Below are 57,296 nucleotides of genomic sequence, written 5' to 3' on the forward strand. Positions count from 1 at the left end.
ATTTCCTGATAGAATTCTTTGTCATGATTTTTGCTTGTGGCTTCTCCGCCTTTTTCGCCGATTTCCTGATAGAATTCTTTGTCATGATTTTTGCTTGTGGCTTCTCCGCCTTTTTGACCAATTTCCTGATAGAATTCTTTATCATGGTTGTTGCTTGTCGCTTGTCCGCCTTTTTTACCTGCTTCTTCTCTGCTCATTTTGTTTTCTTGTGCCATTTTTGAATTCCTCCTTTAATTGGTGTTGGTTGTTGATTTCCCGAATTCAGATCTCCTAAACAAAGAAAACACATTGAATGTGTTTTCGGTTGTTTTATGATTCAGCGGCCTCCATGCGCGCCAGGATACGGCGCTTTTTATAAAGCATGATGCCTGTTTCCGTAATGCTCTCTAAAGCTGAGCGGTTGGCGGATGCGCCAAAGATAATGCCCGCAACCGGAACCATTTGAAGCAGTTTCTTGGTTGCAAAGGTATCACGGTAGCTGTATACGACTTCGCGCCAGCCTAGAATTTGTGAGGCAACGCGCTGATATGCATGTTCGTTTTGATCATAATGTTTCAAGTCTTGTAAAATCGCCTTTTTTCCGATGACGTCACTTGATGCGAGCTGGAGCAATTTGACGATAAACACACGTTCTTTTTTATCTTTCGGGTCGAATCCATAGGCGATGGCGATGTCTTGCAGCGTCTTTAAGGACAAACCGAGCATAGCCGGAATATCTGCCGCAAGCGTAAACACGCCGCCTACCCCCGTCGCGGCGCCCTGCACGGTTGCAGTATTGATTCTTGCACGCCCCATGGCAGCGGCGATGTCATCCATGACAGCAAGCGGGGCTTCTTGTATGTCATGCAGCGTGTCAAAGGACTGCTGCGGGAGCCTCTTCTTAAACTTTTTCATGATTTGCTTCTCTGAGGTTAAATACCGGCCGCCTGTTTGAATAAAGCTTCCCGTTTCATCCAAAATGACGCCGATTTTCTTCTGAATGAATTGCGGCGTGAGCTTGTCCAAAAGCTGAAATGGCAGGCGGCTGAGTTTTTGCCAGAACCAGACCTTCTGCTGCTCCTTTTCCCATTTCCGGATTTCTTTTAATTGTGTTTGCAGGTCTTCCTGTTGTTCTGTCACCCGTCCTGCACATCCCTTCTGATTTCTTTCTTCATAGTATACCTTTATAGCGTTTTCTTTTTACACCTGAACGGATTTTTTATCCAGAAAACATACCATTGTTTAATTTTCTTTAAATTCTATATATTGTATAATTCTGAATATCACGATTGAAGGAGAATCTTGAATGCAATGGATTTATTTGAGTTTAGCGATCATTTTTGAAGTATTGGGTACGACCAGTATGAAATTATCAAATGGATTTACAAAACTTGTCCCAAGTATTTTATTATTATTGTTTTATATCGGCAGCCTTTGCTTTCTTACTTTGACTTTGAAATATATAAGTGTCTCCATCGCTTATGCGGTCTGGTCGGGAATGGGGATCGTGCTGATTTCCGTGATCGGAATTTTTTTCTTCCATGAACAGTTTTCTGTCATTAAAGCTGTCTCTGTTCTTCTGATCATCATCGGTGTCGTTTCCTTAAACTTTATTTCTGAAAGTGAAATGTCATCAAACGGCATCAGCGTACATACGGACAGAAACAAATGATGAAAGGGTTAAAGGTTCTCTTCCTCATTACGGATATTGGATTTATCGTTTATTGGATTGTTACTTTTTTTGAGTGGATTCCAAAAAACATGGCGTTTAAAGATTATGATAACGCCATGATGATGGCCTGGAACTGGTCCTTCTTTCCCTTAGATATTTTCATTTCGATAACGGGGCTGTACAGCTTGTTTCTTTATAAACGAAAACATGCGTTGTGGCGCCCTTTCGCATTAATATCACTTGTGCTGACCTTTTGTTCAGGCCTGCAAGCGATCGCCTTTTGGGCATTTATCGGTGATTTTGATCTCATGTGGTGGGCATTCAATCTGTATTTGCTTCTTTATCCTTTATATTTTATCCGAAAATTGCTGGTCTCTAAAAATAGCTGTCATTCTTTTTGGTGAGGCGGTTTTCTTTTTCTTCAGGCGGGAAACACTTTTCATAAAGGAGTGATAGACATGCCTTGGTCTATGAAGGATTATCCTCAATCATTTAAAAATCTCGAAGAGCCTGTGAAGAAGAAAGCGATCGAAATCGCCAATGCGATGACGGACGAAGGTTATGAGGAAGGACGGGCTATCCCTATTGCGACAAGCCAGGCGAAGAAGTGGAAAGAAAACGCTTCTAAAGAAGAAATTGAACAGATGATGAAACATGACGATGAAACGAAGCGCGGCAACTGATCCGAAACACGGGCTGAGCGGAGCATTATTCGGGTTAGCATATACGTTTTCTTGTGTGCATAAATGGGGTCATGTACGAATCGCTGATGAAAAAGCAAAGAAAAAACCTCGCTCCGGCAGAGCGAGGTTTTTCTATTATAAACCATAATAATAAGATAGAGTTGTGACAGAAACGTAGCCTGTCGCTCCTGCATAAGTGACTTTCAGCCATTTATTAGAATTGGTGTAGTGGCCTTGGACGTATTCTCCTGTTACCCATGTACCTGTAATTGTTTTACCGCTTGAGAATGTTGTAATAGTGGAACAGCTAACCTTAGAGCATGAGCGCATATTAGCACCGTAAATACCTACTGTGCCCCCGCTGCCAGCTAAAATTGAAACGTCCGGTTCAGCTTTAGAAGGTTTAATAGCCGCTGCTGATGCAGAGCCGCCAAAAGCGAATAAAGAAACAGCAAAAATCATGGCTAAAGAAAAGATCGACAAACGACGCATCAAGAAAATTCCCCCTTTTTTATAATAGAACTGGAAAGCTTTCCTAAGGTTATTATACTTTTTTGTTCAGCAGACTAACATCAGCCTAATGTTCCAACTTAATGTTTGACGTAAACTTTGAAAGCCTTTCCTTTTTTAAAATAAATGATATAAAAATGAATAAAGCAGGTTCGTTTTTTGAACTAGAATCACTGGTACTCCACTGATTCTAGATTTTATTTTAAAAAACAGCGGGGGTTTCAGCAGAGGTCATTTGAATGGTACCAGAGGGTTTTATCTTCCAATGGAAAGATTCATTATTGTTCTATTTACCGGGTAAAATAAAGAGATGAGCTGTGTTTTTTTCAAATCAGTCCGGGCGGCCGGAAGGTTCTGGAGATTTATAGGCAAGTGTACTCTTTTAACCTTTGACTTTTTCTGAAGGGACGCTCGCTGTATCCATCCAGTGTGCAATCCTTAGTTTCAACCCCAGTGAAAACGGTAAAAGATAACTAAATAAACAAAAGGAGAGGTGGATATTATGCTCAGCTTTTTAGTTTCATTAGTAGTTGCCATTGTAATCGGATTAATCGGAAGCGCGATTGTAGGAAACCGAATGCCGGGCGGTATGATCGGTTCTATGATTGCCGGACTGATCGGAGCTTGGATCGGTCACGGGCTGTTCGGGACTTGGGGGCCGAGCCTTGCGGGATTTGCGATCATTCCGGCGATTATCGGGGCAGCCATCTTTGTTCTGATCCTCAGTCTTATTTTCCGCGGGATGCACAAGGAAGCCTAAAAGAAATTCGTCAAGAAGGCATCGTTTCTTTCCTGAAACGGTGTCTTTTTTATTTTTGGACCTTTCTCACGGGGGGATACATATCATAGATAAACCAGGGCATAAATGTACTGTTTTATTGAACATTAAAGACTTGACATCTTATAATAGCGGATTTATGATGTAGATAAAATAATTTGCACTTGGGAAACTTTTTATTATTAAGCTAAAAATCTATCAGAATTTAGGTGAGACATTATGAGCAAAGACATCTCAGCACAATCACTGCAATCCAAAGCCGTGCAAGATGCACTTGACGGTAAGAGCAAGGGGTTCAAGAGGCTTCTGCCTTTTTTAGGCCCCGCGTTTATCGCAGCCATTGCCTATATTGATCCCGGAAACTTCGCTACGAATATCTCAGCTGGTTCAAAATATGGTTATATGCTGCTGTGGGTGATCCTTTTCTCAAACTTGATGGCTTTTTTAATTCAAGTCCTTTCAGCGAAGCTTGGCATCGCTACAGGGAAAAACCTGCCTGAAATCGCAAGAGACCGATATCCGAAATGGGTGTCAGTGGGTTTGTGGATACAAGGTGAATTGGTGATTATGGCGACTGACCTCGCTGAATTTATCGGTGCGGCTCTCGGCCTTAATTTGTTATTCGGTATGCCGATGGTTGAAGCAGCGGTGATTGCAGCGATCGGATCATTTGCTATATTAGAGCTGCAGCGGCGGGGCTATCGTGCGCTGGAAGCAGGCATTGCCGGTTTGCTGTTTGTCGTTGTCATCGCGTTTGCCCTGCAAACCTTCTTCGCAAAGCCTGATGCCGTATCGGTCATTGAGGGGCTTTTTATTCCGAGGATTGACGGAATGGACAGCGTGCTTCTGGCAACGGGTATTCTCGGTGCGACCGTTATGCCGCACGCCATTTACTTACACTCTGCGCTTACACAGCACCGTGTCGTCGGAAAAACAGATATTGAACGGAAAAAGATTTTCAAATTCGAGACAGTTGATATTCTCATCGCGATGGTCATCGCCGGTGCGATTAACGCAAGCATGCTGATTGTCGCGGCTGCGCTTTTCTTCAAAAAAGGGCTGTTTGTAGAAGATTTAGATGTGGCGTATCATCAATTCGGCCATTTCATCGGGCCTGCTTCGGCTGTTCTTTTCGGGATCGGGCTTTTGGCCGCCGGGCTTTCCAGTTCTTCGGTCGGCACGATGTCAGGCGATATCATTATGCAAGGATTTATCCGTTATCGCATCCCGCTTTACTTACGGCGCTTCATTACAATTATACCTCCGATGGTTATCATCATCTCAGGCGTAAACGCCACAGCGGCGCTTGTATGGAGCCAGGTCGTCCTTTCATTCGGGATCGCTTTTGCATTAGTTCCGCTTATTATGTTCACAAGCAACAAGCATCTTATGGGCGTCCTGACGAACCGGAAATGGGTCACGTCTCTCGCCTGGGTCATTGCTGTATTGGTTATTGCTCTTAATCTATTTGTGATTTACGACTCATTCCGTTAGAAAAAACCCGGCCGCTTAGAGCCGGGTTTTCTTTTGGCGCCCTGCTTTAGTTCGTATCTTTTTTTCGTTGTTTTTGGTATGATAGAAGAAAAATCGGAGTTTTGCATATGTCAGTATTTATCCTTTTTTATCTGTGGATTGTGCCGATTGTCATTGGCATTTTCTGTTCTCTTATTGCTTATCGGACAACAGGAAAGAAACGGCTGATCCCCGGTTTTGTGATGATCGCTTTGAGTATCGTTTCCTTGATAACGGGGCTCACACTCGGCGGCGTGAACTATCACATTTTCATCGGCGGCATGTTTTTATTCGGTACGTTATTGGTTGGCTCTGCTTTCCCGTTCTTCTTTGGTTCTTCCCGAAAACAAAAATAAACAGGCTTTTACGCCTGTTTATTTTTTATTTATACCATTGGAAAAATCTTTCTTTCTAAAACAGCCGTTTCAAGCTTTTCTTGAGTGACGGCATTTCGAGTTTTTGGTTTTCGAAGAAATTTTTCAGCATGTATTTGCTGAATCCTTTCGCCTGGCCGTAAGTGATTTTTCCCGGAAGCGGCGGCTCATCGCCGATGATGGCGTCGATGACGACCGGCTCGTTTGAGTTGAGCGCTTCATGGAAGGCGGGTGCAAGCTCTTCATGTTTTGTCACTTTGATGCCTTTCGCCCCGCAGCTTTCCGCAAATGCTGCGTAGTCCACGTTTTGCAGTTTTGTGACGTAGTCGATGTTGCCTTTGACCTGCTGTTCATATTCAATCATGCCTAAATTTTCATTGTTTAAGATAACGACTGTGATCGGCAGTTTATATTTAACGGCCGTCGGGAGGTCCTGCATGACCATGGAAAATCCGCCGTCTCCGCAGATGGCGATGGACTGCCGGTTCGGCTCGGCAAGGCTTGCAGCAATGGCTCCCGGAAGACCGCAGCCCATCGTAGCCAGCCAGCTTGATACAATAAAGTCCTGCTTGGCCATTTTGAAATGGCGCGCCATCCATACAGTTACTGTGCCGACATCCACGGAAAGAACGGCATCTTCTGCGGCGGCATCATTGAGACGGGCAATGACCTGCTGCGGCTTTAGCGGATGAGTCGCTTCCGTTTCATCCTTTTCAATTTCCTTCCACCAATGCTGCATGTGCTCTGTGCAGGCATTCAAAAATCTTCTGTCTTCTTTATATTCAATATACTCCGTCAGCTCTTTCAGCCCGAGAGCCGCATCGCTGACAATCCCCGCGTTGACAGGATAGCGTTTGCCGATTTTCGCCGGATCTGAATCAAGCTGAATCGCCGGCGTATCTTCAGGCAGATAATCCCGGTACGGGAACGATGTCCCGAGCATGATTAGCAGATCGCATTCCTCCATGGCCTCATAGGCGGGTTTTGTGCCGATTTGACCGAGATTCCCAAGAAAGTGCGGATGGCTGTCAGGCACGACGCCTTTTGCCGGAAGGGTAATGACGATCGGGGCCGCCGCTTTGTCGGCGAACGCGAGCAGCTCCTCTTTTGCTGATTTTAACCCTTGGCCTGCGAGAATGACCGGTTTTTTTGCGTTGTTAATATATTGCGCACAGGTAACGAGATGTTCTTTTTTAGGCTCGATGTCTGCTTTGAGATAAAGAGGTGATGTGTAAGCCGGCTCCCGTTTGATTTTTTCCGCAAATAAATCATCGGATACAGTTAAGACGGCAACGCCTTTTTTGCTGTATGCCGTACGAATCGCCTGATTCAGAAGATCGGGCAGCGCTTCTGCCGTATGTACCTGCTGATTAAATACCGCCACGTCCTCAAACATTTGCTCTAATTTGATTTCTTGAAAGCTGTCACGGCCGATTTCATTAGAAGCGACCTGTCCCGCAATCGCCAGGACCGGGACACCGTCCGCTTTGGCGTCATACAATCCGTTCAGCAAATGAACGGCACCAGGCCCTGCGATAGAAAGGCAGACACCGATATTTCCCGTCAGCTTCGCCTCAGCCGCGGCTGCCAGGGCGGCAACTTCCTCATGGCGGGTTTGGATGAATGTCAGGTTGTTTCTTTCATGTCTCAGTTCTTCGATAAATTCATTAATGCTGTCTCCGGGAATGCCGTATATGTGACCGACTCCCCATTGTTCAAGCAGCTCTGTCATTACGTGTCCTGCTGTTTTACTTGGCATACTGCATCCTCCTTTTACCTGTTTCATACCACTTCTGAAACAGGTTGAAACACGGGGGCTATTTGCCTGACTTTCTCCTCAGCAGGTCAAGGATGGATAACAGATTTCGGTCTTTAAGCGTTACCTTGATATCCGCCGCTCCATTAAGCCCGTCTTTTACTTGCCGTTTTCTGTTCGGCACCATGAACAGCGGCAGGCGGTTTGGGCGAAACCAGCGTAAAGCGGCGGTTTCCGGCCCGTTCATCAGCGGGGTTCCCCCTGTCACGGCTCCGATGAACACGTGCTGTGTATCATGAAATGCCGGCCTTTCATACTCACCTGCTTTGCGCAGGATGGTAATGGTATATCCGGTTTCTTCACAGGCCTCTCTGATGGCTGCGGCTTCAGGTGTTTCGCCTTCTGCGATCCCTCCGCCGGGCAAATCCCCTAAGGGGATGTCGTTTCGTTTCACGAGCAATATGTCCCGCCCGTCATGTTGAATGATGACAAAAGCGCCTTGAGCCATGTCGTCCTCCTTTACAATAAAAGACCGCGGCACCCGGCCGGCGGTCTCTTTTTTTATTTCTTAAAATGATACGGTAAGGTGGCAACGATAATGTCCTTTTTCCAGAACAGCCGGACGCGGAGCAAAAAGGCTGATTGGTTATGAAGGATAGTCTGCCAGCGTTTTTTCGTAATGAATTGCGGAAACAGCACCATGACGGAAAACTGCTCCTTCCTCGCTTTTGCTTCCACCGTTTCCAAAAATTTATCAAACGGATGAACAAGGCTGCGGTATGAGGAATGAAGCGTCACGAGGCGGACGCCGTTATCAAGCTCCTCCCAGCGCTTTTCCACTTTCTTTTCATTTTCTTTGTCAAAGGACACATGAACGGCAATGACCTGATCTGACAATGATTTTGCGTATTGAATTGATTTCTGGACGACGGTGGTGACACCGGCAACAGGCACAATGACGACAGTTCCTTTAATATCTTCGGGCTGTGTATCGACGACCCGAAGCTGTTCGCCGACAGCGGTGTAATGGTTTTTTATCACAAAAAACAGCATGACGACAGCCGGCATAAATATAAGCACGGGCCAGACAAGATTAAATTTGGTTGCGAATAAAATGCACAGCACCATAAAGGAAATCGCAGCGCCGCATGAGTTAATCAACATTTTTCCGGCCCAGCCTTTTGGCTTTTGTTTGATCCATTTTATGCACATTCCCGTCTGTGACAGCGTAAACGGAATGAACACGCCGACGGCATAAAGCGGAATTAAATGCTCCGTCCGGCCGCCGAATAACAGAATGAGCAAAATGGAGGCGACACCGAGAAAGATAATACCGTTTGAAAAGCCTAAACGGTCGCCGCGCACCGTGAACATTCTCGGCATATATTGGTCTCTCGCTAAATTAAAAGCAAGCTGCGGAAAAGCGGAAAAACCCGTATTTGCCGCAAGCACGAGAATCAGGGACGTAGCGCCTTGAATGATGAAGTAAATCGTGTGACGGCCAAACGTTTCCGCAGCGATTTGGGAAATGACCGTTTCATTCGGCTTCGGTCCCGTGCCGTAGCCGAACGCCAGCACCGTAATCCCGGTAAATAAGACGGCCAAAAGGATGCCCATCATCGCTAACGTGCGGGCCGCGTTTTTCGCCGGAGGGTTTTTAAAAGCCGGAATTGCATTAGAAATGGCTTCAACCCCGGTAAGCGCCGAACAGCCTGATGAGAAGGCTTTGAGCAGTAAAAACAGCGTGATTCCCGCTACAGGTGTACCGATTGACGTATGATCTGCCGGATGAATCTGGCCCGTTGCCAGCTTAAACAGCCCGGCACCGATCAGCAGGATGAGCGCCGCCACAAATAAGTACACGGGATAAGCCAAAATGGACGCTGATTCTGACAGCCCTCTTAAGTTTAAAATCATGATCAGAACCACCAGGATGACAGCGATGAGCAGGTGGTACGGGTGCAATGCCGGAAACGCTGAAGTGATCGCGTCAGTTCCGGCGGAAATGCTCACCGCCACTGTTAAAATATAATCAACGAGTAATGAGCCGCCCGCAATCAGCCCCGGTTTTTCGCCAAGATTTTCTTTTGATACGATATATGCGCCTCCGCCTTGCGGATAAGCGTAAATGATTTGTCTGTATGACAGGATCAAAGCTAGCAGCAAAATGAGAACCCCTGCGGCAATCGGAATCGAATACCAAAACGCGGCCGCGCTTACCGTGGCCAGGATGATAAGAATCTGTTCTGTTCCGTATGCAACAGATGACAGCGCGTCTGATGAGAGCATCGCCAGTGCCTTCAGTTTGGTCAGTTTCTGCTCTCCCGCTGCCTGTGATTTTAATGGTTTCCCAATCAAAAATCTTTTGATTGAATGGTACATTTCTTGTCTTCCCCTTTTTTTCATTTTCCGTTTGATTTACAAATTCCTTACTGCTATCATGTCTCCTTATGCTGATTGCATGCTAAATTTCAGCACAGCAAAAAAACACAGAGGCAAACGGATGCCCCTGCGCCCTAAACGTGCACAGGTTTCATTCATCTCCTCTCATAAACGCTTACGAGGTTAGCTGACGGATTCGGGCTGATGAGAGTTGGCCCTACCTAAAAAGGATTCACCCCAAGCGGCTTAACGCGCCGCAAAAATTGGTTCCCCCGCTCTGATTTCAGATTAAGCGATATAGATTATAAAAGAGATCATACTCCCGTATCACCGGGTTGTAAAGAGGCTTTTATGCCGATTCGAAAATAAAAAAACTTCCGCCAAAAATGGAAATAAAAATACAAATAAAAGAGGCTGTCATCAGCCTCTTTTATAGCAGTCAATCTTCATTTTTTTCATTATCTGCTTTTCTCTTTTTCCTTCTTGACGTATACCAGATCAATCCGGCCGCAATGATGATAAGCGCGGCGAAAAGGACGATATACATGACGTTCACTTTTGAAGCCGGATTGCTGACATCAGCTGATTGGCTGCTGCTGTCAGACTTGATCTGCTGATGGTTCGAAAACAGCTGCTGGCTGTCCGTTTCATTAATAACCGTTGCGGCTTCGCTGCTGCTGTCCAAAAAGCTGATCAGTTCTTTTGTGACGGCCGTGCCGCTGCCTGATAGAGGAGCAAACACAGCGATGCTGTAATCTCCGTCCCACGGCGATTTTTGCGTGAATGCGATTTGTTTTGTCGTTTCGTTCAGCATCTGGAATTTTGATACATTGTACGTCCCGTTTCGATCTGACGGCACGATAAGCTCAGGTGCTTTTGCCTTCAGCAGCGGAAATTGCTGTAAGCCGCCGATAAACAGGACATTGTGCCCCTTGCCGTCCGCTTCCTTCATCTCTGATGCTGTTTTCACAGTAAACGGATGCTGGGCGCTGTTTCCGAATGAATCAGTCAATAGAGAAAGCCCTTCAAGCTTCCTCATGCTCACGCCGTCAGGGATGACGATGACTGTCTTTTCCTTCTGGTTACCCGCAAACGGGAGAGGCCAATGCTCAAAATCGGCTTTCTGCGCTGTATCGCTTAAAGAATAAGACAGCATGCTGCTTTTATCAATATAGACCCATTTATTTTCATCATGGTCAATACACGGATTATTGTCTTTTAACCCGGATGTGACAAATTGTAAATCAATATACCTGTTGCTTTGCAACAGCTTCGGATCTATCGGGAGTGAAACGTGATAAAAGCCGTCTTTATCCTTATTGCTGAGGCTATTAAGACGGACCGCATTCGGCTGCCCGTTGATCATGACATTAAGCTCGGCCTTTTCTGAGCCGGAATCATCCGCCTTCGTTTGAACGGCTTCTGACGTCTTCAGTTTGAGAGACAATTTTACCTGCCCGTCTTTATCAACAACCGCCAGTGCAGGGTAAAAGAAGTGCTCTGACGACGTTTTGTTTGAACCGACGGTCACATCGCCCGCCCCGAAGTCTTCTAATGTCAGTTTATTGCTTGTCTTCTCAGCAGCCGGCTGAAGCCGGTCAATCATCAATGTGGCTCCGCCCAGCTGGCCTGTATACGTTTTGTCTGTGATGACGCTGATTTTATTTGCCAGCGTTTCATCCGACTTTGCCGTGACAAACAAGACGGGCTGGCGCTTATCCTTAGCGGTCAGCACCCGTTCAGCGAGAAGGAGCTTGTTTTCTTCGGCTTTGATGTTTCCTTGTTTGAAAAGCGCTTTTATGTTGCCGTTCCAATGATTGCCGGTACCGATTACAATCGAAGGGGTATCGATCTTCGCAGCGTCGAATTCTTTGACATATGACACCTTCAGCTTGCTGTCGGCCGTTTTCAGAAAGCCTTCTGTTTTTACTGCGGCTTCAACCTCTGCTGAGCTCGGTTTGTCAGGAATAATAATATCGGTCTCTTCACCCGTATTGCCTGATTGAGCAAACGGATACGGAAAATGGCTGAGATCCGCCCCTTTTGACTTGCTGGTTTCAGAAAGCATAAGCCGGCTGTCCGGATAAATTTTAATCCAGTTTCCGGACGTATCCTGCCTCACGCAGACTCCTTCTTTTAACACGCCGTAGAAGTTCAATGAGACATTGTGATAGCCCTGAGCGGATTGGCTTTTGCTGAGATTGAGCTTCACTGACTTCCGCTTGGCGTCACCGTCAAGCTTTATGGATTTGGCAGGCTCATGATCTATAGCAATGGTTAAAGAAGATGGAGAAATTAATAAGTTCGACGCTTCATAATCAATCACCAGTGACTGATTGGCATCGGAAGCGCCTGCCGGAATTTGATAGGTCAGCTGCGAGCTGTCTTTAGCACCGTACAGCGTGATCAGATCATTCGTCAGCGCCTGCTGCTTATCATTGGCGCTGAGGCTTTTTCCGAGAATGGAACCGTCCGTTTTCAGCTCTTGAGCTGCGGCCGGTTCCCCGTTCAGCGCCAGCAGCAAAAGGCCTGTTATCAATATGATCGCTTTTTTCAAAAAGGTCACCCGCTTTTATTTTGATTGTATCGCTCCGTTTTGTACCACTTGACTTCCTGCTTGAATAATCGGTGCTTGATTTCTGTAAATAACGAATAGATCACAAGCACGATCCAAGCCTGAGAGTATGTAAAGTACATCAGAAACACGATAAAGAAGTTTTGTTTGTTCATTTCTGTTTTTTCGATGCTTAATGTGATCATGACCTCGGTCATAAACAGAAAAAAGGCCAGTATCCACAAAATCATGGCCAAAAATCCGACTGATAAATGCAGATCATAAAACAGATTGATGACAAAGATCGTGTTTGACATAATCACGCCGAAGAAAAACAGAAAGTACGTAAAAAAGAAATAAAATAAATCAAAGATAATCCGTTTGCGTTTCAGCTTGAAAAATTGGGATAAAAACTTGAGGACGACGTATTGGTTGCCGCGCGCCCACCTTGTCCGCTGCCGCCACCAGACCTTCCACGTCTCTGGCTCCTGCTCCCACGTCACCGCCGCCGGGAAAAAGCGGATATGATAGCCGAGATTATAGACGCGGATGGTCAGCTCGGTATCCTCTGCCAGCGCCTTCTCATCCCATCCTCCGAGCTGTTCAATAATGCTTCTGCGAATGGCGAAGTTTGTTCCCGGGATAGTAGCAATTTTGAACCACTTCCACCTGCCGCCCTGCGCCATCCATTGAAAACAGATCGTTTCAATGTTGATAAATTTCGTCAGCAGCGTTTTTGCCGCGTTAATGACACGGAATTTCCCGACAACAGCCCCCGCCTTCTGGTCATTCATCAGTCCGAGAACCAAGTAATAGACCGCCATTTTTTCAGGGGTGTTGTCCGCGTCATATACGCAGATGACCTCGCCGTTCGCTTCGGCAAAACCTGAATTCAGCGCCGACGATTTGCCTTTTCCGGCCTGCGGCGGCTTTGTGATGACCATTTTAATGAAGTCATATTGCCGGGAAAATTCGCTGACAATCTCCCCCGTCCGGTCGGATGAGTTATCATTGACGACGATAATCTCCAGCCGGTCTTTCGGATAATACAAATTCACCATCGCCTTCAGCGTCTGCCTGATGACGACCTCCTCATTATGCGCCGGAATAAGAACGCTGACCTTCGGAAGCTCTCCCATATTCCCGCGCCATTTCGGAATGTTCCGCTCGAAGGTCATATAATGCCTGAAACCGCCCTGCATCAGAAACATGTGATAGAGAAGCATCACCCATATTAAACTTAGTGAGATAAAAAACAGAATGTTACTCAAGGCTTCTTCTCTCCTTAAAGATTCGTTTTTTTAATGTGGCGCGTAAATACAGGGTATAGCCGGCAAACATAACGACGAACAAAAACACCACGCCGGAGAGAATCCACAGCGCTTTTTCCAGCGGCGTCTGCTGATGATGCCCGAAAAATGCCCATACAGGATGAATCTTGTTTTGCACGTGAATGGTTCCGTCCCCGTTCGTTTTGATCTCAACGCTGTCAGACGTTACCGTTTGCTTTGTTTTCTTCAAATCGAGCCATTCGCCATTAGGGATGCGATCCATTTGATCGATGAGCTGAGGCAAGTATTTCATGCCGAGATACGGGTGATAAAACCCTCCCGCAACTCCGCCTTCAAAGTCAATCATTTGAGAGATTTTATTTTCCATGTCTCCGAAGGGATTTTCTTTCGACGCGTTGACAAAGCCGATCGTTTCAGGATAAAGCGTCATCCCGTGCAGCATTTCGGGCTTTGAGACATATGGCGGCACGCCCGAGGTTTTCCATGTTGTGCCGCTGAGCTGCACTTGGCCGAATACGCTTGAGAAATAAGAAGACGCGATGCTGTAGCCTTCTTCGGACATTGTATAATGCGGGGCTTCGAATGATAGCGGATAAAGGCCCAGCTGTGTTAAATCGTCAATCGCCTGCTCAAGCTTCGTTCTCGTATAGATGTCTTCTTTTTTCCGGAAAGGCTGTACGTACGTTTGGTAAGCTTTTTCATCCGGAAAGTCCTGCTCCTTTTCGAGCTTCACGGGTGGATCATCCGTATTTTCCGAGGTGATCGGCTGATCCTCCTTGGCGTCCCAAAATTCAAAGCCTTCTCCCGTTTCACTGTAGCGGTATGCATGTGTATATCCGTGAATAATGATGCTGCCGCCCATTTTTTGCAGTTTCTTCAACACGTTCACCATTCTCGGCTTGTCAGACAGGTATACCTTTTCTCCGTTTTCCGGATTCAGATATACCGGAATAACGGCCATGATAAACGGGATGTTTCTTTTATGCAGATAGGCGCCCGCTTTGTAAAGCAATTTTTCATCTGACATCGGGCTGATGTCTTCAAGCCGCAAATAGAGGAGCGTACTCCCCGGCGATTCTCCAAACACTTTTCTCAGTTCTTTCGCCGTAAGGAGAGAATCGTTTAATAGATTCGTATAGCCGAAGTAATAGTTTGAGCTGTCCGTTTTCCACATAAAAGGGTATGTTTTGCCGTCACTGGATCGGTACGTATAGAGGGCTTTTCCCTTTATTCCCGATACGCCGGACACATCCGCGCCTTTTTCCAATGAGAGGTCTGTTTTTTCCTCATTACTGTAAATGCGATATACATTTTCTTTTTCTGTTAACGATAAACCCGAAAATTGGCGGAACTGCTCCGCATTGTAACCGATGCTGACGAGCTGCTGCGGCATCTTGCTGATGAGGGAAACAAACTGCCGGCTCAGCCTTTTTTTCGTTTCTCCGTAATAAATGATGCGGCTTTTTCCTTTGAGATCGGCGGCTGTGAGGTCGTGATCGCTTTTAACGGTGACAGAAGATGAGAAATGGCCGGCGAGCAAATCAAGCATTTTGCCATTAGCGGTTTCTTTGCCATCCAAGCTTGTATAGATGATGAGAATTCCGTCATCCCTGTTTTTTGCTTCCGCCGTGCGGGGAACATAATATGCCGCTGCGAACATAAGCAGCGCGGCCAAAAAGAGACGTATCCATTTATAGTTCATTCATCATCATCTCGTTTTCCAGTTCATTTAAAAATTGCTCCGCCGTTTTCAAATCCTTTCGGTACGGCAGATAGCATACGCGGAAGGTAATGGATACGTATTTTCCGTTTTGAAGCCGGTACGTATCTAATTCCTTTTTCAGCTTCGCCAGAACGGCCGGCATGTTTTCTTCCGATGTATGAGTCAGCACAATTCCGAACCGTTCGTCAGACGGCCGGAACTTTTTGTCGGTTTCCCGTACGCTTGATCTGATTTGGCGGCTGATAAACGCCAGCAGGCGGTCGGTTTCTTTTTCTCCGTAGAGAGATTTAAATTCTTTGAAATAATGCATGTGCAAAAGCAGAAAGACAAAAGAATTACCGTAGCGCTCCGCCCGCTTGATTTCTTCAGAAAGCTCCAGCTTCATTCGCTGCTGGTTGTCAAAACCCGTGACTCTGTCTACCGCTACAAAACTTGTAATCTCTTCCCCCAGCTGCTTCACTGAGCGCTGCAGGCCTTTCGCCAAGTCGTGAATTCTGCCTGACATATAGGAAAACAGTAAAAGCGCCGCACCCCAGATGACAAGCATTTGAAATCCTTCAGCCGGAGCAAACAGCACAATGCTGCCGGTTTGAAACCAAAGCAGCAGACTGCCGAGCACAAATAAAATGATCAAGGTGATGACGAGTGCATAGATCGTCCCGAACCATATTCCGGCTCCGATCACAAGCAATGTAATGCATGTGATAAGCAGCCCTTCCGATTGCTGCTGCGGCACATAATAAATAAAGAAAGCCAGTGCCGCTATCATTACAGCTGTATAACTGCATAATTTTTGTGATTCATTGAATGATATTTTCATTAAACAATTTCCTTTCAGCCAAAAGCGGCAGCAGGTTATCAAAAGAGTGGGTATCCCCGCCGCTCATATATCCTCCATAATCAGGTTTCAGCGGGTCCAGCGTTTCAAATGAAATCATTCTTTCATAAAACGATTTGATGACAGCCGGATCTCCTTTTTGCTCTAATAAGAAAAGAATCGCCAGGGCATAAACCGATGGTGATTCGTATTGAACCGACGGCTCTTTCGTGTCTGCACTGTACCGTCCGTACAGCTTTCCGTTTGACTTGAATTCCTGTGTAATCCATTTTGACAAAACGGCGGCCTTGTCATCCCCCTGTTTCAGATTCACGGCGGCGTACAGCTGGTCAATGACATTCACTTCGCTGTCGTATTTGTATTCCTTTGTTTCGGTATTGTACGATTTCGGCAGAAAACCATTTTCCAGAGGCGCAAGATAGAGAACGTTCAGGTTCTGCTCTTCCGTTTTTTCACCAATGATTCCCTTTTCCTTCAGAAACCTCAATGCCTCCGGATGTACATATGATAACGTAACGGTCTTTGAAGCCGATCCGGAAGCGGCATCATAATAGTCCGTAAAATACCCGCCGTTCGTATTGTATTTTTTCAGCATTGATCCGATTTGTTGGGCCGTTTGTCCGTATCCGCTGTTTCCCCATAGAGATGCGGCCTGGTTCAGACATACCATAATTCTGAAATCGTCGATTAAAGCATTCGTGCCGCTGGCTTTATTTTTCTCAATCTTCCACGTCACGAGCCCGTTTTTGGTTAGAAATGTATCGGTTAACAGCCGATATTGGGCTTGAAAATGCTCTTCATCCTTCCTGCCGAGCAAAAACTCCATCCATAATCCGAGTGATTCAGATAAATATAACGGGTCACCGGATACATTCGTCTTTATCATCCCCTCGCCGTTCATCAGCTTATGATAGATAAAGTACTCTGCCGGCTGAAGCGGCCCTGACGGTTCAAGAGCCATCTGTTTATATGTGCCGGACTCTGCACAGCCCGCCGTCACCCCAATGGAAATGAAAAGTAAAATGACACACAAACCGAATTGTTTCACAGCCGATCCCCCTGTTTCCGATCACCTTTTTATACCAAAATCTCATTTTTTCACAAAGTATTTCTACTATATAAGAAACGTTCCCGGATTACTAGCACTTTTTTCATATTGGTAAAAATGGGATGTGCTCTGAAAAATGAGAGGACTGACAGAGAAAAACACAACAAAAGGCAGCATTTATATAAATGCTGCCTTCCTCTTGATTTATTTATCAAGCCCCAGCTTTTTCAGCTGCTCTGCCAGTGCGTTGTTAATCGGTTCATCGTTGTTTTGTTTTTTCATATAAGATGAAACGTCTCGCTTCGAGGCGCGTCCGCCCTTATCTTTTGCCTTGCGTTTTTCAAAGACGGACAATTTTTCACGGTGGCCGCATAAACATGCGAAGGTTTGGCCTTCGCCCTGGCCGCGGAGCTCCATTTTTTTATGGCAGTTCGGGCAGCGGGCGTTTGTTTTTCTCGCCAGCGTTTTCCGGCTGCCGCATTCCCGGTCTTGGCACACGAGCATCGTGCCGCGTTTGCCGTTGACCTTCAGCATCATTTTGCCGCACTCAGGGCAGGCGGTTCCGGAAATGTTATCATGCCTGAAGGTTTGGCTGCTGTTTTTGATTTCTTTCACCGTTTGACCCGCGTATGATTTCATATCTTTAATAAAGACGGCGGATTTCAATTTGCCCGCTGCGATGGCGGAGAGCTTTTGCTCCCACTCGGCAGTCAAAGCCGGTGATTTTAAATCTTCTGGAACGAGCTGTAAGAGCTGCTTTCCTTTTGACGTGATGAAAATATCTTTTTCTTTTTTCTCAATTAAAAAGCTGTTGAACAGTTTTTCAATAATATCGGCGCGGGTGGCGACTGTACCGAGTCCTCCCGTTTCGCCCAGCGTTTTGACAAGGTTTTTCTCTTCTCCCTGCATAAAAGCGCTCGGGTTCTCCATCGCGGATAATAGCGTTCCTTCATTAAAACGCGCCGGCGGTTTCGTCTGTCCGCTTGTTTCTTTCAGCGAGGTGACAGAAAGGCGCTGTCCCTGCTGAAGAGACGGGAGCGTCTGATCCTTGTCGTCCTCATGGTCATCGTCTTCCTCATACATATCATAGACGGCTTTCCAGCCCGGAGACTGAACGGTTTTGCCTTTTGCGGTAAACGTTTCTCCGCCGATGTCAGCAATCACCTTTGTTTCTTCATATTCAAACGCCGGCATCAAGACGGCGAGAAAACGTTTGGCAATCAGATCGTAAAGCTTGCGTTCCTTATCGCTGAGACTTGAGAGAATAAGCGGTTCCTCTGTCGGAATGATGGCATGGTGATCCGATACCTTGGCATCATTGACATAACCTTTATGCGCTTTAACACCGCGTTTTAAAATCTGATTGACGTATTGGGCGTAAGGTTTGACCTCCATGCCGTTCAAACGGTCCTTTAATGTCGGCACGATGTCAGCGGAAAGAAATCTTGAATCCGTCCGCGGGTATGTGACAAGCTTATGCTGCTCATACAGCTTTTGGAGAACGGACAGCGTTTCTTTCGCGGAAAAACCGAAACGTTTGTGAGCGTCACGCTGTAATTCCGTTAAATCGTAAAGACCGGGAGCGAAGCTTTTTTTCGCTGTTTTCTTCAATTCTGAAATGACAGCCTGTTTTCCTTGAAGCTCTTTTGCCAAACGGCCTGTCACCGCTTGGTCGAACGTTCTTGTCTGCTTTGTTTTCTTATCCTGCCACGTCAGCGTCATATGATCGGCTGCCGCGCGAAGCCCGTAATAAGGAACGGGCGTAAACGCCTGAATATCCGCTTCCCGTTTCGCGATCATGGCCAGAGTCGGCGTCTGGACACGTCCGCATGACAGCTGCGCGTTAAATTTTGTTGTCAGCGCGCGGGTCGCATTGATTCCGACAATCCAATCCGCTTCTGCTCTGGCAACGGCGGAATGGTACAGGTTTTCGTACTCTTTGCCGCTGCGGAGCTTTTGAAACCCTTCTTTGATCGCTTTATCAGTCACCGAGGAAATCCACAGCCGTTTGATCGGTTTATGGACATGCGCCTTTTCGATAATCCAGCGGGCGACAAGCTCCCCTTCCCGTCCTGCATCTGTCGCGATGACGATCTGGCTTACGTCTTTTCGGGCAAGCTGGGCTTTGACCGCATTGAACTGCTTCCCTGTTTTTTTAATGACGACGAGCTTCAGAGGCTCCGGAATAATCGGCAGATCTTCAAGCCGCCATGATTGATATTCTTTGCCGTATCCTTCAGGGTCAGCAAGCGTCACCAAATGCCCGAGCGCCCATGTGACGATGTAGCGGTCGCCTTCAAGATATCCGTTTCCTTTTTTATGACACTTCAGAACGCGGGCCAAGTCCCGTCCGACTGAAGGTTTTTCAGCTAATACAACTGTTTTTGACATACTTTTCACTTCTCTTTCTTTCACAATCATCCTGCTATTATAACAGACTTCCTCATGCTCTCTCTAATCAAGGACGTTTTTCGTGTCAATTTCTGAGAAAATGACATGGGTGACGGTTTGGGCATACGGAGAGGTGCGGTTGATGAATTGTTCGATCGCTTCCAGACTGTCCGCATTGATTTTCAGCATATAACACGCCGCTCCGGCAACGCGGAAGCAAAATTCGATATTGGGAATGGATTGAATGTAGGTTTTAAACTGATCATATTTTCCGTTTTTCACTGTCGCTTCTACAATACAAGATACAGGAAGCCCGATTTTCTTTTGATCAATTTCCAATGTATAACGTTTAATGACGCCGAAAGATTCAAGCTGCCTGACCCGTTCGGTTACGGACGGCGCTGACAGCTTAATTTTTCTGCCGAGCTCTCTCATGGACAGACGACTGTCTCTTTGTAGCTCCTTAATAATGCTCAGATCAATATTATCCAGTTTCATGACCGTAATCCTTCCTTACCCTTTTGGCTTTATTATCAGGAGAAATAAGTAAAAAGACAAGAGCAGCTGCTTGAAATATGACGGTTTTTCGAAAATGATGGCAAAACCGTCATATTTGGACGGCCCATCGCTTATAGTATAGAGAAATAGATGTCCGTAAGGAGGTTGTTTTATGCTTCACACGCCAATCGGCAGGCTTCGCACGATGGGATTTATCGAAGGCATGTCGCTTTTAGTGCTTTTGTTTATTGCGATGCCGCTCAAATATTGGGCACATCATCCGCTCGCCGTCACCATTGCCGGCTCCATTCATGGCGGATTGTTTATTGTATATTTGTTTGTGCTGGCTTATGCGGCGTTTTCTGTCAAATGGCCGTTCAAATGGTCAGCCGCCGGGTTTATCGCGGCTTTCATTCCGTTCGGCAACTTTTTTTATGACCGCGGCCTGAGAAACTATAAATAAAAAAAGCTCCTCTTTTCAAAGAGGAGCTTTTTTGCGCCCGTTACATCCATTGTGTCACCCAGGCAATATAATAAGCGCCGGGAATGAAGACGAGCTGGGCAAGCAGCGTGCCCGCCACCCTTGATGTCACCATTGTCAAGGATGCCCACTTTAAATGGACATAGCTTCGTTTGCCCTTCGCCACATCATCGGCGAGGACGGATACTTTCGGATCAACAAACACGGCCAAAAGCATGGTCGCAATCCCGTTGACTAAGCCGGATGCCATGACGGCCGTCGTGCTGTGCTCCGGCGCCAGAAGGCCGGCATACAGTGCAGACAGAACCCCGATCGTGTAAATCGAGGTAATGACCATATTAATGACAAACAGGCGTTTCGGGATCATCCGGAATTGAAGGCCTTTTAAATAGGAAACTGACGGCATTCTGATATAGGATCGGGCATGCTTCAGCCCATTCAGCGATAAACCTTTTTTGAACACCTGCATCACGGACCCGCCGCCGTCCGCCAAATGAATAATCGCCCGTGAAAATAAGGCGACGAATGTCGGGAGCAGGCAGATGCCGAGCATCGTCCCGACGGTTGAGCCGAATATTAAAAACCGAAACTGCGCGCCTACGACAGACAGCGCATTTGTCCCTGCGGCATCAACTAAATGTCCGGTAAACGGCTGCTGCACCATGTTTGACATGCGTGATACGATGACCATGACATTAAATAAGGACAGAGCGGATGCAATAAATCCGACTCTTGCGCCTGAAAGCCTCGTGGCGTAGGCAAGCGTTTCAATAGAGTGAATTAACAGCAGAAAGCAAAAAATGAACAGTACTTGTGATGTGATAACGTGCAATTTCTTTTTCCTCCAGCTTCTTCATACTGATTAGACTCTCTAAAAGCGGTCGAGGTTTCGTGATAAATAAAAAAACCGCCCGGCTTGGCCGGTGCGGTTTGTCTTATTCTTTTCTAAGCAAATAAAGATTATATTTCCCGCCTTAGCCCGCGGGGCAGATTCATTATTGATTGTTCCGACAGAATCATCGTTCGAAAGTAAACACCATGGAATTTCTTGAACACAAGACAACGAAAGCCCTACCTCTCAATCGTCACTGCGGCTCCGAAGCCGCGCCGGTGTGAATTGTAAAACAAAAAGTCTTTTTTCCATCTCTTCGTTAGGGGCGAATGTTCAGAAGGAAAAGAATAAGCTCAGCTTTCTTTCAAGCTGTATATTGAAGCCTGAAGCTTCTTTATAAAACAGAAAAAAGAAGTTTACTTTCTTTTTTATTTGCATGTTTGGTACCTAGCGGTTAATTATAACAGACTGCCCCTGAATAATCAAATCTGTTAAAGCTTCAGCTCAGCCGGCGCTGTCTCACCAGCGTTCATCAGCTTGATCTGCTGCGGTTTAATTTCAAGAACAACCAAGTTCGGATCGTCTTTTCCGTCGAACCAGCGCTCCAATTTTGAACTCCAAAGCTTATCTTTCAGTTCCTCTGAATTGTTGAGCTTAGCTGTTCCGGCAACCTCCACATAAGCGTCACCGAAGCCTTCACAGTCATAGCCTAACAGGATATGGACATTCGGGTTGTTTTCAATTTCTTCCGCTTTATGTGTTTCCTTGCTTGTCGGCGTGTAAATCGTTAAGCCGTCATGGAAAAATGTCATATAGCGGGAATGCGGCTTACCTTGCTCTACGGTAGCAAGCGAACCGATTTTATGATGATCCAGCACTTCCAGCACTTTTTGTTTGATTTCATCCTGATTCATAAAGAATCACTCCTTTTTAACGTCTCCGCTTTTACTTTTCCACAACGGGAAGACAATTAAACCAAGAAGTGTGCTCTTCTTATTTATCAGGATTCCACTCCCGCTTCAGCATGCTGTAGTTGACTGAATCATGATATGTGCCTTGCACAAAAATGCCTTCTCTCGCCAAGCCCTCCTTCTGAAACCCGAGGCGTTCCGGAATGGCTCTGCTTTTCGCGTTTTTCTCGGCAGCACAGATCATGATGCGGTTCAGTCCGAGATCACAAAAAGCATAGGCAATGACAGCCCGGCAGCAGGCGGTAATAATGCCTTTTCCTTCATCATTTTGATCAAGCCAATAGCCGATTTCCGCTTTATGGTTGGCTGTATCCAAATTGTGCATACTGATCATGCCGCAAAAACGGCCTTTTAAAAAAATACCTGCATCAAATCCTTTTTGTTCTGCATATTTATAACGCCATTCCGGTATGAGTATATTGCGGTATGTGTCGATATCAGCCAGCTCTTCAGCCCAGCTTAGCCATTCGCTGAGATGTTTTTGGTTTCGCTTAATCACCGCGTATAATTCATTCGTATCTTCCTGTGTGAGCAGTCTGATGGTGAGATTCTCATCTATTTGATAAGAAAACATAGCCGCACCTTCTTTCCTTTATTAGCCATTATACTTCTTTTTTCATTTTTTTCCACATAAAAAAGATGGAGCTTATAAGCTCCATCCTTAAATACGCGGATCGGTAAATATATCATGGTCATCCGTGCTTGTCGAAGACATTTCAGTAACGACCGCTCCTTTTGTTCCCGCTTGGAACCAATGTTTCGTATTTGGCGGAATGGTGTATTGTCCGCCCGGCTCCAGCACAATCTCATGCCAGACGGTGTAATATTCCCGATCTTCTTCGGGCGGGAGAACTTTCGGATGTTCCGTTTCTTCGCCTTCCACATAAAGATACACCTTGCCCCACCGGCAGCGGAAGGTTTCTTGTTTCCCCTTTTCGCCGTTAACGGGCGGATGGCGGTGTTCCGGGCACGTCTGGCCCGGAAACAGCACCAATTCTTTAGAGCAGTACCGATCGGTGTTGGCGTAAATAAACAGCTGGAGCCCCGTTTCTTGAAGCTTGCCTAAGCCGTAATCCATTATCTGAATGTCCTCGATCTCATCATCAGTCAGAATGATTCCCGCTTTTTGAAAATATGCATTAACGTCACGTCTTGAGGTTCCCATGCTCTCGCCCCCTTATGTGGTCACAAAGCCGCCGCCGTTGACGTGCAGCGTTTGCCCTGTCATGTAGGAAGATTCATCAGAAGCAAGCAGCACATAGCAGCCGACATGTTCGACAGGCTGGCCGGCGCGCCCCATCGGCGTATCTTGGCCGAAGGAAGCGACTGATTCTCCTGAGAATGTGGACGGAATAAGAGGTGTCCAGATCGGCCCCGGCGCTACGGCGTTGACACGGATTCCGTCTTTGACAAGCGCTTGGGCCATTGATCTCGTAAACCCGTTAATTGCGCCTTTTGTTGCTGTATAGTCAATCAGCTGCGGGTTGCCTCTGTACGGATTAATTGATGTCGTATTGATAATGGAGCTGCCCGGCTTCATATAGTCAATTGCTTTTTTAGTCAAATAAAATTGCGAGTAAAAGTTTGTCTGAAAGGTTCTGTGAAGCTGCTCGCTTGTAATGTCCTTAATGCTTTCTTGCGGGTGCTGTTCTGCGGCATTATTCACGAGAATGTCGAGACGTCCGAATTCATTCACCGTTTTTTCAACCGCTTCATTGCAAAACTCCTCCTCGCCGACGTCGCCGGAGATCAGCAGACATTTCACGCCTTCTTGTTCAACACGTTTTTTTGTATCTTCCGCATCTCCGTGTTCATCAAAATAGACGATGGTGATATTTGCGCCTTCCTTAGCGTAAGCCACTGCCACGGCGCGGCCGATGCCGCTGTCTCCGCCGGTGACAAGGGCGGTTTTCCCTTTTAATTTATTTGCGCCTTTATATTCTTTGTCCTCATATACAGGTGCCGGATTCATTTCGCTCTCGATTCCGGGCTGGCGGTTCTGTGTTTCCGCAGGAAATTCTTTCGGATAGTTTCCCATGTCATGTTCCTCCTTTTTGTTCGCTGTCATATTTCTTGTCTACCTCTTGCATTTGCGGATTAAACATGAAAGAACAGTTCGAAAACGTTTTTGGAGAAAAATGTTTCACATGGAACGCATAAAAAAACGCATAAAAAAACCCGGCGGGATGCCGGGTTTTTCTTATGGACGCACCGCTTGTTTGCGCAATACGTCTTTTTTCACTTTGCCAAGGTTGTTTTTCGGAAGTTCGCTGACAAACTCGATTTCCGGAATTTTGAAGGCAGCAAGCCGTTCTTGACAGTAACGGGTAACCTCTTCTTCTGTAAGGTCTTCACTGCCGTTTGTCACGATGAATGCTTTCGGTTTTTCGCCGTAAAGCGGATCAGGGATACCGACTAAAGCCGTTTCAAGAATACCCGGAACTTGCTGGATAACCTCTTCAATCTGGTCAGGATAAATATTGTCTCCGCCGTAGATGATGACGTCCTTATAACGTCCGGTGATATAGATAAATCCATCCTCATCCACATAGCCGGAGTCTCCTGTGCGGAACCAGCCATCCTTTAGCACTTTCCGCGTCGCTTCTTCGTTGTCTTCATAGCCTTTGAATAAAAACGGGCTTGTAACGACAACTTCTCCGATTGAACCCTGAGGCAGCACTTCGCCTGTCTCCGGATCTTCAATCCGCACATCGACTTCCTCCATCGGTTTTCCTGCAGAGGCCGCTTTATCCATGCCCATTTGCGGATTCCATGAGCTGATGCCCCATGCTTCGGTGCTTCCGTAGGCGTGCATGAGCGGAATGCCGATATCGTCATACTGCTGGATGAGGCTGCTTGGCACTTTGGTGCCGCCTGTCAGCATATAAATAATTGAAGACAAATCAGTTTGGTGCTTTTCCCATGCTTTGAGCAGGTATGTGTAGTAGACAGGCAGCGCCATAACAGTTTGAATTTTTTCTTTTTCAATAAGCTTTAAGTTTTCAACAGGGTCCTGAGTGTCCGTCATGATAAACGTCGTCCCGGTCACCGTTCCGACCATCTGACAGATGATCGCGCTTGTATGGTAATTCGGATGACAAGCTAAGAAACGAACGTTCTGCATCCGTACGCTGCCCGCCAACGTGGACTTCACGTAGTTATAAATGCCGCCGTGGGTGACCATGCAGCGTTTCGGATTGCCTGTTGTGCCGGACGTAAACATCAGCAATGCCGTATCGTTTTCAGACACCATTTCAACATCAGGCGTTTCGCCGGAGCTGGTAAACAAAGCATCAAATTCAGGCGCTGTTTCCTCAGCGGTTCCCGTCACCACCGTCAGACGCAGCGATAATGTAAGCGCAGGAAGCACCTCTTTCATGATGTCTTCGAATTCTGTGCCGTAAAAAATGGCTTTCGGTTCACAGGCTGATAAGATGCCTTTCATTTCATAAGGTGTTAACTGCCAGCTGACCGGCACAACTGCCGCGCCGACTTCAAGCGCCGCAAACATGATGATAGATGATGCGCGGCCGTTTTTACAAAGCATTGCCACCCGGTCGCCTTTTTGTATGCCTTTATCTAGAAGCGCTTGTGCAAGCTGGTTGATTCGTTTGCGATATTCTGCGTAATTCAGGGTATGCGCACCGCTTTTTACAGCTTCTATCTCTTCGCTATTTGGAATGTCATGCAGAATCAGATGCTGCAATGTCTTCATATTTTCATCTCCCATAATGATAAATCCCATAAAACTCTGTCAGATTTTCTTCCTCACGCCACCCATTTTAAACCAAAAAAGATAACTTGTAAAACAATTTTGTTTTAGAACTATTCTATCTCGGAATGGTATAATAGTCCCGTGTTTTTAGTTTCTTCCCTGCACCTTACCCTCATACATGCCGAAAAAAACACACGCCTTTCCAGTGGCGTGCGCTTTCTGTTTACCGCTGCCATTTCTCCTGCATAAAGAGATAAAACAGCCTGTTTAACCGTTCATATAAATCCGCTTCACCCTCGGTCTGAAAGGCTTCCATGCTGTCTTTTGATTCAATGATGGCCGAGCTTACCGCGCTTAAAATTTCCGCTCCTTCAGCGGGCATATCAGCCGGCGCCATCATCACCAGCGCGCGTGTGACGGTAAGGGAGTTTCCGTCCATGCCTTTGACACTGTATGGAGCCGTCAAATCATAAATTTTGAAAAAAGGCGTGACAATTGCTTCATTTTTGAGATGATAAAGTGTCATCGCGGTGCCGGGGATGCCAAGGCCTCCCTGCCGCTCACGCTCAGCAAGCAGCAGCGCGGTTTTTTGCGCGTCACGGACATGGCCTTCTTCCTCCAGCATGTGAAACAGATTTCCCAAAAACAGATCGTATTCCATATTTGATTCGATGGGCCTGATTGAAAAATGCCGCAAAACGTCTTCGATGACCGCTGCATAATGCCTCATACGTCCGGCGGCCTCCAGCATATCCGGTGTGTCCGGTTTCTTTTCTTCTCTTGACTGCCTGCCTCGTTTTTTATCAAGAATCAGCGGGATCTTCCTTTTAATGTACTGCTTGACTTGATCAGCGTCTTCCTCGTCTAATAACGGGCTGACCATAATGTAATCAATATTTTCATACGGGATCGGGACAGTGGACACGATCATATCGTATGCGCCGATATCGCGGTCCTTCAGCTCAATGAGGGAAGACATGTCAAAGGAACGGATTTCAGGAAGCTCTTTTTTCAGCCTTGAGGCAAGCATTTTAGACGATCCGATGCCGCTTGAACACACGATCAGCGCCTTAATTTTCGCCTCTTCTCTTTTGATTTCCAGCGCTGAACCGAAATGAAGGACTATGAAAGCGATCTCATTATCGGAAAAAGCCAGTCCCGGAAAGTATTTTTCCATCCCTTCTTCTACCGCCATGTAGAGAAGAAAATAGTCGCGCTTAATTTGCTCCGTCATCGGGTTGTACATGTTGATATTTTCTTTCACACGGTTGATGGCCGGCTCCAGGTGGGCGATTAAACCGTCGTATAATGAACCGTTTTCCGTCAGGTCGATTTTGATTTTTTCAGAAATAAAGCAGATGAGCCGCTTTGTTTGCAAAGCGGTTTCGAATTCAATTTCCTGCGGTTTGAATTCAGTTTTGTATTTGCGGTTGGCGCTTCGCAAGTGAATCGTGATATAACCGATCTCAGCTTCCGGAATGAGAACGCCGAACGCTTTTTCAAGCTCTTTTGCCATTTCGAGCGCGGAGCCGTATTCTTTCGTCTGCTGAAGCGCCTCAAGTTCCGACGCCTCCATCGTGATCGTTTCGCCGAGTCTGATCCGATCCATTGCGAAGGTTAAATGAACCGCAAGTGCCATATAGGAGCTGTCAGATAAGGCGAATGCGATTTTTTCCTTCAGCTGAAATAAGAGCCGGTCCATTTTCAACAGTTCTCCTTTGTTCACGACGCCGAACATTTTCTCTGTTGAGCCGGGTGTTCTCTTAATATTCAATTCAACCGCTTCCAAAAAACTCTGAATATCAAGGCGGTTGACAATGAGATTGCCGACGATTTTCCGTTTTGCATTTTCAGGCCCTGTAAGCTGAATGCCGAAACCTCTTTTGCGGATAAGCGTCAGGCCGAACGGCGCAATCCACGCCTCCAGCTCATCCAGATCATAACTGACCGTCGCATTTGTGACTTGAAGTTCATTCGCAAGACTGTAGAGTTTGATCGGATCTTGAGACTCTAATAGCGAACAAAGAATCAAGAGCTTCCGTTCCTCGGCGCTGTATTCATTCTGTTCATAGGACAAATCAGCCAGCAGTCTTTGTTTATCTTCTGAACTCCCTACAGCCTTAAGGCCTTTTCCCGGCTGTTTATCAAGGGTCAGGCCGAATGATTCCATCAGCGGTTTGACCGTTTTCAATTCGCGGTGAATGGTACGTGTGCTGACTTGCAAAGCTTCTGCCAGTTCATGTACTGTCTCGTACCGATTTTGCAATAAAAGATGCTTCATTAATTTTTGTTCTCTCGCTGTCTTATACATGAAACGCGCCTCCAGATTTTCAAGTTGTGAGGGGCAGTGGATAGGGGTTGTGTTTGCTGGGGAAATTGATGTACCTTATAATATAAAACGCTTTCAGTTCATATTCAACCATTTATAAATGGTAATTTGGCATTGAGCAGTGCGACAGCATTGAAAAAAGAAAAATGTGTCAGATAACCTGTCGGGATGCTTGTTTCTCTATAAACGGCGGTCTATACTTCAAATTGACCTTATTGTTTTGACAATGCACACCACATGAACAAACGCCCGGAAGATGATCATCTTCCGGGCGTTTGTTTGTGTTATGGAATATCGTATCCTTGTACGCTTGTATAAATCCGAAACCACTGATCATGGCTGAGCTTGTATTCCGAAGCGCTGATCGCGGCGGAAATGCGGTTCTGTTTTCCGCTTCCCACGATCGGCATGATGTTTGCCGGGTGGGTGAACAGCCAGGCGTACATCACTTCATCAATGGATGCGGCTCCGATTTCCTCTTGGACGGACTCAAGCGCGGCACGGATTCGGGTGTCTTTGTCCGATGTTCCGGCAAATACGCTGCCGCCTGCAAGCGGTGACCATGCCATCGGTGCAATGCGTTTTTCCTGACAGAAGTCCAATGTGCCGTCATGGAGATTTTCCAGCTCATAGGCTGATATTTCAATTTGGTTGGTGACAAGCGGTTCATCCAAGTAGGATTCCAGCATTCTGTATTGATGCGCTTTAAAGTTTGACACGCCGAAATATCTGACCTTGCCTGAGCTTTTCAGCGCGTGAAATGCTTCGGCCACGGCTTCCGGGTCCATTAACGGGTCAGGCCTGTGAATGAGAAGCACATCCAGATAATCCGTGTTAAGGTTTAAAAGTGATTGCTCCGCAGACGCTAAAATATGAGCTTTCGCCGTATTATAATGATGCGACCTGTTTTCGGGCCGTTCCGGTGACTTGATGACAATCCCGCATTTCGTGACGATTTCTATTTGTTCCCTTACGGCAGGCGAAAGGGCAAGAGCTCCGCCGAACAGCTTCTCACACGTATAACCGCCGTATATGTCGGCGTGGTCGAAGGTGGTTATGCCTTGGGAAATACACCATTCAATGAGATTGAGCAGCTCCCCGTCCGAATAATTCCATTCATTCAAACGCCAAAGCCCGTGTATGACCCTTGAAAATTCCAGATCTTCTGCCAATTGAATACGCCGCATGTGAAATCCCCCTTTTTCTTTGTGTGTCCCCGCCTGTGATTGTGCTTTTTAGGAAATGCCCCATGCTCTTTGATTCGGCTTCAGCGGCCTATTATCCTTTCGTCCTGAAAAAATCGTCTTTTACTTGTCCTGAAATTGCTTTTTCGCTTTTTCCACGACATAGTGGCTTCCGCCGCGTTTTTTGACGTCTTGAATCATCATTGCGATCAGCAGGTCTTTCTTTTTGTAATCGTAGCCGACGAACCAGCCGTTTTCTTTGCCGTTTTTATCTTCTTTGGACGTCTTCAGTTCGGCTGTTCCCGTTTTTCCGGCTACGGTAATGCCGCTTACGACCGGCTGGTATGCTGAGCCGCGCGGATCTTCAACGACGCCTCTCAGGCCTTTTGTGATTTCTTCGGCATTTGCTTTGGATACCACTTGCTTGTGCCAGATCTCCGGTGTTTTCACGCCGTCTTTGACTAATGTCGGTTTGACGAGATTTCCGTCGGTTACAAATGCGGTATAGTCTGCTGCCAAGTGCAGCGGAGACATTTGCATCTGTCCCTGACCGTAACCGGTATCGCCGAGCAGGATATCGGAATCGAGCTTGCCGTTAGCGATTGATGACTTTTCTATCGGAAATTGATACGGAATATCTTCATCAAAGCCAAATGATTTTAATCCTTTTGTAAATGCATCTGCACCCGCGTCAATGGCATTTTGCGCAAAGTAGATATTGTCGGACGTAATCAAGGCGTTTTCGAGATCGACTTCACTCAGGCGCTCTGACACCCGCGTGACATGATAGCCTCCCCAGCTTGAGTCTTTTTGCCACTCTTTGCCGGTGATTTTTTTCTTTTCAGAAGCCTTTAACGTTCCGTTCGTCAGGCCGACCGCCGCGGCAATCGGTTTAATGGTTGAGCCCGGTGCATAGGTTTTGTTGAATTTTGCTGTAAACGGATTGTTTTTATCTTCGTTCAGCTTTTTCCATTCTTTATCGTTCCAGCCGAAAATAAAGCCGTTCGGGTCGTAAGACGGCGCGCTGACAAGCGCCAGGGTTTCTCCCGTTTTCGGTTCGAGGGCAACCGCCGCTCCGCTGTCATCCTTCATGGAGTCGTACAGCTTTGTTTGGGTTTTCATATCGATTGTTAAATGAATATCCTGGCCGTTTTCGGCTTTCTTTTCAGCAATGACGTCCCCTGTTTGCGGAACGTAAATTTTCCATCCCGTTTTGCCGCGCAGCTTGTCTTCATATACAAATTCAAGACCGGCGATGCCGATTTTGGATGTGTCGCTGTATTGGCCTTCTTTTGTTTCTTTCAATTTTTCCGCAGTGATGGTCTTAATATATCCGGTCAGGTGGGCCGCTTTTTCGCCGTACGGGTAGTAGCGGGAGCTGACTTTCGTTTTCGTGACGCCGTCTAATGAGAGCAGGCTGCTGACCATGCTTTCATCGTCAGGTCTGACCTTCTGAATCGGCACATAGGAGTCGTCTTTTACCCAGCTCTGATTCAGTTTGTTTTTAATATCGTCTTCAGAAAGGTCTAGTTTTTCAGACAGTTTTTTGATCACTTTTTCTTTGTCCTTGCCGAGTTTGCCAGGGATAATGCCGATTTCCGGCACCTCTGTATTAACGGCAAGTCCTTTTCCTTCTTTGTCGTAAATTTGGCCGCGCTTGGGTTCTTCATTTGCAATTTGCACGGTTTTGTCGTCAGCAAGCTGTTTGAAGATAAAGGAAGGATTCCAGTCGATGTTCCATGATTCTCCATCATCAGTTTTTTCTTTTTTCAGGACGGCCGTGTTTTCAAAGGCGACCTTTCCTGCTTTTGTATCCATACTGACTTTATAACCGATGTGCTGGAGGTCGTCTTTTTTCTTATCGTCTTCGTCCTGTTTTTCAGCAGTGACTTTCAGATTTTTGACGCCTGCCTGTTCATAAATGGTTTCATACCGTTTCACAAAATCCTTCTTGGATATTTTTTTCTTTTCATCCTGAGTAAGGCTTTGGTACATTTTATCGTAATGACCGCCGTTCCAATCTTTGACGAAATCTTTCATTCTGTCTTCGGCTGATTCTGTTTTTGAACAGCCGATCAATCCTATGATTCCTGCAAGTAAAAATAATACGTATATACCTTTTTTCACTATCTATTCCCCTGCCTTCCAAATGTTATTTTCTCCTAAACCAAATCAGGCATGCAAGGATTTTTTTCATACAGAGTGTAAAATTTTTTTATTTTTCTAGCAATCTTTGCCCATATTCCTATACAATTTATCTATTAAAAAAAGGGGGAGTTTTGAATGATCAGAGAAGCAGCCATGCTGCATGTAAAAGAAGGTCTTGAAGGGGAATTCGAAGAGGCGTTTCGCAGGGCGGAGCCGATTATAGCGGGCATGAAAGGTTATCTGTCCCATTCCTTGTCCAAATGTATGGAGGAGACGCATAAATATTTGCTGCTTGTAGAATGGGAGACATTGGAGGATCATACAAAAGGCTTTCGCGGATCGCCGGAGTATCAGGAATGGAAAGCCTTGCTGCACCGTTTTTATTCACCATTTCCCGTTGTGGAGCATTTTCAGGATATATCATGATCAGATAGCGTAAAGCGTAAAACCGATTAAGGAGATCGACCATACAAAAACGGCAGTGTACATATTAAATTTTCCCGAGCTGTCGTTTTCTTTTCTTTTTTCTTCCAGTCCTTGAATAAACATGACCGCACCGAGAAACACAAGCATAATCGGCTGGATGACTGAGGTATGCTCTGCATACGTAAATGCGGCAGCCGCAAGTATGATAATCAGCATAGCGAGTGATAGCTTTAAGGCGCGCAGCAAAAAAATCCACCCTTTCTTTTCTTCGTTTTTTGAACACAATTCTATTTCTGTCTTTATCCCCCATTATTCTAGCGTACTTTTTTTGCATATAGAACAAGAGACGGGCAATTTTAAGTTTGTTTTAAGGAGCGCAACAAAACGCGCCCCCAAAAAATGGAGCGCGTTTTGTTAAGAAGCGGCAAGGCTTCCGTATCCGAGCCCCCGCAGGACACGGGCCATGACTTCGTAGCCCCTGCCGTTAGGGTGAACGCGGTCAATGGAGAGATAGCCGTTCAGCTTTCCTTTGAAGGCGCTGTGAACATCGGCGATTTTCACGTGCGGCTCTGATGCGAGCGTGCTGAGGTGAGCATTATAAGAGGAAATCCATTTTTCAGCAATAGGGATGCTGGGAAACGGATTGTATAAATTGAAGACACGGATTTCATAAGGAGCCGGATGCTTTCCTTTTATGTCGGCAATTTTGGCAATCATCTTTTCAAAATTTTCATGGCAATGCGCAGACACGCGGGTAAAGATAGAGGCATCCGATGTTTGCTGATACGTTTGAACAGAATCGATTAAATCATTGCCGCAGCCTGTGATCGTAATCATATCTGCTGCTTGAATCCGCCTTTGAATATACGGACAAGACATAAGTCCCAGGATTTCTCCCGTCTCAAGGCCGGATTTCGCAAAAACAGAAATGTCGATCTTTGTCTGTAAATCTTCTTCCATCATACACCCGAAACGCTGAACAAAGCCGGCTGAAAACGGACAGGCTCCCCTTCCGGTGGTCAAAGAATCGCCGAGCGCCGTATAAACAAGTGCCATTTTCTTTCCTCCACTCGTTACTGTCGATATTGTAATGTACGCGAGTGAAGATAAATTGGCTCCGTCAATACCCCAATTTCTCAGAAATATGCTGCGCGGCGCTTTTGACCTTATCCGTTAAATACGGCAGGCGGTCCTCTGAAAATCTGGCTTCAAAGCCGGCAATGCTGATCCCCGCCGCCACCTTGCCTTCATGGTTGAAAATCGGCGCTCCGATCGCTGCGGTATAGTTCTCCAATTCTGAGTAGCTGAGCGTATACCCCGTTTTTAATGACGTTTCAATCGATTGTAGCAATGCAGCCGGATCTGTGATCGTGCCTGAGCCGATCGCCTTAAGCTCTGTCTGCTGAAGATAAGCTTCAATCTCAGCTCTTGGCAGAAACGACAAAATGCTTCTGGCGCACGCTCCCGCGTACAAGGGGGATCTCCGGCCGATTGCCGTATAGAGACGAACGGTTTGTGTGCCTTCTATTTTTTCGACATAAATGGCTTCATCACCGTCCCTCATAATAAGCTGAACTGCCTCATCCACTTCGACGCACAGCTCTTCCATGATAGGTTTTGCAATTTTTCTGATGTCAAGGCGTTCGGAGACGAGCTGCCCGAACTGTAAAAAAATCAGCCCCAATTGATAACGGCCATCGGCCCCGCGGGTGAGAAATCCCATTTCCTCCAATGAACAGGCCATCCGGTGAACGGAGGTTTTCGGCATCCCTGACTGTGATACCATTTCATTTAAGGTCAGACTCGGCTCTGTCAAAAACAAATGAAGCAATTCCATTGATTTGACTACGGTTTTGTTTTTGTTCTCCACGTTCTCAGCCCCTTTGTTATAGCCATTCCATTTTAAGCCTTACTTGCAGCTCGTTCACCTGCTCTTCTCTTTGCAGAATCAGCATTTCTGCTTCCTCTCTTGAAACAGGCTTGAAGGTGATATGCTCACCGGGCATCATTTGCGAGACGAGAGGAAGATCGGCAGAGATAATATGCGCAATTCTCGGATAGCCTCCCGTCGTTTGTCTGTCCGCCAGCAAAATGATCGGATTTCCGTCCGGCGGCACCTGCACCGTCCCGAATGTCACGGCCTCTGACACCATTTCCAGCGGCTCCTCTAATTCAAGCTGTTCGCCCTTCAGCCGATAGCCCATCCGGTCGGATTGCGGTGTGACTTTAAACGGATCATGATAAAAACGCGTTTTCGCCTCCTCGGTAAAGGCGTTAAATTGGGTGCCTTCCAGAACGCGAATAGCCGGATTTTTTTTCAGCGGTAAAAATCCCCGGCGGCTGACGGCCCAATCAGGTGCTGAATAACCGCGCTGTCCGGCAAAGCTGCTCAGACGGGCTGCTATGGTTTTCGATAGCTGTGTCATTCTGCCGAGCGGCAACTCGTCATCTTTTTGCAGCGCTCTGCCGTGAAAACCGCCAATCCCCGCTCTGACATAGGTGCTTTTGCTTCCCATGACGGCGGGCACGTCAAACCCTCCCGCAACAGCGAGATAAGCGCGGCTTCCCAGCTTGCACGGCCCAAATGAGAGAGTGCTGTTTTCCTTAATGAAAATCGGCTTCCACAGAGGGGCCGGCTCTCCGTTAATGTGTAAGGCAAATTCAGCGCCCGTTACGGCGATGACCGCGGGTTCTGTCATTTCAAACGAAGGCCCCGGCCCCATGAGCGTGATTTCAAGCCCCGCTTCTGTTTCTTCGTTTCCGGCGAGCATGTTGGCGATGCGCAGGGAAATGGTATCCATGGCGCCGCTTCCTAATACGCCGTATTTCTGATAACCGGTTCTGCCGGTATCCTGGATCGTTGTCAGCAGGCCAGGTTTCAACACTTTCATACTCAATTGGCTTCCTCCTTCCGGCGGCTGTATTCTTCCGCTGTGATTCGGACGAATTTCACCGTGTCACCGGCTCTTAACAGGCTCGGCGGATTTTTTTCAGGCTGAAACAGGCTAAGCGGCGTACTGCCGATCAGCTGCCAGCCGCCTGGGGTGGAAATCGGATACACACCTGTCTGAAGCCCGGCGATGCCGACTGAACCGGCCGGAATTGAAGGTCTCGGCGACGATTTTCTCGGGGCGGCGATCCGCTCAGACATTCCTCCTAAAAACGGAAATCCCGGTGCAAACCCAAGCATATAAACAAGATATTCGCCTTCGGTATGAATGCGGATGACATCTTCAGGCGTCAGATCGTTAAGCTTGGCGACCTCTTCTAAATCAGGACCGAATTCCCCGCCGTAACAAACAGGGATCTCGATGATCCGGCGGCCGTCTTTTTGCTCCGCCGTAAGATCGCTCAGGCGTTCCGCCACTTCTTTTTTCACCAGCTCAAACGGTGAGACACCCTTCTGAATGTCGGAGACGGCGTATACATCATAAAAGATGGTTAAGCTTGTAAAGGCCGGGATGCATTCAATGAATCCCGGAAACGGCCGTTCTTCCATACAAGCGGCTGCCGCATGAACGCGGCCGTTGACCTGCTCGCTGATTTGTTCGCCAAAACGGATGATAACGGCGGAATCACCGAGCGGCTGTATATCAAGTGCGGCATTGCCGCTATACTGCATCATTGTCATCACCTCGTTGTAAAATATCTTTTTCTCTATTACAGAACGGCCAGCGACTCATTCTCTATATCGGTGATCAGCATGTGCCCCGGCGAATGTGTAATCACGATGTCAGGTTTGGCCTCCATCACCACGGCCTGCGGTGTGACGCCGCAGGCCCAAAACACGGGAACCTCCCCTTCACGCACAGTGACAGCATCTCCGAAATCCGGCTTGTCCAGATCGCTGATACCGATGCCTTTCGGATTTCCGATATGGACGGGCCCGCCATGCACGGCGGGAAAACGGGACGTGACCTGCGCTGCACGGACGGCCTGCCTTTCCGGCACCGGTCTCATACTCACCACCATTTTTCCTGAAAAAGGACCTGCCGGGACACAGTCGATATCGGTTTTATACATCGGAACATTTGAACCTTCCTCGATATGCCTGACCGGAATTTGATGATTGATAAGCGCTTGTTCAAATGAAAAGCTGCAGCCGATCAAAAAGCCGACAAAATCATCCTTCCAATACGGCGTAATATCTGTCACCTCTTCGGCGAGCACACCGCGTTCATATATTCTGTACTTCGGAAAATCCGTCCTGATGTCGGCACCGGGCGCGGCGATTGCCGGAACGGGCGAACCTGCTTCCGTCACGTCAAGCACCGGGCAGGGCTTTTGATTGCGCTGGCAGAATAAGAGAAAATCAAAAGCTGACTCTTTTTTTAAAATGACGAGATTGGCTTGCGCATAAGAAGCGGCCATTCCCGCGGTCGGACCGGTGATCTGCCCCTTGCGAATCAGCTGCCTGACTTCATGCGGACTCATATCACTCATAAGCGGTTTCATCTCATCAGCTCCATAACTGCGGCAATTGTGTAAATAATGTATAAACCCCCATAACGGCCATTACCGCAACAACGATGGCGCCGCTAACAGTCAGCCAGATCGGATGCCTGTAGTCGCCGACGATTTTTTTCTTATGTGCGGCAAATAAAATCGTGCCTAATGCAATCGGCAAAATGAATCCGTTCAGAGATCCGACAAATACAAGAATTTTCGCGGGCTGTCCGACGGTGATAAAAACGAGTGTTGAAACGATGATAAAGCCGATAATAATACCTCTTGAATGCTTCTCGATTTTCGGAGAAAACGTTTTAAAAAAGGAAACAGACGTATAAGCAGCTCCGATAACCGATGTAATGGCTGCGGACCACATAATTAATCCGAATATTTTATAACCGACATTTCCTGCCGCAAGCTGGAACACTGAAGCAGCGGGGTTATTTTTGTCAATATTCAGTCCTTTTGAAACGACGCCGAGCACGGCAAGAAAAAGAGCGATCCTCATAATAGAAGTGATTAGAATTCCCGCTACAGAACTTTTTGTGACCTCGGGAATCGCATCCTTCCCTTTAATCCCGGCATCAAGCAGACGGTGGCCTCCGGCAAACGTGATATAGCCGCCGACTGTTCCGCCGACAAGCGTGACGATGGCAAGCACGCTGATATGATCGGGCACAAAGGTTTTGGCAATGGCATGGCCGACCGGCGGCGCCGTTGTGACAGCCACATATACAGTTAATAAAATCATGACAAACCCCGCGATTTGCGTAAAACGATCCATCGCTTTTCCGGCTTCTTTAATCATAAAAATGAGGACGGCAATAACCGCACTGATAACGGCGCCCGTTTCGGGAGAAATGCCGAACAGCACCTGAAGACCGAGTCCCGCCCCGCCGATATTTCCGATATTAAAAGCAAGGCCTCCAAGAACGATTATCGTGGCGATGATATACCCTAACCCCGGGAGCACCATATTGGCGATTTCCTGCCCTCTTTTTCCGGAAACGGCAATAATCCGCCATACATTGGTTTGGGCAAATATATCTAAAATAATAGAGATTAAAATGACGAATCCGAAACTGGCCGCCAATGTATTTGTAAAAGTAGCCGTCTGTGTCAGAAAACCCGGCCCGATCGCTGAAGTTGCCATTAAGAAAGCAGCTCCCATCAGCAATGACCAAGTTCCGGCTTTTTTCACTGCCGGCTGTTTTTTTTGCTCCATGCTGTCTTCCTCCCTCTGTGGTCAGTTCTGTGCCAGTGCACTGATATGAATGCCGGCGGCTTGTAATTCTTTTCTGATCGTTTTTGCGAATGTGAGTGCGTGGGCGCCGTCTCCGTGAATGCATACAGTGTCGGCCTGCAGGCGCACAGCTTGTCCCTGCTGGGAAGTTACGGTTCCGTCTTTGACCATTTGAATGACTTGCTTCACGGCTTTTGAATCATCCTGAATTAACGCGTCCGGCTGTGAGCGCGGCGTCAGTGTGCCATCCGCTTGATAGGTGCGGTCCGCAAATACTTCACTTGCCGTCTGAAGCCCGATCTGTTCTCCGGCTTTAATCAATTCGCTCCCGGCAAGCCCAAAAAGAATGAGCTCCTGATCAAAGCGGTATACGGCTTTGGCGATTGCTTCTGAAAGCTTTTGATCGACCGCCGCCATATTGTATAAGGCTCCGTGCGGCTTTACATGCTGCATGCTGAGTCCTTCGGCTTTTAAAAATCCTGACAGCGCGCCGATCTGATACATTGTCATATCGTACGCTTCGTCCGGAGAAATTGCGATCGGCCTCCGTCCGAACCCTTGAAGATCAGGAAGCCCGGGATGAGCGCCGATTTTCACGCCCTTGCCGGCTGCAAGCGCCACCGTTTTGCGCATGACGCCGGGGTCTCCCGCATGAAACCCGCAGGCGATGTTCGCAGATGTGACAAATTCCAGAATATCTTCATCGAGTCCGATCCGGTAAGCGCCGAAGCTTTCTCCTAAATCACAATTGACGTCAATCTGAAACATAAAATCCCTCCCGCTATTATGAAAACGCTTTATAATATTATTCCGTTATTCGGAATGACTATTCCGAATTATTGGACTTCTCCTTATTATAACAATTCTCACGGCTTTGAACATCGTTTTGTCAGAAAACCTACCATGGACCTATCCGGCATAAAAAAAAGAGAGCCTCACTGTGAGACTCTCTTTTCTGCTTATAACACCCAATGCCGGATCGCTTTGGCAACGCCGTTTTCTGTGTTGATATCGGTCACCCAGTCTGCGGTTTCTTTGACAATGTCCTGCGCATTTCCCATCGCGACGCCGACACCCGCTTTTTCAATCATGGCAATGTCATTCAGGCTGTCGCCCATGGCCATGACATTTTCCATCGTGAATCCGAGTTTTTCCGATACCTTCGCCAGTGCCGCCGCCTTGTTAATGCCGAGGGCGTTCACTTCGATATTTGTCGGGCTGGAGTTTGTGATTTCAAGCTCTTTGTTTTTTTTCAGCTCATTCAGCACTTCATTCCGAACCTCGTCATCCTCAATGTCAAAACCGAATTTGAGCCACTGGTGATCCGTAATCGTTTCAGGGAATTCCCCTCTCCACACTTTGTCCACAGTAGAGGCCCAGAAATTCGTGTTGTGCTTATTTCTCAAATCCCACATTTGCTGAATATGATCCGTATGGAGAAGCTTGCGCTCAATCAATTGAAAGTTTGAATCCCATATTTCGCTGCCGTTTGCCGTAATTAAAAAGGATGACAGCTCAAGAGACTCAGCCAGCTCACGGCACGTCATCAAGGTCCGGCCGGTGCTGATGACCACGTGAACGCCCTTTGCCTCCGCTTCCTTGATTGCCCGCCGGTTTTCCTCCGGAATGAGCTGCTCGTCGTTCAGCAGTGTTCCGTCCATATCTATCGCGATCAGTTTGATATCCGCGTCTTCTCTTTGTATCGGCATATATGTACCTCACTTTTTATAATGTAGTCGTCTCTATTTTAATACATAATACCCACGCAGACAAAAACCCGCTCCCTGACGTTTGGCGAGGGCGCCGTTGAGGAAAACAAATGGTGAGGTGATGTTGGATGAAAGAAAGAAAGCAGAAAAACAAAGTAAATGAAAACCCTGAACATCATGACTTAACAGATCCGATTCCGCTAGAAGAACTGAAAGAAAACGCCAACGATGAAAAGCACAAGCACGACCAGCGGGACAATTCACAAAGCGAACGAGATTACGATACAAAATAACAGGCTTGACGCAAGCAGCCGCTGTCCGTTTGGACAGCGGCATCCTATTTTTTCTGCGATTCAATAAATATACTGATTTCCGCTTCCGCGACAGGCTTCCCGTCCACAGACGCTTTCGCCTGTCCGAACACAAAACCGCGTCTGCTCCGCGTGACTTCGAAAAAAAGGTCCAGACGGTCTCCGGGCACAGCGGCACCTAATCTTTCCGCTTTCTTCACCGCAGACAGCAGGCCGAGGCTGTTTTCACCTGTAATTCCGGCGTATGCAGCGGTTTGAGCCAATGCTTCAATCACGAGTGAAAACGGCATTTCCCTTTGTGACTCCGTAATAAACCAGTCATTTTCGCTGACGAGCTTATATGCCGCCGCTCGTTTTCCAGGTTCACTTTCCTTTGCGCCGTCAATCAGCAGGAACGGATAGCGATGGGGCAAAAGCTTCTGATTCATAGTTTCCTCATCCCTTTCTCCATTATTATAACGCCGATAGGATATAATGGAAAAGAGATTGAAAGGGTGATATTGATGACAGCGAAGCCGCTCGTGATACTGATTCATGAAATATACGGAAAGAATGCCCATATGAAAAAAATGGCCCGGCTGGTCAGAAAGGCGGGCTTTGATGTGATCACGCCGAATCTTCTCGAAGAGCGGGAGGTATATGATGCAGAAGAGGAAAAAACGGCATATGACCGGTTTGTAAAGAACCGCCGGCTCGAAAAGGGAGAAGAAATCGTCAGGCGTCTGATCATGGAGGCACATGAAGAAAGCCGTGAGGTGTATGTGCTCGGATTCAGCATGGGCGCGACCATCGCCTGGATATGCAGCAGCATGAAAGAAGTGAGCGGCGCCGTTTGTTATTACGGCTCACGAATCCGCCAATACCCGGGCATTGAGCCCGCGTGCCCGACACTGCTGTTTTTTCCGTCATTTGAACCGTCGTTTGATCTGCCGCAATTCATCGAAGCCATAAAAGAAAAACAGCACCCCCGTATCCGGGTGTATCAGTTCAATGGCAGACACGGCTTTGCTAATCCGGATTCAGTTCATTTCAATAAACAGCTTTTTCTCGAAACGCTGTCTGTCATCGCTGATGAGGCAGCGGCAGCGATGACCCTGTACTTGACTGACGGCCGGATATAAACAGCTCCGCGTCCCAATGACGCGGAGCTGTTTTTACTGATTTAATTTTTTCAGCACGATGCCGTGCAGCGGTTCATGCGGCTGAATACCGCAGACGTCTTGAAGCACGCCGCTCGTGCCTTTCTCTGCTATAAGCTTTTGCAGTTCGGCGGCCTCCGGATCGTCCTTATAGTCGAAACGCAGGGCGGCGGCAATGCCTTCTGCCAGAGCGTTCGGCTCTTTAATTTTTTTGGCCGGTCCTGCTAATCTATCATTTGGCCCAAGCTTTCTGAGCGGAGATCTGGCTACTCTCGTCACATCATCAGTGATGTACTCGTTTTCGAAGCGGCCGATAATTTTCTTAATGTATTGCTCATGATCGGTTTGCTTGAAGCCATAGGTTTTCACCAGGTATTCGCCCGTTTCTGAAAGAGCGGCGTGAACGACACGGCGGATTTCAGGATGATCGATCGCATCTTTTACGGTCTTTAATCCGCGCTGATAGCCGACATACGCCGTGACCGCGTGGCCCGTATTGACGGTATAGAGCTTTCGTTCAATGAACGGCGTGAGATCCTCAACGAACAATGCCCCGTCAATCACCGGCGGTTCGCCTTTAAAACCTGTTCTGTCTATGACCCATTCGAAAAACGGCTCAACTGATACCTTCAGGGGGTCCTCATGATGCTGAATCGGCACGATCCGATCCACCGCAGAATCCGGGAAACCGACCGCCCGGCTCACTTTTTCCTGCTCAGCTTCCGTTAAATGCCCATAAACTTCTTTTTTCAAAAAGCTGCTTCCGCCGATCATATTTTCGCAGGCAATGATGTTAAGAGGCTGATAGGCTGTTCTGCGCTTCAATCCTTCCGCGATAGACGGGGCGATGAATTTCAGCACGCCCGGTCCCACCGCTGTCGTAATGATGGCCGCGTCATTGATCAGTCTGTACAGCTCTTCCTCTTGGACTGCGCTGTTGATGGCTGAAACCGGGCCGATGTTTTCCGTTTTTTTCCCGCCGTCGGCAAGCTCAACTGTGTATTCCCGCTTTTCATTCAGAAGACTGACCATCGACTCGTTCACATCGGCGAATACGACCTTATAGCCGGATTGATGGAGCAGGGCGCCGATAAAGCCCCGCCCGATGTTTCCCGCTCCGAAATGAAGGGCAATCATGTCAGTTCACCTCGCTGAAAATAGCGGCCAGTTCTTCTTCCGTTTTTGCATTGATCAGCCGTTCGATGTTTTCTTCTTCTGAACAAACAATGGCGATGTTTGACAAAATGTCTAAGTGCTCATTGTTTTTTCCGGCGATGCCGAAGACAACCTTCGCTGTATTGCCTTCTCCGTACTCGACGCCGTCAGGAATCTGAATGACGGAAATGCCTGAATGAAGAACTTCCTCCTTCGCATCCTCTGTGCCGTGGGGAATGGCGATGAAATTCCCCATGAAAGTGGAAGACGTTTCTTCCCGTTCGAACATTTTTGCCACGTAGCCGTCTTTCACATAGCCGTTATCAATCAGCGTCTGTCCCGCTAACCGGATTGCGTCCTCTTTTGATTTCACCGTTTGATTCAGTTTGATATTTGCTTTAGCTAATACTTCCATGATGGGCTATCCCTCTTTCTGTTTGATTAGTTTTTAAGCTTGTCAATCAGTTCATCGTATTTCGGACTGTTTAAGAAATTATCAACCGAGATGTGCACCGCTTGCGGCAGCTTGGCTTTCGCCCGATCTGTCAGATCCTTGTGCGTAATGACGACATCCGCATCATTTGGCAGGTTATTGATCGACGTATTCGTGACATCAATGTCCAGTTCTGCTTTTTTCACTTTATTTCTTAAAATGGAGGCGCCCATTGCGCTCGATCCCATTCCTGCATCACAAGCGAAGATAATGCGGCTGACTTGTTCAGCAGACATGTCGGCAGGCTGTTCAGCCGGCTCTTCCTCTTTGTCCGCCAGCGCGGCCGCTGCCTCGCTTTTCTTCCCTTTCATCTCCTGCATTTTTTCCGCAGCGGCTGTGAGATCTTCCTCACCCGCTTTTGACGATTTCAGAATGAGCGCAGATACGATAAACGATACGGCTGCTGCGACGATGACGCCTGCAAGCACGCCGAAATAGCTTCCTCTCGGGGTCATCGCTAAAATGGCGATGATGCTGCCCGGTGATGATGCCGCGACAAGGCCCGCATTGAAGATCGAGAATGTCAGCAGTCCGCTTGCTCCCCCGGCAATCGCCGCAAGGATCAGCATCGGCTTCATTAAAATGTACGGGAAGTAAATCTCATGAATCCCCCCGAAGAAATGAATGATCGCCGCTCCCGGAGCAGTGGATTTCGAAGAGCCTTTTCCAAAGAACATGTATGCCAGTAAAATTCCGAGTCCCGGTCCTGGGTTCGCTTCAACTAAAAACAGAATGGATTTTCCTGTTTTCGCGGCCTGTTCGATTCCGATCGGACTTAAAATACCGTGGTTGATCGCGTTATTCAGGAACAACACTTTTGCCGGCTCAACGAAAACGCTTGCAATCGGAAGCAAATTCGCATGAACAATCACTTCCACGCCGGCTGCCAGCACTTTATTCAGAGACAGAACGACAGGGCCGATCGCATAAAACGCGATAATCGTGAGCACCGCTCCGATAATGCCGGCCGTAAAGTTGTTGATCAGCATTTCAAAGCCTTGTCTGACTTTATCCTTAAATAAACGGTCTATTTGTTTAATGAGATATCCGCCGAGCGGCCCCATAATCATTGCGCCTAAAAACATCGGAATGTCTGAACCGACAATGACCCCAATGGCTGCCGCCGCGCCGACGACTCCCCCGCGGTGGTCGTAAATCATTTTTCCGCCTGTATATGCGATTAAAAGCGGCAGCAGATACGTAATCATCGGATTGACCAATGTGTTCAGCTGCGCATTCGGAAACCATCCCGCCGGAATAAACAGCGCCGTGATAATTCCCCACGCGATAAACGCACCGATGTTCGGCATAATCATTCCGCTTAAGTAACTGCCGAACCGCTGAATCCTAACCTTTATGCCTGATTGCTGCTGTTCTTGCTGCATGTATATTCCCTCCCTGTTTTGCTGTCTGATCATGAAATAAAAAAAAGACACGGGGACTGGTTTCTCCCCTGTGTCTTCATCATAAAACGCTTACAATCCCTATTCAATGAAAAGTAAAGGGGAGTTTGGCACATAGACTGTGACAAATTTTTAAATAAAAAAAGACACCTGTTGTTCAGGTGCCTTACCGCTTTCTGTATATAATGTGTCCTTTCGTGACAACCAGTTTTGCAATCAACCGCTCGCTCACGATAAACACCGGATACGCGCATACGAGCGCAAATATGGCGGCCGGCACATACCGGGCGGCCGGAAAAACCGGAATGACAGCCGTTCTGGCCATTTGCACGAGATATATCAACAGCACCGTTATCGCGATCGCCACCGCCATAATCGGAGCCGACACTTTATATTCACGCAGCTTTACATGGCAATGTCCGCATTGAAACTGGCACGGGATCATTGAGGATCTGACCATCTCGCCTGTAATCGGCTTGCCGCAGTTCGGGCAGGTCGTTTCTTTCATCTTTATTCCTCCATTCAATACTTCTATTATAACAGAGAATGTCCCGACCGTTTTGAACTTGTGATTGTTCAACATATTTTCACATATTTTATCATCAGGCTCTTGTACACTCCGATGAAAACATCTACTCTTAAAAATGAGGATCATCACTCATTCGCATAAAAAGGGGGATGCAGAATTGCTTCCGATTAACAGACAGCAAAAAATGCTTGAATGGCTGAAGCAAGAGAGCGTGTTAAAAATTTCTGATATAAGCGAGAGATTCGGTGTCTCTGAAATGACTGTTTACAGAGACGTCAATCAGCTGGCTAAGTCGAACCGGATTATTAAAACACCCGGCGGCATTACGATCCCATCCGCTTCAGAGCAAAACGACAATCAATGCGGCTATTGCTTGCGGCCGATTCAGCACTCCTATTCTGTTCAGCTTATCACTGCTTCGCAAGCCGTTGAGCAGATGTGCTGCATTCATTGCGCGATTTTGCGGTATGAAGATAAAAAAGAAGAAGTGTCCCATGTCATATGTAAGGATTTTCTTCTGCAGACGACGATTACGGCCGCCTCTGCGTACTTTTTATTACACGCCGAAATCGATCTCCACTGCTGTCAGCCGCAGGCGATTCCCTTTTCAACGCTCGATTACGCGAAACGGTTTCAAAAAGGGTTCGGCGGGGTCATTTGCACATTTGACCAGGCAGCGGAAATTATCTTACACGACAGGCAAAAGGGATGCACTTGCACCAAGACGTAACAACAACCAACCGGAAGGACGGTGTCTTCAGCCATGAGACGAAATAAACTGTGGCTCATTCTTTTGCTGTTCCTTGTTTTGTTTCCGAAAACAAGCTTTGCCCATGCCTATATCACAAGCTCAACACCGGGTGAGAACAGCGAGTTAAAACAAGCGCCGAAGCAGGTCGAGATTCAGTTTAATGAACCGATCGAGGAAGGCTTCCATTCCATCAAAGTGTATAATTCATCCGGCGAACGGGTCGATACGGGCCGGACAGCAATGAAAAAAAATGATAACCGTGTCATGACCGCCGCTTTACAAAAAAAACTGCCGCATGACATTTACAGAGCAGAATGGAACGCGGTGTCAGCCGATGGGCATCCGGTTTCCGGCGTCATACCTTTCAGCGTCGGAAAAGCGGACGGAGCCTTTCAAGACAAAACGGCTTCCGGCGCATCGCTTCATCCCGAAACGGCAATCGACCGCGGCATCTTGTACACGGCCTTTTCTCTGTTTATCGGAACGGCTTTTTTCCACCTTCTTTGGTACAGATCGAAGGAAGGCTTGTCAGGAACGCTCGCAAGGCGAACCGTCAAGCTGTATATCGTCTCCTTGTCTTTGTTAGGGCTGGCTCTGATCTGCCAGCTTCCGATTCAGACGAAGGAAAATGCGGGAGGCGCGTGGAGTGCCGCTTTTCAGCCCGGCTATATAAAAGAAACGCTTCTGCAAACGGCGGGCGGATCGATCTGGATGATTCAAATCGGCTTATACGTGCTGCTTGTTTTGTCCATGATTCCGGTGTTAAAAAAGAAACAATTTCGTTCTTTTACATACTGGACGGCGCCGCTTCTCTTCTTTTTCGGATCGCTTTTGGCCAAGGCATTTGCCGGGCATGCTGCGGTTATTGAAGAAAAAGCGGTCGGCATCACGATGGATTTTTTCCATTTATCAGCGGCCTCTGTGTGGACGGGCGGAATGGCGGCGCTTGTGCTGCTTCTTTCCCCAGAGTGGAGAAAGCCCGATAAATCGACAGCGCGGGAAACGGTCAAGCGGTTCTCCCCTTGGGCGTTCAGTGCTGTCGGCGTGCTTTTGTTCTCAGGCGTGCTGAATGGATTTTTCATTATTCGCTCGTTTGATTCGCTCTTTCACACCGCTTACGGCAAAACGCTTCTGGTGAAAATCGTCCTGTTTGTTATTATGCTTGCACTCGGCGGCATTCATGTGTGGATTACAAAATACCGACAGACACGCAGCATCAGCCGGACGGTCAAGGCTGAATGGGCGATCGGCATTGCGGTATTGTTTATAACCGCTGTGTTCACAAGTCTGCCAAGCCCGCCGGCACCGGCGCCGGAGCCGTTTAACGGTTCAGAAATGATCGGCAGCGGACAAACATTGTCTATCAGTATCAGCCCGAATCAGCCGGGTAAAAATGAATTTGAAGTGAGAGTCACCGATCATAACGGCCGGCTTGTCAAAGATATTCAGCAATTCACGGTGACCGTATATCAGACGGGCTTCAGCGGCAGTAAAAACGAAAGCACCTTTGATTTGAAAAAGACAAAGCAAGGCGTATTTGAAGCTGATAACCTTTCTATTACCGAAAAAGGAAACTGGAAAATCAAAGTCCACGGACTGACAAATGATTTTAACGAGATCAACCAAATCTTCACTACCACAAACTAAGGAGTGTGTCTCATGTTGAAAAAAAATGCTTTATTATTCATTTCGGCCGTGATTATGTCACTCGTATGCTTTACGGCTTCGGCAAGCGCCCACGTTTCAGTGAAACCAGCGGAATCCGCTGCCGGCTCTTGGGAAACGTACACGATGAAAGTGCCTGTCGAAAAAAATGAACCGACCACAAAGGTTGTGCTGAAAATGCCCGCGGGTGTTGAATTCCAGCAGTATCAGCCGATTCCAGGCTGGAAAACCTCTGTTTCAAAACATGATGATAAAAACGTGTCAGTCACTTGGGAAGCAACAGCAGGCGGCATTAAGCCCGGCCAATTCCAGCAATTCACATTCGTTGCAAAAAACCCTGAAAAGACCGAAGATGCGGCTTGGGATGCCTACCAATATTATAAAGACGGCAGCATTGTAGAATGGACGGGAGACGAAAAAGCCGACACACCGCATTCGATAACAAAAATCACAAAAGCGGCGAACGTCACTGATGCACACGGAGCTTCACAAACAAAGGAAGAAAGCAAATCAGGCATATCAGCGCTTGATATTGCGGCCATCGTTCTTTCAGCCGCAGCCATTATCTTGTCAATAGCTGCACTTTTGAAGAAAAAACGCGCGTAAAAAAAAGCGATCCGGCTCATATTGAGTCTGCGATCGCTTTTTTTCTTATCCGCGTCCTGCCTGAAATGACGGATACTTCGTCATTCCGCCGTCGGCAAACAGCGTAATGCCCGTGACATAGCTCGATTCCTCAGATGCGAGCCAGACGGCGACAGCCGCGATTTCTTCCGGCTCACCGATATATCCCATCGGAATCATGCTTTCCACATCTTTTTTCTGTGCCGGATCAGCAAACTTCTTCGCATTGATCGGCGTGTTGATGGCGCCCGGCCCGATATTGTTCACACGGATGCCCTTCGGCGCGTACTCAAGAGCCAGTGTTTCTGTCATTAATTTGATGCCGCCTTTACTTGCTGCATAGTGAACAAACAGCGGCCACGGAATCATTTCATGTACGCTCGACATGTTAATGACGTTGCCTTTCCTATTGTTTTCCACATAGTATTTAATCGCTTCGCGGCTTCCTAAAAAAGCGCCGGTCAGGTTGGTGCTGATGACTTTGTTCCAATCATTAAGCGGCATTTCATGGGAAGGAACCGGATTTTCCATGCCGGCATTATTGATCATAATATCAAGTGTGCCGAATTCCTTGACTGCGGTTTGCACGATGTTTTTGACATCTTCTTCTTTTGTGACATCACCCTGAACGACTGCCGCTTCCCCGCCCGCTTTTTGAACCTCTTCTTTTACGTTTTGGGCTTCTTTTTCGTTATTAAAGTAGTTAATGACGACCTTCGCCTGCTCCTGTCCGAAACGGATCGCCATCGCTTTCCCTAATCCTGATGACGCTCCCGTAATGGCAACGACTTTTCCCTTTAAATCCGTATACATGTTCGAACCTCCTGCGTTTTGTTATGAATTTGATTTTGCGATTCCTAAGAATACCGCGGCCGCAATGATCAGAATAATACCGATGGCGATGGCGACCAGCTGGCGTTTCGTTTTCGTCTCACGGAGAATGAAGATCCCGCCGAGTGTGCTGATGACAATTCCCATTTGTGATAATGAAAAGCTTGTCGCAACTCCGACTCTCGGCTGTGAGATGAACAGAAACATATTTCCGAGCGCCCAGATGATACCCGGCAGAATGTTGCGGATCGCATACTTATTAAACGGTTTGTGCTTGTACGTCAGCACCAGACCGCCAATCACCATCCCGATCGCCTGCGGCAAAAGCGCTGACCAGCCTGATACGCCAAACAGCCGGGCAACGACGACGTAGACCAAATAACCAAGCGTGGAGATCAGCAGGATAACGATCCCTTTTTTTAAGTCTCCCGGTTCTCCGTCCGCCTGTCCCTTTTTATCATTCAGCGATGTGAGCACAATTCCGACAATGATAAAAATAAGGGCGAGAATACCTAACGTAATCGCGATAGGCGTTGACCATTCTTTGAACACGATAACGCCGAACAAAGAAGTCGAGACGAGCTGCATCCCCGTTGAGATCGGCATCGTTTTTGAAACGCCCATCAGCTGGATGCTTTTTAACTGATTGCTTTGTCCGAGTGACCAAAACAGCCCCGATACGATTCCGACGATAAAAATGCGCAGCGACAGCACCGGATGGACAAACAGGTAAAGCACAAACGAAACGATAAGCGCCCCGATTGTCGTTCCCAGTGTCTGACTGTAAGGCCCGCCGCCCAATTTGACATTAAATAACACGATGCTCCCCCAAAATAAAGCCGGGAGAAGAGCCAGTAATATATCCATGATGGCGACCTTCTTTCAATCGTATTTGCTGTTATTTTGTCTGGAATCATATCGATTATTCTCTAAACAAGATAAAAAAAGCCTGCCGGTGAATCTCACCGGCAAGCACAAAAATTTAAGCAGTATGTTTTAGAGCGCTTCCTTGTCTTTGCAGCAGTAAAAAGAAAAAGACGCCGCACAGAACGAGCACGCCTCCCGCCATTTGAATGGAGGTTACACGTTCTCCAAGCAGAAGCACGGCAAAGATCGTCGCTCCGACCGGTTCCCCGAGAATACTCATAGAAATAGTGGTCGCATTCACAAAGTTCAAGAGCCAATTGTTAATGACATGCGACATCGTCGGGATGACGGCCAGCAGCAAAAAGATACCCCACTCTCTCGCAGCATAGCCGCTGAATGGGACGGACACGCTTACGTTATAGATCACCAGAAAAAAGCCGGCAAATAAAAAAACACAAAAGCTGTACACCCAGTGTGATACTTTTTTTACCGCTTGCTGTCCGATTAACAAATAACAAACCACCGCAATCACGCTGAAAAATGACAGCGCGTCGCCTAAAATGGCCGCCCGGCTGTGCCCGAGATCGCCCCAGCCGATCATGGCGGCGCCGATAACGGCAGCACACATAATCAAAAGGGCGCGCCCGCTCGTTTTTTCTCTATAGATCAGATATCCCCCGAGAAGAGATATGATCGGCTGCAGCGCGAGAATAACCGTCGAGCTGGCAACGGTTGTCAGCTTTAATGACCCGAACCACAGCACAAAGTGCAAACCGAGGAAAAAGCCCGATACCCCTAAAAGCGCCCACTCTCTCATACGGATGCTCAAAAACTCCTCCCGCTTTTTTGCAACAAACGGAAGCATTAAAACAGCGGCAAAAAGCATACGGTACATGCTCAACACTGAGGCAGGCGCCCCCGACCATTTCACGATAATTGCAGAAAAAGAAATCGCGATAATGGAAATCACAAGCGGAAGCCCGATGGATCTCCTTTTTTCCATGTCCTGTTTCATCTTTCATCATCCTTGTCTTAACATTCAGAAAACACATACGAGAAATATACTACGGGCGCATACACGGCGCAATACGTATTTTGCCCTGCCTGCACAATCAAAAAAGCCCCGCTTGAAGCGGGGCTTTCCTTTTTCAGAAATTAAAGTCCGATAGACATATATTTTGTATCAAGGTAAGGCTCAATTCCTTCTGTACCGCCTTCACGGCCGATGCCGCTTTCTTTCATTCCGCCAAACGGCGCCTGAACTGCGGACGGGCCTCCGTCGTTCCAGCCGATAATGCCGTATTCAAGCTGTTCTGAAATATAGATGCCGCGGCGGTAATTTTCTGTGAAGAAATAAGCCGCAAGCCCGAACGGTGTATCGTTCGCAAGCTTGATCGCTTCATCAATATCAGAGAAAGTAACGATCGGCGCAACCGGGCCGAATGTTTCTTCATGCATGATGTTCATGGATGTATCCACGTCTGCCAGCACAGTCGGCGTAACGAAATAGCAGCCTTTCTCATCGTTTTGGTCATATGTTCCGCCTGTCAGCACTTTTGCGCCTTTTTCCACGGCGTCATTGATTTGGCCGACGATTTTGTCGAAGCCTTTTTTGTTGATGACCGGGCCGACGTTTACGCCTTCCTCAAGGCCGTTGCCGACTTTGAGCCCCGCCGCCTCTTCACTCAGTTTTTTCGCAAACTCATCCTTAATGGACTCGTGAACGATTAAACGGTTCGCGCAGACGCACGTTTGTCCTGCGTTTCTGAATTTAGAGGCCATGGTTTGTTTTACCGCGAGATCAAGATCAGCGGCCTCGTCTACGATCAGCGGCGCATGTCCGCCAAGCTCCATAGACATGTGTTTTACCGTATCGGCGCTGTTTTTCATTAAAATTTTGCCGACCGGCGTTGAACCGGTAAATGTAATTTTGCGGATTTTCGGGCTGCTGGTAAAGACGTTTCCGATCTCTGCTCCGTCTCCTATCACCACTTGCAGCACGTCCTTCGGAATACCCGCTTCATAAGCAAGACGCGCAAGTGCGTAAGCAGAAAGCGGCGTGTCCTCTGCCGGTTTGATGATGAACGTACAGCCTGCCGCCAAAGCCGGCGCTGCTTTTCTTGTGATCATCGCATTCGGGAAATTCCAAGGCGTAATCGCCGCAACCGGGCCGACCGCCTGGCGCGTGACGACAATCCGCTTGCCCGCCGCCGCAGGAACCGTTCTGCCGTATATGCGTTTCGCCTCTTCCGCAAACCATTCGATGTAGCCTGCCCCGTATAATACCTCTCCGACCGCCTCTTGGTACGGTTTCCCGTTTTCCTTCGTAATTAATTCCGCAAGTTCTTCTTTATGTTCAACAATCAGCTCATACCATTTTCTTAAAAGTGACGCACGTTCTCCGGCTGATGTTTTAGACCATGATTGAAACGCTTGATGTGAACGTTCAATCGCTTCTTCAACTTCCTGAGCCGTTTGCTGAGGGATGCTTTCGATCGCCTCTCCCGTTGCCGGATTGTAAACCGTTAATTGTTCTGGCATATTGAACATTCCTTTCTCTGCTATGTGTGATACCTCTCATGATAGCAGACTCATCCTTGAGCTTTCCAACAATGAGCTTACAGAGCTGCTTCAATAATTGCAAGGCCTTCTGCAAGCTGCTCATCCGTCATCACAAGCGGCGTCAGAAATCTGATAATGTTGCCGTTGATTCCCGCTGTTAAAAGAAGCAGCCCGTTTTCGTTGGCCGTTTTGGCGATAGCAGCGGCTTTAGCTTTATCCGGTTCACGCGTAACTTGATCTTTGACAATTTCAATGGCGGCCATCGCCCCGAGTCTGCGCACTTCTCCGATAAAGGCGTGTTCTTTTTTCCATTCAAGCGCCTGTTCTTCAATGATCTGCCCGATTTCCTCTGACCGCTGATTAAGGCCTTCTTCTTCAATAATATCCAGTACGGCGAGCGCAGCCGCACAGCCGAGCGGGCTTCCCGCATACGTGCCGCCCAGCTCGCCCGGCGCCGCTGCATCAAGCATTTCCGCACGCCCGATGACTCCGCTGAGCGGCAGTCCGGCAGCAAGCGATTTGGAAACTGTGATTAAATCAGGAACAACGCCGAAATGCTCAATCGCAAAGTACGTGCCCGTTCTGGCAAAACCGGTCTGTATCTCATCCGCCACAAACACGATGCCGTGTTTCTTACAGAAATCAGCGACGTGCTGAACGAAACGTTTCGAAGGAATAATAAAGCCGCCTTCGCCCTGAACAGGCTCCATCACGACACAAGCAACGGTTTCAGGCGCGGCTGAGGCGATAAAGAAATCATCAAAGGCCTTTATGATAAAGTCATCGTACTGCTCCTTGCTCATCCCGGCGGGCCTTTGATAATAGTAAGGAAACGGTGCCTGATACACTTCTGAGGCAAATGGGCCGAAGCCGAATTTATAAGGCTTTACCTTGCTTGTCATGCTCATCGTCATATTGGTGCGCCCGTGAAATCCCCGTGTGAAGGAGACAACGCCTTGGCGTTTCGTATATTTTCTGGCGATTTTCACGGCGTTTTCAACCGCTTCCGCTCCTGAGTTCAGGAAGATCGCTTTTTTGTCATGATCCCCCGGCGCAAGGCTGCAAAGCTTTTCGGCTAATTCAATATAGGACGGGTACATCATGACGTTAAAGCCGGGATGAATCAGAGCCTCAGCCTGCTTCTTCACAGCCTCAACCACCTTCGGATGGGAATGGCCGACATTTAACGTTCCGATCGCTCCGGCAAAATCAATGAACTTTCTGCCGTCCAAGTCATATAAAAGCGCCCCTTCTCCTTTTACCGCCATGCTGCGGTTTCCGTTGCCGACGCCGTTTGATACAAATTGATCCCGTTTTTCCTGCCACTGGGCTGTCGTTCTTCCTGATGCTGTTGTTTGACTCATATATTTCATCCCCCTGCACTGTTTTCTTATCATTCTGACTTCTTTTTGGTATGATAAAAAGTACCAATTTTAATTTTTCCATGGTATCAGATGAAACGGAGTGACCGGGTTATGATAACGATGTCGATTGATCATTCGGAAACGGCGGATTACATTTATCAGCAAATTTATCAGAAGATAAAAGCGGCCGTTTTAGACCGCAGCCTCGCTCCTCACACAAAGATGCCGTCTAAACGGGAGCTCGCCGATACGTTAAAGGTCAGTGTGAATTCAGTGAATTCCGCTTACCAGCAGCTGCTTTCGGAGGGCTATTTATATGCCATTGAGAGAAAAGGATTTTTCGTTGAAGAAATTGATACGTTTTATCATGAAGAGAAGCCTTTTGGATCGGCATTGCCTGACGATTTAAAGGAGCAGGAACCGGATAAAAGCGACTGGATTTCGTTTTCGCATATGAGCGTGGACACGGCGCTTTTTCCGTTAAAAAGCTGGTTCCGCTGTGAGCAGAAAGCCGCTGCCCGCTCATTTCACACACTCGGTGAACTCGTCCATCCCCAAGGCTTATATGAGGTGCGGGAAACGATCTCAAGGCTCATTTCTTTAACAAGAGGCGTCAAATGCCGCCCGGAGCAGATCGTGATCGGGGCGGGCACACAAATGCTGATGCAGCTTCTGACCGAACTGCTGCCAAAAGACGCGCTGTACGCCATGGAGGAGCCGGGCTACATGAGGATGTACCGGCTATTGAAAAGCCTCGGAAAACAGACCGCTGCCATTCATCTTGATGAGAAAGGCATGTCAATGACGGAAATTGACAGGTGCCGGCCCGATGTGCTGATCACCACGCCGTCCCATCAATTTCCGTCCGGCGTCATCATGCCCGTTTCCCGGCGGATTCAGCTTTTGAACTGGGCCGCTGAACAAGAAAACCGCTGCATTATTGAAGATGACTATGACAGTGAATTTAAATATGACGCGGACACCATCCCCGCGCTTCAAAGCCTGGACCGGTTTCAAAATGTCATCTACATGGGGACATTTTCGAAATCACTTCTTCCCGGCCTGCGCATCAGTTATATGGTCTTGCCGCCTGAGCTTTTGCGGGTATTCAAACAAAGGACGTATGATCTGCATACGTGCAACACGCTTGCCCAGCTGGCGCTTAAGGAGTTCATTGATTCCGGTGAATATCAGAAGCATATAAAAAAAATGAAGCAGCATTATAAGGACATACGGGAGCGCCTCATTTCGGCTTTAGAAGAAGCTTTCGGAGAAACAATCACCTTAATAGGCGCGAACGCGGGCCTGCATTTCGTCACTGAATTTGACTGCGTCCGTTCAGAAAAAGACATATTGGCCCGCGCAGCTGCCCAACAGCTTGACCTGTTCGCAATGAGCCGTTTTCGGCTGGAAGCAGGCGCCGTGTCAGAAAAACCGAAGCTGATCCTCGGATTCGCCCGCCTGAAGCGGGACGATATCGAAGAAGGCGTGACAAGGCTTTATCGGGCGGTTTTCGGAGCATAAAAAAACCCCCGGTTCCGGGGATTGGTTTACCAGCGGGTTGGCTCTATTTGCAGCACCGCTTCCAGCAAGCCTGGAAACGCCTCTTGTAAATCTCCTTTGCGCAGGGAATAATAGCGATGCTTCCCGTCTATGCGCACTTGGGCGATTCCCGCTTCCCTCAGCACTTTGAAGTGGTGAGACAGCGTTGATTTCGCCACCCGGATATCAGCACACGTGCTGCACGTTTTTTCTGCTGTTTCAGCCAATTGCTTGACCAGCTCTAAGCGGAGCGGATCACTGAGGGCGTGAAGAACTTTTGTCAGCTGCAAATGATTGGTTTCAGGATGGTTTGGAATGTTCATAAGTCAAATGTATCACATATCAGCTGCGGGTGACAATTTAGGCGGGAGGGTTTTTTCTTTGCCTTACGCCGTTAAACATGTTACAGTTAGTTCGATAATATTCGAACTATAACAAATAAACCCAATCAGGAGGAATTATCATGATCGTCTTACAAGCTTACATGAAAGTAAAACCAGAAAAACGCGAGGAATTTTTAGGAGAGGCTCAATCGCTTGTTCAGCATTCACGCGCGGAAGAAGGAAATGTACAGTACGATCTGTTTGAAAAGGTCGGCGAAGAAAATACGTTCGTCATGCTCGAAAAATGGAAAGATGAAGAAGCAATGAAATTCCATAACGGAACAGAGCATTTCCAAGGATTCGTCGCAAAAGGAAAAGAACTGATGAACGCTCCGCTTGATGTCGTTCGCACAGAACTGGCGGACTAACGAAAGGATGGCTGACATGAACGAAGTGCTTCAATTATTAACAGATCACCGATCCATACGGAGTTACACTGATGAACCGGTAACCGAAGAAGAGCTCGACCTGATCATCCAAGCCGCACAGGCTGCCCCGACTTCCATTAACGGACAGCAGGTTACCGTGATCGCGGTGCGGGATAAAGAAAGAAAAAAGAAAATCTCCGAATTGGCCGGCGGACAGCCATGGATTGACCAAGCGCCGGTTTTCCTTTTATTCTGCGCTGATTTTAACCGCGCCAAAATTGCACTTGAAGAATATAATGATACACCGCTTGAAATTACGAACGGATTAGAGTCCGTCCTTGTCGGCGCCGTAGATGTCGGCATCGCGCTCGGGACAGCAACCGCCGCGGCGGAATCAATGGGCCTCGGCACTGTGCCGATCGGCGCCGTGCGCGGCAAGCCGGACGAACTGATTGAATTGCTGAAGCTTCCGAAATACGTTTTCCCTGTCTCAGGCCTCGTCATCGGCCGCCCGGCAGACCGTTCTGCAAAAAAACCGCGCCTGCCGCAAGCCGCCGTACTGCATCATGAAACGTACCAAGAGGAAGACTTAAGAACACATATTGAAGCCTATGACAAGCAAATGTCCGAGTACATGAAGCAACGCACCAACGGACAGGAAACAAGAAACTGGTCACAAGGCATCACAGCCTACTACAAACAGCTCTATTATCCTCATATCCGCGAAATGCTTGAAAAGCAAGGATTTAAGACGGATAAATAAGATAACAGCCTGCCGGATCTGATCCGGCAGGTTTTTTCTTTTTCTCAGGCAAAAGCGTTGACACCGCTCGAATGCATTTGTTAATATTTTCATCATGTACTCATTGGTTTTCTGTGAACCGGTGGGTTTTCTATTATTTACGAAGGAAGGAAATAGTCACATGAACGATAAGAAAACGGATATTCTGCTGGCGGCAAGGAAGCTTTTCTCCGAGAAGAGTTTTACATCGGTTTCGATGCAGGCGATTGCGGAGGAGTGCAAAGTATCCAAAGCGTCTTTATATAAGCTGTTCGAATCAAAGGAAGATTTGCTGCTGGAGCTGCTGGATTTCAATCAAAAGCAGATGGTCGCAACGGCTTCCATGCTGAATGAAGAAACAAGCCTGACCCCCGAAGAACGGTTTGCCAAAAAACTGATGGCTGAGCTTGAAGGCTTCAGGCGCAACCAGCAGTTTTTCAATATGCTGATGTACGGAAGCCCCTCCTCTATTAATGAGCGGGTGAAACGGCATATTCACAGGGCGCGTTCCACCTTTATCTGCTGGCACCGCGATTCATTAATTCAGACGTACGGCGAAGGCATCACGCCTTATGTGTGGGAGCTGGTCATTATCCTGCAGGGCATGCTGAGAGAGTGCATCACGTTAATTAAGCTGGAAGAAGAGCCTCTTGATCTGACGCCGCTGACGGAATTTATCATCCGCCATCTGAATCTCATCGTCAAAAACAGACAAACCGGCAACACCCTGCCTCAGGACATTATCGACCTTTATGTCACCTCTGCTTCCTCTTTTCAGCCGAAAAACAAAACGGCCTTGTTAGCAGAAAGTCTGGAGGAGCTGAAAGAAACCGTTTCAGAGCTTCCAGGGGAAAAATATGATGTCTGCGGCCTGACATCCGCGGTGTGCATGCTGGAGGAAGAAACAGCCAAAGAAGAGCCGCGGGACTTTCTCTTAAAAGCGCTCATCGGTTATTTAGAGCAAACCGGACCTTTGCAGCAGCCGCTGGCAACCGTTAAAACACTGCTTATTCTATAAAGAAAGAAGGAATCTGTTTGAATACGAGTATCG

General features: G+C 47.5%; 58 protein-coding genes, 2 pseudogenes and 1 riboswitch (1 of these 61 running past the window's edge). Of the genes and pseudogenes, 18 read left to right on the plus strand and 42 right to left on the minus strand.

All coding sequences use genetic code 11. The annotated features are described in order from the left end of the window. Both gsiB and KY305_RS17755 read right to left on the minus strand, forming a co-directional pair. A pseudogene (gene gsiB, locus KY305_RS17750) lies at nt 1–215 on the minus strand (glucose starvation-inducible protein GsiB); the annotation flags it as partial. Between the two features lie 94 nt (nt 216–309). Beyond that, nucleotides 310–1,119 carry an EcsC family protein gene (locus KY305_RS17755; protein WP_223063659.1) on the minus strand — a complete coding sequence of 270 codons (810 nt, stop codon included), beginning with the start codon at nt 1,117–1,119 and terminating at the stop codon, nt 310–312. Between the two features lie 166 nt (nt 1,120–1,285). Between KY305_RS17755 and KY305_RS17760 the strand changes: the two genes are divergently transcribed. The 3 genes and pseudogenes from KY305_RS17760 to KY305_RS17770 all read left to right on the plus strand — a co-directional run. Then, nucleotides 1,286–1,651 carry a DMT family transporter gene (locus KY305_RS17760; RefSeq protein WP_223063660.1) on the plus strand — a complete coding sequence of 122 codons (366 nt, stop codon included), beginning with the start codon at nt 1,286–1,288 and terminating at the stop codon, nt 1,649–1,651. Continuing rightward, entirely contained in the window at nt 1,648–2,055 is a 408-nt protein-coding gene (locus KY305_RS17765) for a DUF5360 family protein (protein WP_223063661.1), read from the plus strand. The genes KY305_RS17760 and KY305_RS17765 overlap by 4 nt, the downstream gene beginning before the upstream one ends. 54 nt (nt 2,056–2,109) lie before the next feature. Beyond that, nucleotides 2,110–2,325, plus strand: a pseudogene (locus tag KY305_RS17770) (DUF2188 domain-containing protein); the annotation flags it as partial. 144 nt (nt 2,326–2,469) lie between these two features. Here the strand turns inward: KY305_RS17770 and KY305_RS17775 are convergent. Further along, a complete protein-coding gene (locus KY305_RS17775; protein ID WP_223063662.1) occupies nt 2,470–2,829 on the minus strand; it encodes an SH3 domain-containing protein in 360 nt (119 codons plus the stop codon). A 517-nt stretch (nt 2,830–3,346) separates the two neighbouring features. Here KY305_RS17775 and KY305_RS17780 point away from each other — a divergent pair. The 3 genes from KY305_RS17780 (at nt 3,347) to KY305_RS17790 (ending at nt 5,490) form a co-directional block, all read left to right on the plus strand. Continuing rightward, nucleotides 3,347–3,604, plus strand: a complete 258-nt coding sequence (locus KY305_RS17780) for a GlsB/YeaQ/YmgE family stress response membrane protein (protein WP_214801643.1) — start codon at nt 3,347–3,349, stop codon at nt 3,602–3,604. A 234-nt stretch (nt 3,605–3,838) separates the two neighbouring features. Next, entirely contained in the window at nt 3,839–5,116 is a 1,278-nt protein-coding gene (locus KY305_RS17785; protein WP_223063706.1) for an Nramp family divalent metal transporter, read from the plus strand. A 107-nt stretch (nt 5,117–5,223) separates the two neighbouring features. Then, nucleotides 5,224–5,490, plus strand: a complete 267-nt coding sequence (locus tag KY305_RS17790; RefSeq protein ID WP_223063663.1) for a hypothetical protein — start codon at nt 5,224–5,226, stop codon at nt 5,488–5,490. A gap of 55 nt (nt 5,491–5,545) precedes the next feature. Here the strand turns inward: KY305_RS17790 and KY305_RS17795 are convergent, their stop codons facing one another. The 10 genes from KY305_RS17795 to lrpC all read right to left on the minus strand — a co-directional run bounded on the left by KY305_RS17795 (nt 5,546) and on the right by lrpC (nt 19,990). Beyond that, nucleotides 5,546–7,267: a pyruvate oxidase gene (locus KY305_RS17795; protein WP_223063664.1), complete on the minus strand. Its 1,722-nt coding sequence runs from the start codon at nt 7,265–7,267 to the stop codon at nt 5,546–5,548. Between the two features lie 58 nt (nt 7,268–7,325). Continuing rightward, a complete protein-coding gene (locus tag KY305_RS17800; RefSeq protein WP_223063665.1) occupies nt 7,326–7,772 on the minus strand; it encodes an NUDIX hydrolase in 447 nt (148 codons plus the stop codon). A 53-nt stretch (nt 7,773–7,825) separates the two neighbouring features. After that, nucleotides 7,826–9,646, minus strand: a complete 1,821-nt coding sequence (locus tag KY305_RS17805; protein ID WP_223063666.1) for an APC family permease — start codon at nt 9,644–9,646, stop codon at nt 7,826–7,828. A gap of 157 nt (nt 9,647–9,803) precedes the next feature. Next, nucleotides 9,804–9,951, minus strand: a riboswitch (cyclic di-AMP (ydaO/yuaA leader). A gap of 134 nt (nt 9,952–10,085) precedes the next feature. Continuing rightward, on the minus strand, nt 10,086–12,203 hold the full coding sequence (locus tag KY305_RS17810; protein WP_223063667.1) for a cellulose biosynthesis cyclic di-GMP-binding regulatory protein BcsB: 2,118 nt from the start codon (nt 12,201–12,203) through the stop codon (nt 10,086–10,088). Nucleotides 12,204–12,208: 5 nt separating this feature from the next. After that, a complete protein-coding gene (locus tag KY305_RS17815; RefSeq protein WP_223063668.1) occupies nt 12,209–13,471 on the minus strand; it encodes a glycosyltransferase family 2 protein in 1,263 nt (420 codons plus the stop codon). Further along, nucleotides 13,464–15,194 carry a DUF2334 domain-containing protein gene (locus KY305_RS17820; protein ID WP_223063669.1) on the minus strand — a complete coding sequence of 577 codons (1,731 nt, stop codon included), beginning with the start codon at nt 15,192–15,194 and terminating at the stop codon, nt 13,464–13,466. Before KY305_RS17820 ends, KY305_RS17815 begins: the two co-directional genes overlap by 8 nt. Continuing rightward, nucleotides 15,184–16,035 carry a diguanylate cyclase domain-containing protein gene (locus KY305_RS17825; RefSeq protein WP_223063670.1) on the minus strand — a complete coding sequence of 284 codons (852 nt, stop codon included), beginning with the start codon at nt 16,033–16,035 and terminating at the stop codon, nt 15,184–15,186. The genes KY305_RS17820 and KY305_RS17825 overlap by 11 nt, the downstream gene beginning before the upstream one ends. Continuing rightward, complete coding sequence (locus tag KY305_RS17830; RefSeq protein WP_223063671.1) at nt 16,016–17,101, minus strand: lipoprotein YdaJ; 1,086 nt, start codon at nt 17,099–17,101, stop codon at nt 16,016–16,018. The genes KY305_RS17825 and KY305_RS17830 overlap by 20 nt, the downstream gene beginning before the upstream one ends. 204 nt (nt 17,102–17,305) lie before the next feature. Further along, complete coding sequence (locus KY305_RS17835; protein WP_223063707.1) at nt 17,306–19,492, minus strand: DNA topoisomerase III; 2,187 nt, start codon at nt 19,490–19,492, stop codon at nt 17,306–17,308. Between the two features lie 63 nt (nt 19,493–19,555). Continuing rightward, complete coding sequence (gene lrpC / locus KY305_RS17840) at nt 19,556–19,990, minus strand: transcriptional regulator LrpC (RefSeq protein ID WP_061528972.1); 435 nt, start codon at nt 19,988–19,990, stop codon at nt 19,556–19,558. Nucleotides 19,991–20,162: 172 nt separating this feature from the next. On the opposite strand from lrpC, the gene KY305_RS17845 reads away from it, so the two are divergent. Beyond that, nucleotides 20,163–20,453: a DUF3817 domain-containing protein gene (locus tag KY305_RS17845; protein WP_223063672.1), complete on the plus strand. Its 291-nt coding sequence runs from the start codon at nt 20,163–20,165 to the stop codon at nt 20,451–20,453. Between the two features lie 40 nt (nt 20,454–20,493). Here KY305_RS17845 and KY305_RS17850 read toward each other — a convergent pair whose 3' ends face one another. The 9 genes from KY305_RS17850 to KY305_RS17890 form a co-directional block, all read right to left on the minus strand. Then, a complete protein-coding gene (locus KY305_RS17850; RefSeq protein WP_223063673.1) occupies nt 20,494–21,303 on the minus strand; it encodes a lipid II flippase Amj in 810 nt (269 codons plus the stop codon). Between the two features lie 491 nt (nt 21,304–21,794). Further along, the gene (locus KY305_RS17855; protein ID WP_223063674.1) at nt 21,795–22,217 is read right to left on the minus strand and encodes a pyridoxamine 5'-phosphate oxidase family protein; all 423 of its coding nucleotides are present in this window, start codon (nt 22,215–22,217) and stop codon (nt 21,795–21,797) included. A 79-nt stretch (nt 22,218–22,296) separates the two neighbouring features. Further along, a complete protein-coding gene (locus KY305_RS17860) occupies nt 22,297–22,848 on the minus strand; it encodes a GNAT family N-acetyltransferase (protein ID WP_223063675.1) in 552 nt (183 codons plus the stop codon). 87 nt (nt 22,849–22,935) lie between these two features. Further along, nucleotides 22,936–23,439, minus strand: coding sequence for a D-lyxose/D-mannose family sugar isomerase (locus KY305_RS17865; protein WP_223063676.1), 504 nt, complete (start codon nt 23,437–23,439; stop codon nt 22,936–22,938). Between the two features lie 12 nt (nt 23,440–23,451). Next, the gene (locus KY305_RS17870) at nt 23,452–24,312 is read right to left on the minus strand and encodes an SDR family oxidoreductase (protein ID WP_223063677.1); all 861 of its coding nucleotides are present in this window, start codon (nt 24,310–24,312) and stop codon (nt 23,452–23,454) included. A 162-nt stretch (nt 24,313–24,474) separates the two neighbouring features. After that, a complete protein-coding gene (locus KY305_RS17875) occupies nt 24,475–25,989 on the minus strand; it encodes a class I adenylate-forming enzyme family protein (protein WP_223063678.1) in 1,515 nt (504 codons plus the stop codon). Between the two features lie 223 nt (nt 25,990–26,212). Further along, entirely contained in the window at nt 26,213–28,300 is a 2,088-nt protein-coding gene (locus tag KY305_RS17880) for a BglG family transcription antiterminator (protein ID WP_223063679.1), read from the minus strand. 302 nt (nt 28,301–28,602) lie between these two features. Then, nucleotides 28,603–29,505, minus strand: a complete 903-nt coding sequence (locus tag KY305_RS17885; protein WP_223063680.1) for an aldo/keto reductase — start codon at nt 29,503–29,505, stop codon at nt 28,603–28,605. A gap of 120 nt (nt 29,506–29,625) precedes the next feature. Then, the gene (locus KY305_RS17890) at nt 29,626–31,632 is read right to left on the minus strand and encodes a penicillin-binding transpeptidase domain-containing protein (protein WP_223063708.1); all 2,007 of its coding nucleotides are present in this window, start codon (nt 31,630–31,632) and stop codon (nt 29,626–29,628) included. Nucleotides 31,633–31,785: 153 nt separating this feature from the next. Here KY305_RS17890 and KY305_RS17895 point away from each other — a divergent pair, with 153 nt between their 5' ends. Continuing rightward, nucleotides 31,786–32,076, plus strand: coding sequence for an antibiotic biosynthesis monooxygenase family protein (locus KY305_RS17895; protein WP_223063681.1), 291 nt, complete (start codon nt 31,786–31,788; stop codon nt 32,074–32,076). Here the strand turns inward: KY305_RS17895 and KY305_RS17900 are convergent, their stop codons facing one another. The 9 genes from KY305_RS17900 to KY305_RS17940 all read right to left on the minus strand — a co-directional run bounded on the left by KY305_RS17900 (nt 32,077) and on the right by KY305_RS17940 (nt 39,477). Further along, complete coding sequence (locus KY305_RS17900; protein WP_061522853.1) at nt 32,077–32,322, minus strand: YczI family protein; 246 nt, start codon at nt 32,320–32,322, stop codon at nt 32,077–32,079. A 168-nt stretch (nt 32,323–32,490) separates the two neighbouring features. Continuing rightward, nucleotides 32,491–33,132 (minus strand): GDSL-type esterase/lipase family protein, encoded by a 642-nt coding sequence (locus KY305_RS17905; protein WP_223063682.1) that lies wholly within the window; start codon nt 33,130–33,132, stop codon nt 32,491–32,493. Nucleotides 33,133–33,196: 64 nt separating this feature from the next. After that, nucleotides 33,197–33,946, minus strand: a complete 750-nt coding sequence (locus KY305_RS17910; protein ID WP_223063683.1) for an IclR family transcriptional regulator — start codon at nt 33,944–33,946, stop codon at nt 33,197–33,199. A gap of 16 nt (nt 33,947–33,962) precedes the next feature. Beyond that, nucleotides 33,963–34,967 (minus strand): 5-oxoprolinase subunit C family protein, encoded by a 1,005-nt coding sequence (locus KY305_RS17915; protein WP_223063709.1) that lies wholly within the window; start codon nt 34,965–34,967, stop codon nt 33,963–33,965. Nucleotides 34,968–34,969: 2 nt separating this feature from the next. Further along, nucleotides 34,970–35,701 (minus strand): 5-oxoprolinase subunit PxpB, encoded by a 732-nt coding sequence (gene pxpB / locus KY305_RS17920; RefSeq protein ID WP_223063684.1) that lies wholly within the window; start codon nt 35,699–35,701, stop codon nt 34,970–34,972. Nucleotides 35,702–35,736: 35 nt separating this feature from the next. Then, nucleotides 35,737–36,510: a putative hydro-lyase gene (locus KY305_RS17925; protein ID WP_223063710.1), complete on the minus strand. Its 774-nt coding sequence runs from the start codon at nt 36,508–36,510 to the stop codon at nt 35,737–35,739. Nucleotides 36,511–36,535: 25 nt separating this feature from the next. Beyond that, the gene (locus tag KY305_RS17930; protein WP_223063685.1) at nt 36,536–37,750 is read right to left on the minus strand and encodes an NRAMP family divalent metal transporter; all 1,215 of its coding nucleotides are present in this window, start codon (nt 37,748–37,750) and stop codon (nt 36,536–36,538) included. Nucleotides 37,751–37,771: 21 nt separating this feature from the next. Beyond that, the gene (locus tag KY305_RS17935) at nt 37,772–38,536 is read right to left on the minus strand and encodes a 5-oxoprolinase subunit PxpA (RefSeq protein ID WP_223063686.1); all 765 of its coding nucleotides are present in this window, start codon (nt 38,534–38,536) and stop codon (nt 37,772–37,774) included. 191 nt (nt 38,537–38,727) lie between these two features. Further along, nucleotides 38,728–39,477 (minus strand): Cof-type HAD-IIB family hydrolase, encoded by a 750-nt coding sequence (locus KY305_RS17940; RefSeq protein ID WP_214801722.1) that lies wholly within the window; start codon nt 39,475–39,477, stop codon nt 38,728–38,730. Between the two features lie 128 nt (nt 39,478–39,605). On the opposite strand from KY305_RS17940, the gene KY305_RS17945 reads away from it, so the two are divergent. Further along, complete coding sequence (locus KY305_RS17945) at nt 39,606–39,770, plus strand: hypothetical protein (RefSeq protein WP_156476741.1); 165 nt, start codon at nt 39,606–39,608, stop codon at nt 39,768–39,770. Nucleotides 39,771–39,814: 44 nt separating this feature from the next. Here the strand turns inward: KY305_RS17945 and KY305_RS17950 are convergent, their stop codons facing one another. Continuing rightward, nucleotides 39,815–40,216, minus strand: a complete 402-nt coding sequence (locus tag KY305_RS17950; protein WP_214801725.1) for a 3-hydroxyacyl-ACP dehydratase FabZ family protein — start codon at nt 40,214–40,216, stop codon at nt 39,815–39,817. A gap of 75 nt (nt 40,217–40,291) precedes the next feature. On the opposite strand from KY305_RS17950, the gene KY305_RS17955 reads away from it, so the two are divergent. Beyond that, nucleotides 40,292–40,909: a dienelactone hydrolase family protein gene (locus KY305_RS17955; RefSeq protein ID WP_223063687.1), complete on the plus strand. Its 618-nt coding sequence runs from the start codon at nt 40,292–40,294 to the stop codon at nt 40,907–40,909. A 33-nt stretch (nt 40,910–40,942) separates the two neighbouring features. Here the strand turns inward: KY305_RS17955 and KY305_RS17960 are convergent, their stop codons facing one another. The 4 genes from KY305_RS17960 to KY305_RS17975 all read right to left on the minus strand — a co-directional run bounded on the left by KY305_RS17960 (nt 40,943) and on the right by KY305_RS17975 (nt 44,486). Then, the gene (locus KY305_RS17960; protein WP_223063688.1) at nt 40,943–42,064 is read right to left on the minus strand and encodes a mannitol-1-phosphate 5-dehydrogenase; all 1,122 of its coding nucleotides are present in this window, start codon (nt 42,062–42,064) and stop codon (nt 40,943–40,945) included. 1 nt (nt 42,065) lies between these two features. After that, a complete protein-coding gene (locus tag KY305_RS17965; RefSeq protein WP_061522811.1) occupies nt 42,066–42,497 on the minus strand; it encodes a PTS mannitol transporter subunit IIA in 432 nt (143 codons plus the stop codon). 26 nt (nt 42,498–42,523) lie between these two features. Next, the gene (locus KY305_RS17970; RefSeq protein WP_223063689.1) at nt 42,524–43,960 is read right to left on the minus strand and encodes a PTS mannitol transporter subunit IIBC; all 1,437 of its coding nucleotides are present in this window, start codon (nt 43,958–43,960) and stop codon (nt 42,524–42,526) included. 184 nt (nt 43,961–44,144) lie between these two features. Next, the gene (locus KY305_RS17975; RefSeq protein ID WP_223063690.1) at nt 44,145–44,486 is read right to left on the minus strand and encodes a hypothetical protein; all 342 of its coding nucleotides are present in this window, start codon (nt 44,484–44,486) and stop codon (nt 44,145–44,147) included. 178 nt (nt 44,487–44,664) lie between these two features. Here KY305_RS17975 and KY305_RS17980 point away from each other — a divergent pair, with 178 nt between their 5' ends. Genes KY305_RS17980 through KY305_RS17990 form a run of 3 tightly spaced genes read left to right on the plus strand, consistent with a single transcriptional unit; the run spans nt 44,665 to nt 47,529 of the window. Then, on the plus strand, nt 44,665–45,237 hold the full coding sequence (locus KY305_RS17980) for a DeoR family transcriptional regulator (protein WP_223063691.1): 573 nt from the start codon (nt 44,665–44,667) through the stop codon (nt 45,235–45,237). 33 nt (nt 45,238–45,270) lie between these two features. Next, nucleotides 45,271–46,905: a copper resistance CopC/CopD family protein gene (locus KY305_RS17985; protein ID WP_223063692.1), complete on the plus strand. Its 1,635-nt coding sequence runs from the start codon at nt 45,271–45,273 to the stop codon at nt 46,903–46,905. Nucleotides 46,906–46,917: 12 nt separating this feature from the next. Next, a complete protein-coding gene (locus tag KY305_RS17990; RefSeq protein ID WP_223063693.1) occupies nt 46,918–47,529 on the plus strand; it encodes a YcnI family copper-binding membrane protein in 612 nt (203 codons plus the stop codon). A gap of 45 nt (nt 47,530–47,574) precedes the next feature. Here KY305_RS17990 and gdh read toward each other — a convergent pair whose 3' ends face one another. The 5 genes from gdh to gabT all read right to left on the minus strand — a co-directional run bounded on the left by gdh (nt 47,575) and on the right by gabT (nt 53,171). Next, complete coding sequence (gene gdh, locus KY305_RS17995; protein WP_223063694.1) at nt 47,575–48,360, minus strand: glucose 1-dehydrogenase; 786 nt, start codon at nt 48,358–48,360, stop codon at nt 47,575–47,577. A 21-nt stretch (nt 48,361–48,381) separates the two neighbouring features. Continuing rightward, on the minus strand, nt 48,382–49,245 hold the full coding sequence (locus KY305_RS18000) for a RhaT/GlcU family sugar-proton symporter (protein WP_214801748.1): 864 nt from the start codon (nt 49,243–49,245) through the stop codon (nt 48,382–48,384). A 115-nt stretch (nt 49,246–49,360) separates the two neighbouring features. After that, on the minus strand, nt 49,361–50,260 hold the full coding sequence (locus KY305_RS18005) for a DMT family transporter (RefSeq protein ID WP_223063695.1): 900 nt from the start codon (nt 50,258–50,260) through the stop codon (nt 49,361–49,363). A 140-nt stretch (nt 50,261–50,400) separates the two neighbouring features. Continuing rightward, nucleotides 50,401–51,786 (minus strand): succinate-semialdehyde dehydrogenase, encoded by a 1,386-nt coding sequence (gene gabD / locus KY305_RS18010; protein WP_223063696.1) that lies wholly within the window; start codon nt 51,784–51,786, stop codon nt 50,401–50,403. A 77-nt stretch (nt 51,787–51,863) separates the two neighbouring features. Further along, nucleotides 51,864–53,171, minus strand: a complete 1,308-nt coding sequence (gabT, locus tag KY305_RS18015) for a 4-aminobutyrate--2-oxoglutarate transaminase (protein WP_223063697.1) — start codon at nt 53,169–53,171, stop codon at nt 51,864–51,866. Nucleotides 53,172–53,282: 111 nt separating this feature from the next. On the opposite strand from gabT, the gene gabR reads away from it, so the two are divergent. Beyond that, nucleotides 53,283–54,695, plus strand: a complete 1,413-nt coding sequence (gene gabR, locus KY305_RS18020) for a MocR-like transcriptional regulator GabR (protein ID WP_223063698.1) — start codon at nt 53,283–53,285, stop codon at nt 54,693–54,695. Nucleotides 54,696–54,721: 26 nt separating this feature from the next. Here gabR and KY305_RS18025 read toward each other — a convergent pair whose 3' ends face one another. Beyond that, the gene (locus KY305_RS18025) at nt 54,722–55,036 is read right to left on the minus strand and encodes an ArsR/SmtB family transcription factor (protein ID WP_214801766.1); all 315 of its coding nucleotides are present in this window, start codon (nt 55,034–55,036) and stop codon (nt 54,722–54,724) included. A gap of 140 nt (nt 55,037–55,176) precedes the next feature. On the opposite strand from KY305_RS18025, the gene KY305_RS18030 reads away from it, so the two are divergent. The 4 genes from KY305_RS18030 to KY305_RS18045 all read left to right on the plus strand — a co-directional run. Beyond that, nucleotides 55,177–55,464 (plus strand): putative quinol monooxygenase, encoded by a 288-nt coding sequence (locus KY305_RS18030; protein WP_223063699.1) that lies wholly within the window; start codon nt 55,177–55,179, stop codon nt 55,462–55,464. Between the two features lie 16 nt (nt 55,465–55,480). After that, nucleotides 55,481–56,227, plus strand: a complete 747-nt coding sequence (locus KY305_RS18035; RefSeq protein ID WP_223063700.1) for an NADPH-dependent oxidoreductase — start codon at nt 55,481–55,483, stop codon at nt 56,225–56,227. A 160-nt stretch (nt 56,228–56,387) separates the two neighbouring features. After that, nucleotides 56,388–57,263 carry a TetR/AcrR family transcriptional regulator gene (locus KY305_RS18040; protein WP_223063701.1) on the plus strand — a complete coding sequence of 292 codons (876 nt, stop codon included), beginning with the start codon at nt 56,388–56,390 and terminating at the stop codon, nt 57,261–57,263. 17 nt (nt 57,264–57,280) lie between these two features. Beyond that, on the plus strand, nt 57,281–57,296 hold the beginning of the coding sequence (locus KY305_RS18045; protein ID WP_214801778.1) for an MDR family MFS transporter. 1,406 nt of this gene lie beyond the right edge of the window; 16 of the gene's 1,422 nt are visible here — the first part of the coding sequence; it begins with the start codon at nt 57,281–57,283; its stop codon lies off the right edge, out of view.

Source organism: Bacillus sp. YC2 (assembly GCF_019891195.1).
In the GTDB taxonomy this organism is placed as follows: Bacteria; Bacillota; Bacilli; order Bacillales; family Bacillaceae; genus Bacillus.

Bases quoted from the DNA above. Each gene is read 5' to 3' on its own strand.
- KY305_RS17855 (WP_223063674.1), bottom strand. From the start codon at position 22,217: ATGAATCAGGATGAAATCAAACAAAAAGTGCTGGAAGTGCTGGATCAT.
- KY305_RS17950 (WP_214801725.1), bottom strand. From the start codon at position 40,216: ATGAATCAGAAGCTTTTGCCCCATCGCTATCCGTTCCTGCTGATTGAC.
- KY305_RS18025 (WP_214801766.1), bottom strand. From the start codon at position 55,036: ATGAACATTCCAAACCATCCTGAAACCAATCATTTGCAGCTGACAAAA.
- KY305_RS17795 (WP_223063664.1), bottom strand. From the start codon at position 7,267: ATGCCAAGTAAAACAGCAGGACACGTAATGACAGAGCTGCTTGAACAA.
- KY305_RS17825 (WP_223063670.1), bottom strand. From the start codon at position 16,035: ATGAAAATATCATTCAATGAATCACAAAAATTATGCAGTTATACAGCT.
- KY305_RS17955 (WP_223063687.1), top strand. From the start codon at position 40,292: ATGACAGCGAAGCCGCTCGTGATACTGATTCATGAAATATACGGAAAG.
- KY305_RS17880 (WP_223063679.1), bottom strand. From the start codon at position 28,300: ATGTATAAGACAGCGAGAGAACAAAAATTAATGAAGCATCTTTTATTG.
- KY305_RS17930 (WP_223063685.1), bottom strand. From the start codon at position 37,750: ATGGAGCAAAAAAAACAGCCGGCAGTGAAAAAAGCCGGAACTTGGTCA.
- pxpB (WP_223063684.1), bottom strand. From the start codon at position 35,701: ATGATGCAGTATAGCGGCAATGCCGCACTTGATATACAGCCGCTCGGT.
- KY305_RS17885 (WP_223063680.1), bottom strand. From the start codon at position 29,505: ATGCGGCGTATTCAATTGGCAGAAGATCTGGAATTTTCAAGGGTCATA.
- KY305_RS17870 (WP_223063677.1), bottom strand. From the start codon at position 24,312: ATGGGAAACTATCCGAAAGAATTTCCTGCGGAAACACAGAACCGCCAG.
- KY305_RS17990 (WP_223063693.1), top strand. From the start codon at position 46,918: ATGTTGAAAAAAAATGCTTTATTATTCATTTCGGCCGTGATTATGTCA.
- KY305_RS17820 (WP_223063669.1), bottom strand. From the start codon at position 15,194: ATGAACTATAAATGGATACGTCTCTTTTTGGCCGCGCTGCTTATGTTC.
- KY305_RS17965 (WP_061522811.1), bottom strand. From the start codon at position 42,497: ATGGAAGTATTAGCTAAAGCAAATATCAAACTGAATCAAACGGTGAAA.
- KY305_RS17865 (WP_223063676.1), bottom strand. From the start codon at position 23,439: ATGGGAACCTCAAGACGTGACGTTAATGCATATTTTCAAAAAGCGGGA.
- KY305_RS17780 (WP_214801643.1), top strand. From the start codon at position 3,347: ATGCTCAGCTTTTTAGTTTCATTAGTAGTTGCCATTGTAATCGGATTA.
- gabR (WP_223063698.1), top strand. From the start codon at position 53,283: ATGATAACGATGTCGATTGATCATTCGGAAACGGCGGATTACATTTAT.
- KY305_RS18005 (WP_223063695.1), bottom strand. From the start codon at position 50,260: ATGAAACAGGACATGGAAAAAAGGAGATCCATCGGGCTTCCGCTTGTG.
- KY305_RS17895 (WP_223063681.1), top strand. From the start codon at position 31,786: ATGATCAGAGAAGCAGCCATGCTGCATGTAAAAGAAGGTCTTGAAGGG.
- KY305_RS17800 (WP_223063665.1), bottom strand. From the start codon at position 7,772: ATGGCTCAAGGCGCTTTTGTCATCATTCAACATGACGGGCGGGACATA.
- KY305_RS17970 (WP_223063689.1), bottom strand. From the start codon at position 43,960: ATGCAGCAAGAACAGCAGCAATCAGGCATAAAGGTTAGGATTCAGCGG.
- KY305_RS17945 (WP_156476741.1), top strand. From the start codon at position 39,606: ATGAAAGAAAGAAAGCAGAAAAACAAAGTAAATGAAAACCCTGAACAT.
- KY305_RS18000 (WP_214801748.1), bottom strand. From the start codon at position 49,245: ATGGATATATTACTGGCTCTTCTCCCGGCTTTATTTTGGGGGAGCATC.
- KY305_RS17835 (WP_223063707.1), bottom strand. From the start codon at position 19,492: ATGTCAAAAACAGTTGTATTAGCTGAAAAACCTTCAGTCGGACGGGAC.
- KY305_RS17905 (WP_223063682.1), bottom strand. From the start codon at position 33,132: ATGGCACTTGTTTATACGGCGCTCGGCGATTCTTTGACCACCGGAAGG.
- KY305_RS17845 (WP_223063672.1), top strand. From the start codon at position 20,163: ATGCTTCACACGCCAATCGGCAGGCTTCGCACGATGGGATTTATCGAA.
- KY305_RS18035 (WP_223063700.1), top strand. From the start codon at position 55,481: ATGAACGAAGTGCTTCAATTATTAACAGATCACCGATCCATACGGAGT.
- KY305_RS17875 (WP_223063678.1), bottom strand. From the start codon at position 25,989: ATGAAGACATTGCAGCATCTGATTCTGCATGACATTCCAAATAGCGAA.
- KY305_RS17765 (WP_223063661.1), top strand. From the start codon at position 1,648: ATGATGAAAGGGTTAAAGGTTCTCTTCCTCATTACGGATATTGGATTT.
- KY305_RS17960 (WP_223063688.1), bottom strand. From the start codon at position 42,064: ATGATTGCCCTTCATTTCGGAGCGGGAAACATCGGGCGGGGCTTTATC.
- KY305_RS17940 (WP_214801722.1), bottom strand. From the start codon at position 39,477: ATGCCGATACAAAGAGAAGACGCGGATATCAAACTGATCGCGATAGAT.
- gdh (WP_223063694.1), bottom strand. From the start codon at position 48,360: ATGTATACGGATTTAAAGGGAAAAGTCGTTGCCATTACGGGAGCGTCA.
- KY305_RS17760 (WP_223063660.1), top strand. From the start codon at position 1,286: ATGCAATGGATTTATTTGAGTTTAGCGATCATTTTTGAAGTATTGGGT.
- KY305_RS17975 (WP_223063690.1), bottom strand. From the start codon at position 44,486: ATGAAAGAAACGACCTGCCCGAACTGCGGCAAGCCGATTACAGGCGAG.
- KY305_RS18030 (WP_223063699.1), top strand. From the start codon at position 55,177: ATGATCGTCTTACAAGCTTACATGAAAGTAAAACCAGAAAAACGCGAG.
- KY305_RS17935 (WP_223063686.1), bottom strand. From the start codon at position 38,536: ATGTTTCAGATTGACGTCAATTGTGATTTAGGAGAAAGCTTCGGCGCT.
- KY305_RS17985 (WP_223063692.1), top strand. From the start codon at position 45,271: ATGAGACGAAATAAACTGTGGCTCATTCTTTTGCTGTTCCTTGTTTTG.
- KY305_RS17805 (WP_223063666.1), bottom strand. From the start codon at position 9,646: ATGTACCATTCAATCAAAAGATTTTTGATTGGGAAACCATTAAAATCA.
- KY305_RS17790 (WP_223063663.1), top strand. From the start codon at position 5,224: ATGTCAGTATTTATCCTTTTTTATCTGTGGATTGTGCCGATTGTCATT.
- gabD (WP_223063696.1), bottom strand. From the start codon at position 51,786: ATGCCAGAACAATTAACGGTTTACAATCCGGCAACGGGAGAGGCGATC.
- KY305_RS18040 (WP_223063701.1), top strand. From the start codon at position 56,388: ATGAACGATAAGAAAACGGATATTCTGCTGGCGGCAAGGAAGCTTTTC.
- KY305_RS17915 (WP_223063709.1), bottom strand. From the start codon at position 34,967: ATGAAAGTGTTGAAACCTGGCCTGCTGACAACGATCCAGGATACCGGC.
- gabT (WP_223063697.1), bottom strand. From the start codon at position 53,171: ATGAGTCAAACAACAGCATCAGGAAGAACGACAGCCCAGTGGCAGGAA.
- lrpC (WP_061528972.1), bottom strand. From the start codon at position 19,990: ATGAAACTGGATAATATTGATCTGAGCATTATTAAGGAGCTACAAAGA.
- KY305_RS17860 (WP_223063675.1), bottom strand. From the start codon at position 22,848: ATGTTTTCTTATCAAATAGATGAGAATCTCACCATCAGACTGCTCACA.
- KY305_RS17925 (WP_223063710.1), bottom strand. From the start codon at position 36,510: ATGAGTCCGCATGAAGTCAGGCAGCTGATTCGCAAGGGGCAGATCACC.